General features: G+C 66.2%; 50 protein-coding genes, 2 tRNA genes and 5 pseudogenes (2 of these 57 only partly in view). 36 read left to right on the forward strand and 21 right to left on the reverse strand.

The genetic code is table 11. The features are described from left to right. The 4 genes from KZO24_RS04675 to murI all read right to left on the reverse strand — a co-directional run. Positions 1–527: the 5' end (the start) of an NADH:flavin oxidoreductase/NADH oxidase gene (locus KZO24_RS04675; RefSeq protein ID WP_271181098.1), read on the reverse strand. 574 nt of this gene lie to the left of the window's left edge; 527 of the gene's 1,101 nt are visible here — the first part of the coding sequence; it begins with the start codon at positions 525–527; its stop codon lies beyond the left edge, outside the window. Positions 528–688: 161 nt separating this feature from the next. Next, a complete protein-coding gene (hemA, locus tag KZO24_RS04680) occupies positions 689–1,903 on the reverse strand; it encodes a 5-aminolevulinate synthase (RefSeq protein ID WP_271181097.1) in 1,215 nt (404 codons plus the stop codon). Between the two features lie 128 nt (positions 1,904–2,031). Next, positions 2,032–2,856 carry a hypothetical protein gene (locus KZO24_RS04685; protein WP_430097299.1) on the reverse strand — a complete coding sequence of 275 codons (825 nt, stop codon included), beginning with the start codon at positions 2,854–2,856 and terminating at the stop codon, positions 2,032–2,034. After that, on the reverse strand, positions 2,853–3,701 hold the full coding sequence (murI, locus tag KZO24_RS04690) for a glutamate racemase (protein WP_486486928.1): 849 nt from the start codon (positions 3,699–3,701) through the stop codon (positions 2,853–2,855). The genes KZO24_RS04685 and murI overlap by 4 nt, the downstream gene beginning before the upstream one ends. A 110-nt stretch (positions 3,702–3,811) precedes the next feature. Between murI and plsY the strand changes: the two genes are divergently transcribed. The 5 genes from plsY to KZO24_RS04715 all read left to right on the forward strand — a co-directional run bounded on the left by plsY (position 3,812) and on the right by KZO24_RS04715 (position 9,076). Continuing rightward, positions 3,812–4,399, forward strand: a complete 588-nt coding sequence (gene plsY / locus KZO24_RS04695) for a glycerol-3-phosphate 1-O-acyltransferase PlsY (RefSeq protein ID WP_271181094.1) — start codon at positions 3,812–3,814, stop codon at positions 4,397–4,399. Continuing rightward, positions 4,396–5,505 (forward strand): DNA-processing protein DprA, encoded by a 1,110-nt coding sequence (dprA, locus tag KZO24_RS04700; protein ID WP_271181093.1) that lies wholly within the window; start codon positions 4,396–4,398, stop codon positions 5,503–5,505. The genes plsY and dprA overlap by 4 nt, the downstream gene beginning before the upstream one ends. Positions 5,506–5,517: 12 nt before the next feature. Next, complete coding sequence (locus tag KZO24_RS04705; protein ID WP_271181092.1) at positions 5,518–6,153, forward strand: hypothetical protein; 636 nt, start codon at positions 5,518–5,520, stop codon at positions 6,151–6,153. Positions 6,154–6,263: 110 nt separating this feature from the next. Continuing rightward, positions 6,264–8,900: a type I DNA topoisomerase gene (gene topA, locus KZO24_RS04710; RefSeq protein ID WP_271181091.1), complete on the forward strand. Its 2,637-nt coding sequence runs from the start codon at positions 6,264–6,266 to the stop codon at positions 8,898–8,900. Further along, positions 8,897–9,076, forward strand: coding sequence for a hypothetical protein (locus KZO24_RS04715; protein WP_008828827.1), 180 nt, complete (start codon positions 8,897–8,899; stop codon positions 9,074–9,076). The genes topA and KZO24_RS04715 overlap by 4 nt, the downstream gene beginning before the upstream one ends. Before the next feature lie 34 nt (positions 9,077–9,110). On the opposite strand, the gene KZO24_RS04720 is transcribed toward KZO24_RS04715, so the two are convergent. The 5 genes from KZO24_RS04720 to lepB form a co-directional block, all read right to left on the reverse strand. Further along, positions 9,111–10,544, reverse strand: coding sequence for a glycosyltransferase family protein (locus tag KZO24_RS04720; protein WP_271181090.1), 1,434 nt, complete (start codon positions 10,542–10,544; stop codon positions 9,111–9,113). Between the two features lie 197 nt (positions 10,545–10,741). Further along, complete coding sequence (locus KZO24_RS04725; RefSeq protein WP_271181089.1) at positions 10,742–11,833, reverse strand: SGNH/GDSL hydrolase family protein; 1,092 nt, start codon at positions 11,831–11,833, stop codon at positions 10,742–10,744. Beyond that, positions 11,830–12,723: a GTPase Era gene (era, locus tag KZO24_RS04730; RefSeq protein ID WP_008828824.1), complete on the reverse strand. Its 894-nt coding sequence runs from the start codon at positions 12,721–12,723 to the stop codon at positions 11,830–11,832. Before era ends, KZO24_RS04725 begins: the two co-directional genes overlap by 4 nt. Beyond that, entirely contained in the window at positions 12,720–13,388 is a 669-nt protein-coding gene (gene rnc, locus KZO24_RS04735; protein ID WP_008828823.1) for a ribonuclease III, read from the reverse strand. Before rnc ends, era begins: the two co-directional genes overlap by 4 nt. Then, on the reverse strand, positions 13,389–14,231 hold the full coding sequence (lepB, locus tag KZO24_RS04740; RefSeq protein ID WP_271181088.1) for a signal peptidase I: 843 nt from the start codon (positions 14,229–14,231) through the stop codon (positions 13,389–13,391). A gap of 149 nt (positions 14,232–14,380) precedes the next feature. Here lepB and pgi point away from each other — a divergent pair, with 149 nt between their 5' ends. Next, entirely contained in the window at positions 14,381–15,901 is a 1,521-nt protein-coding gene (gene pgi, locus KZO24_RS04745; RefSeq protein WP_271181087.1) for a glucose-6-phosphate isomerase, read from the forward strand. Between the two features lie 64 nt (positions 15,902–15,965). Here the strand turns inward: pgi and KZO24_RS04750 are convergent. Beyond that, positions 15,966–16,627: pseudogene (locus KZO24_RS04750) on the reverse strand (RBBP9/YdeN family alpha/beta hydrolase). Between the two features lie 180 nt (positions 16,628–16,807). Between KZO24_RS04750 and gor the strand changes: the two are divergent. The 11 genes and pseudogenes from gor (at position 16,808) to KZO24_RS04805 (ending at position 28,959) form a co-directional block, all read left to right on the forward strand. Then, the gene (gene gor / locus KZO24_RS04755) at positions 16,808–18,166 is read left to right on the forward strand and encodes a glutathione-disulfide reductase (protein ID WP_271181085.1); all 1,359 of its coding nucleotides are present in this window, start codon (positions 16,808–16,810) and stop codon (positions 18,164–18,166) included. 203 nt (positions 18,167–18,369) lie between these two features. Then, the gene (locus KZO24_RS04760; RefSeq protein ID WP_271181084.1) at positions 18,370–19,896 is read left to right on the forward strand and encodes an acyl-CoA carboxylase subunit beta; all 1,527 of its coding nucleotides are present in this window, start codon (positions 18,370–18,372) and stop codon (positions 19,894–19,896) included. A gap of 93 nt (positions 19,897–19,989) precedes the next feature. Next, positions 19,990–21,171, forward strand: coding sequence for a beta-ketothiolase BktB (bktB, locus tag KZO24_RS04765; protein WP_271181083.1), 1,182 nt, complete (start codon positions 19,990–19,992; stop codon positions 21,169–21,171). Positions 21,172–21,176: 5 nt separating this feature from the next. Then, a pseudogene (gene mce / locus KZO24_RS04770) lies at positions 21,177–21,616 on the forward strand (methylmalonyl-CoA epimerase). Between the two features lie 51 nt (positions 21,617–21,667). Continuing rightward, complete coding sequence (gene scpA / locus KZO24_RS04775; protein ID WP_271181081.1) at positions 21,668–23,818, forward strand: methylmalonyl-CoA mutase; 2,151 nt, start codon at positions 21,668–21,670, stop codon at positions 23,816–23,818. A gap of 69 nt (positions 23,819–23,887) precedes the next feature. Continuing rightward, positions 23,888–24,952 (forward strand): biotin synthase BioB, encoded by a 1,065-nt coding sequence (gene bioB, locus KZO24_RS04780; RefSeq protein WP_486487139.1) that lies wholly within the window; start codon positions 23,888–23,890, stop codon positions 24,950–24,952. After that, positions 24,952–25,926: an alpha/beta hydrolase gene (locus tag KZO24_RS04785; RefSeq protein ID WP_486486929.1), complete on the forward strand. Its 975-nt coding sequence runs from the start codon at positions 24,952–24,954 to the stop codon at positions 25,924–25,926. The genes bioB and KZO24_RS04785 overlap by 1 nt, the downstream gene beginning before the upstream one ends. Next, complete coding sequence (locus tag KZO24_RS04790) at positions 25,823–27,808, forward strand: ATP-binding protein (protein WP_486487140.1); 1,986 nt, start codon at positions 25,823–25,825, stop codon at positions 27,806–27,808. Before KZO24_RS04785 ends, KZO24_RS04790 begins: the two co-directional genes overlap by 104 nt. A 1-nt stretch (position 27,809) precedes the next feature. Beyond that, on the forward strand, positions 27,810–28,181 hold the full coding sequence (locus tag KZO24_RS04795; RefSeq protein WP_271181077.1) for a tRNA-binding protein: 372 nt from the start codon (positions 27,810–27,812) through the stop codon (positions 28,179–28,181). Then, entirely contained in the window at positions 28,181–28,711 is a 531-nt protein-coding gene (locus KZO24_RS04800) for a thioesterase family protein (RefSeq protein WP_486486930.1), read from the forward strand. Before KZO24_RS04795 ends, KZO24_RS04800 begins: the two co-directional genes overlap by 1 nt. A 29-nt stretch (positions 28,712–28,740) precedes the next feature. Continuing rightward, on the forward strand, positions 28,741–28,959 hold the full coding sequence (locus tag KZO24_RS04805) for a hypothetical protein (protein ID WP_486486931.1): 219 nt from the start codon (positions 28,741–28,743) through the stop codon (positions 28,957–28,959). Positions 28,960–28,963: 4 nt separating this feature from the next. Here the strand turns inward: KZO24_RS04805 and KZO24_RS04810 are convergent, their stop codons facing one another. The 4 genes from KZO24_RS04810 to KZO24_RS04825 all read right to left on the reverse strand — a co-directional run bounded on the left by KZO24_RS04810 (position 28,964) and on the right by KZO24_RS04825 (position 32,630). Next, positions 28,964–29,140: a hypothetical protein gene (locus KZO24_RS04810; RefSeq protein WP_271181075.1), complete on the reverse strand. Its 177-nt coding sequence runs from the start codon at positions 29,138–29,140 to the stop codon at positions 28,964–28,966. Beyond that, a complete protein-coding gene (locus KZO24_RS04815; protein WP_271181074.1) occupies positions 29,140–30,522 on the reverse strand; it encodes a peptide MFS transporter in 1,383 nt (460 codons plus the stop codon). Before KZO24_RS04815 ends, KZO24_RS04810 begins: the two co-directional genes overlap by 1 nt. A gap of 426 nt (positions 30,523–30,948) precedes the next feature. Further along, positions 30,949–32,055 (reverse strand): 3-dehydroquinate synthase, encoded by a 1,107-nt coding sequence (gene aroB, locus KZO24_RS04820; RefSeq protein ID WP_271181073.1) that lies wholly within the window; start codon positions 32,053–32,055, stop codon positions 30,949–30,951. After that, positions 32,046–32,630: a shikimate kinase gene (locus tag KZO24_RS04825; protein WP_069707589.1), complete on the reverse strand. Its 585-nt coding sequence runs from the start codon at positions 32,628–32,630 to the stop codon at positions 32,046–32,048. The genes aroB and KZO24_RS04825 overlap by 10 nt, the downstream gene beginning before the upstream one ends. Positions 32,631–32,687: 57 nt before the next feature. Here KZO24_RS04825 and KZO24_RS04830 point away from each other — a divergent pair, with 57 nt between their 5' ends. The 5 genes from KZO24_RS04830 to KZO24_RS04850 all read left to right on the forward strand — a co-directional run bounded on the left by KZO24_RS04830 (position 32,688) and on the right by KZO24_RS04850 (position 37,225). Next, positions 32,688–32,846 (forward strand): hypothetical protein, encoded by a 159-nt coding sequence (locus tag KZO24_RS04830; protein WP_155986147.1) that lies wholly within the window; start codon positions 32,688–32,690, stop codon positions 32,844–32,846. After that, positions 32,843–33,334 carry a hypothetical protein gene (locus tag KZO24_RS04835; protein WP_486486932.1) on the forward strand — a complete coding sequence of 164 codons (492 nt, stop codon included), beginning with the start codon at positions 32,843–32,845 and terminating at the stop codon, positions 33,332–33,334. Before KZO24_RS04830 ends, KZO24_RS04835 begins: the two co-directional genes overlap by 4 nt. A 59-nt stretch (positions 33,335–33,393) precedes the next feature. Continuing rightward, positions 33,394–34,734, forward strand: coding sequence for a hypothetical protein (locus KZO24_RS04840; RefSeq protein WP_486486933.1), 1,341 nt, complete (start codon positions 33,394–33,396; stop codon positions 34,732–34,734). Between the two features lie 5 nt (positions 34,735–34,739). Continuing rightward, positions 34,740–35,630: a tyrosine recombinase gene (locus KZO24_RS04845; RefSeq protein ID WP_271181071.1), complete on the forward strand. Its 891-nt coding sequence runs from the start codon at positions 34,740–34,742 to the stop codon at positions 35,628–35,630. 89 nt (positions 35,631–35,719) lie between these two features. Then, positions 35,720–37,225 carry a M48 family metalloprotease gene (locus tag KZO24_RS04850; RefSeq protein WP_486487141.1) on the forward strand — a complete coding sequence of 502 codons (1,506 nt, stop codon included), beginning with the start codon at positions 35,720–35,722 and terminating at the stop codon, positions 37,223–37,225. A 105-nt stretch (positions 37,226–37,330) separates the two neighbouring features. On the opposite strand, the gene KZO24_RS04855 is transcribed toward KZO24_RS04850, so the two are convergent. Then, complete coding sequence (locus tag KZO24_RS04855) at positions 37,331–37,504, reverse strand: Flp family type IVb pilin (protein ID WP_271181069.1); 174 nt, start codon at positions 37,502–37,504, stop codon at positions 37,331–37,333. A gap of 122 nt (positions 37,505–37,626) precedes the next feature. Then, positions 37,627–37,815: a Flp family type IVb pilin gene (locus KZO24_RS04860; protein WP_008829679.1), complete on the reverse strand. Its 189-nt coding sequence runs from the start codon at positions 37,813–37,815 to the stop codon at positions 37,627–37,629. A gap of 121 nt (positions 37,816–37,936) precedes the next feature. Here KZO24_RS04860 and KZO24_RS04865 point away from each other — a divergent pair, with 121 nt between their 5' ends. The 3 genes from KZO24_RS04865 to KZO24_RS04875 all read left to right on the forward strand — a co-directional run bounded on the left by KZO24_RS04865 (position 37,937) and on the right by KZO24_RS04875 (position 38,638). Continuing rightward, entirely contained in the window at positions 37,937–38,392 is a 456-nt protein-coding gene (locus KZO24_RS04865; RefSeq protein ID WP_271181068.1) for a (deoxy)nucleoside triphosphate pyrophosphohydrolase, read from the forward strand. A gap of 43 nt (positions 38,393–38,435) precedes the next feature. After that, a tRNA-Arg gene (locus KZO24_RS04870) sits at positions 38,436–38,512 on the forward strand. A 49-nt stretch (positions 38,513–38,561) separates the two neighbouring features. Beyond that, a tRNA-Arg gene (locus KZO24_RS04875) sits at positions 38,562–38,638 on the forward strand. Between the two features lie 59 nt (positions 38,639–38,697). On the opposite strand, the gene KZO24_RS04880 is transcribed toward KZO24_RS04875, so the two are convergent. Both KZO24_RS04880 and KZO24_RS04885 read right to left on the reverse strand, forming a co-directional pair. Beyond that, positions 38,698–39,996: a chloride channel protein gene (locus KZO24_RS04880; RefSeq protein WP_271181067.1), complete on the reverse strand. Its 1,299-nt coding sequence runs from the start codon at positions 39,994–39,996 to the stop codon at positions 38,698–38,700. 195 nt (positions 39,997–40,191) lie between these two features. Then, on the reverse strand, positions 40,192–40,818 hold the full coding sequence (locus KZO24_RS04885; RefSeq protein ID WP_271181066.1) for a hypothetical protein: 627 nt from the start codon (positions 40,816–40,818) through the stop codon (positions 40,192–40,194). 560 nt (positions 40,819–41,378) lie between these two features. Between KZO24_RS04885 and KZO24_RS04890 the strand changes: the two are divergent. From KZO24_RS04890 to KZO24_RS04905, 4 genes and pseudogenes are all read left to right on the forward strand, one after another. Next, positions 41,379–42,934, forward strand: a pseudogene (locus KZO24_RS04890) (phospholipase D-like domain-containing protein). After that, on the forward strand, positions 42,909–43,529 hold the full coding sequence (gene folE / locus KZO24_RS04895; protein ID WP_271181064.1) for a GTP cyclohydrolase I FolE: 621 nt from the start codon (positions 42,909–42,911) through the stop codon (positions 43,527–43,529). The pseudogene KZO24_RS04890 and the gene folE overlap by 26 nt, the downstream one beginning before the upstream one ends. 16 nt (positions 43,530–43,545) lie before the next feature. Then, positions 43,546–44,007: a GFA family protein gene (locus KZO24_RS04900; protein ID WP_036522685.1), complete on the forward strand. Its 462-nt coding sequence runs from the start codon at positions 43,546–43,548 to the stop codon at positions 44,005–44,007. 220 nt (positions 44,008–44,227) lie between these two features. Then, positions 44,228–45,682 (forward strand): hypothetical protein, encoded by a 1,455-nt coding sequence (locus tag KZO24_RS04905; RefSeq protein WP_271181063.1) that lies wholly within the window; start codon positions 44,228–44,230, stop codon positions 45,680–45,682. Here KZO24_RS04905 and KZO24_RS04910 read toward each other — a convergent pair. Both KZO24_RS04910 and KZO24_RS04915 read right to left on the reverse strand, forming a co-directional pair. After that, positions 45,645–46,325, reverse strand: a complete 681-nt coding sequence (locus KZO24_RS04910) for an SDR family NAD(P)-dependent oxidoreductase (protein ID WP_008829671.1) — start codon at positions 46,323–46,325, stop codon at positions 45,645–45,647. The genes KZO24_RS04905 and KZO24_RS04910 overlap by 38 nt on opposite strands. A 148-nt stretch (positions 46,326–46,473) precedes the next feature. Further along, entirely contained in the window at positions 46,474–46,953 is a 480-nt protein-coding gene (locus KZO24_RS04915; RefSeq protein ID WP_069707599.1) for a peroxiredoxin, read from the reverse strand. Between the two features lie 321 nt (positions 46,954–47,274). Between KZO24_RS04915 and KZO24_RS04920 the strand changes: the two genes are divergently transcribed. Next, positions 47,275–47,787 carry an S-adenosyl-L-homocysteine hydrolase gene (locus KZO24_RS04920; RefSeq protein WP_271181062.1) on the forward strand — a complete coding sequence of 171 codons (513 nt, stop codon included), beginning with the start codon at positions 47,275–47,277 and terminating at the stop codon, positions 47,785–47,787. Positions 47,788–47,918: 131 nt separating this feature from the next. Further along, positions 47,919–49,328 (forward strand): adenosylhomocysteinase, encoded by a 1,410-nt coding sequence (gene ahcY / locus KZO24_RS04925; protein ID WP_271181061.1) that lies wholly within the window; start codon positions 47,919–47,921, stop codon positions 49,326–49,328. Between the two features lie 101 nt (positions 49,329–49,429). Here the strand turns inward: ahcY and KZO24_RS04930 are convergent, their stop codons facing one another. Then, the gene (locus tag KZO24_RS04930; protein ID WP_271181060.1) at positions 49,430–49,744 is read right to left on the reverse strand and encodes a helix-turn-helix domain-containing protein; all 315 of its coding nucleotides are present in this window, start codon (positions 49,742–49,744) and stop codon (positions 49,430–49,432) included. 468 nt (positions 49,745–50,212) lie between these two features. Between KZO24_RS04930 and KZO24_RS04935 the strand changes: the two are divergent. The 5 genes and pseudogenes from KZO24_RS04935 to KZO24_RS04955 all read left to right on the forward strand — a co-directional run. Continuing rightward, a pseudogene (locus tag KZO24_RS04935) lies at positions 50,213–52,565 on the forward strand (PAS domain-containing sensor histidine kinase). 13 nt (positions 52,566–52,578) lie between these two features. Then, complete coding sequence (gene tsaE, locus KZO24_RS04940; protein WP_069707601.1) at positions 52,579–53,025, forward strand: tRNA (adenosine(37)-N6)-threonylcarbamoyltransferase complex ATPase subunit type 1 TsaE; 447 nt, start codon at positions 52,579–52,581, stop codon at positions 53,023–53,025. Beyond that, positions 53,022–54,020, forward strand: coding sequence for an aminoglycoside phosphotransferase family protein (locus KZO24_RS04945; RefSeq protein WP_271181058.1), 999 nt, complete (start codon positions 53,022–53,024; stop codon positions 54,018–54,020). Before tsaE ends, KZO24_RS04945 begins: the two co-directional genes overlap by 4 nt. Beyond that, positions 54,017–54,736: a nucleotidyltransferase family protein gene (locus KZO24_RS04950; RefSeq protein WP_271181057.1), complete on the forward strand. Its 720-nt coding sequence runs from the start codon at positions 54,017–54,019 to the stop codon at positions 54,734–54,736. The genes KZO24_RS04945 and KZO24_RS04950 overlap by 4 nt, the downstream gene beginning before the upstream one ends. Beyond that, positions 54,729–56,966, forward strand: a pseudogene (locus KZO24_RS04955) (PD-(D/E)XK nuclease family protein) (it continues 736 nt past the right edge of the window). The gene KZO24_RS04950 and the pseudogene KZO24_RS04955 overlap by 8 nt, the downstream one beginning before the upstream one ends.

Raw genomic sequence — 56,966 nt, forward strand, 5'->3', positions numbered from 1 at the left:
TGGATGGCGTCGATCCCGAGCCGTGCGGCGCGATGCGCGGCCTCGGCAAAGGCGGTGCGGACGCGGGCTAGCCCGGCGCTGTCTAACGCCACCGGCGCATTCTCATGCTTCTGGAAGGGCAGGTCGGAGGCAGAGACCGTCTGCCAGCCGTTGGCTGCGTCCGGTGCGATCTGAGCGCCGCCGTCCCATGGTTTGGCGGTGCTGGACTTGCGACCGGCATGGGCAAGCTGGATGGCGATGGGCATGTCCGACCAGCGGCGGACGCTTTCCAGGACTTTGCCCATGGCTGCCTCGGTGGCGTCGTCCCACAGGCCCACGTCGGCGTAGGAGATGCGCCCCTCGGGCAGGACGGCGGTTGCCTCGATCGTCAGGATGGCGGCGCCCGATTGGGCCAACTGGCCGAGGTGCTGGGTGTGCCAGTCGGTCATGCGGCCGTCCTCGGCGGAATACTGGCACATCGGCGCGATGACGATGCGGTTGGCGAGCGTGACGTCGCCGAGAGCGAGGGGCTCGAAGAGCTTTGCCATGGATGGTCCTCTGGTCATGTCGTTGCGAGGGGGAGGGAGCGTTGGAAGCGCCGCAACGCACGTGCACTTGGGAACGGAGCGGGCCAGAAAAAGGCCCCCGCGCACTGCGGAGGGCCTTTCGGACAAGAATATCTTGCAACTGCGAAAGCGTGTTACGCGTCTCAGGCAGCCAGGCGCATCTCCAGCCGGTCCCAGATCTCGACCAGAGCGTCAGTCAGTTCGCGCATCATCTCTTCGGTATGTGCGGGGCCGGGGGTGAAGCGCAGGCGCTCGGTGCCGCGCGGGACGGTCGGGAAATTGATCGGCTGCACGTAGGCACCGTACTCAGCGAGCAGGATGTCGCTGATCTGCTTGGCGCGCACCGGATCGCCCACCATGAGCGGGACGATGTGCGTGACGGAGTCCATAACCGGCAGGCCCGCATCGCGGAACATCTGCTTCATCATCGCGGCGGAACGCTGCTGGCCCTCACGCTCGACGCTCGAGCTCTTGAGGTGACGCACCGAAGCGAGCACGCCCGCGACCAGCACCGGCGAGAGCGAGGTCGTGAAGATGAAGCCCGGCGCGTAGGAGCGGATGCAGTCGATGATCTTGTTGTTGGTGGCGATATAGCCGCCCATGACACCGAACGCCTTGCCCAGCGTGCCCTCGATGATGTCGATGCGGTGTGCAGCCTCGTCACGGTCGGTGATGCCGCCGCCGCGTGGGCCGTACATACCGACCGCGTGGACTTCGTCGATGTAGGTGAGGGCGTTGTACTTTTCGGCGAGGTCGCAGATCGCGTGGATCGGGGCGACGTCGCCGTCCATCGAATAGACCGATTCGAAGGCGATCAGCTTGGGCAGGGCAGGATCGGTCTCGGCCAGCAGTTCCTCGAGGTGTTCGAGGTCGTTGTGGCGCCAGACCTTCTTTTCGCAGCCCGAATTGCGGATGCCCGCGATCATGCTGGCGTGGTTCAGTTCGTCCGAGAAGATCACGCAGCCGGGCAGCAGCTTGGCCAGCGTCGAGAGCGTGGCGTCGTTCGAGACGTAGCCCGAAGTGAACAGCAGCGCGCCCTGCTTGCCGTGCAGGTCGGCCAGTTCGGCCTCGAGATCGACATGGTAATGCGTGTTGCCGCCGATGTTGCGGGTGCCGCCGGAGCCGGCGCCGACGTCGTGTAGCGCCTCTTCCATGGCCTCGATCACCTTGGGGTGCTGGCCCATGGCGAGATAGTCGTTGGAGCACCACACGGTGATCGGCTTCGGCCCGTTGTGGCCGGCGAAGCACCGGGCGTTCGGATAGGCGCCCTTGTTGCGCAGGATGTCGATGAAGACGCGGTAGCGCCCTTCGGAGTGAAGGCGCTCGATCGCCTGGTCGAAAATGTGCTCGTAGTTCACGGTGTCGACTTTGTCCTGCCTTGCCTGTTCCGGCGCCTGCCCAAAGCGTTGCGTCCGTTGCCCGGACTGCATTTGCTGCGGCCAATAGCTTATCGCGTCTCTCATTGCCAGTCGCTTGTACCTAAGGGCTAATCGGAAAACGTGCCTGCGGAAAACGGGATTTTGGAAGGCTCGTGCCCCGCAACGATCGTCATCTGCGGCGCGGCGCGGTGCAATGCATTGATCGTCATCAACCAGGACATCGTTTCGCTGCGGAATGAGGCGATTTCTCCCCGTGTCGCGATCCGGGCAGGAAGGCGCTGTTCCTTCCAGTTGATCGCGAGCTTGGCGATGTCACCCGTGAAAAGGTATTCGCGGTCGTCGGCCAGCCGGACATAGACCATTTTCGCTTCGGGAGCGACGCTGCTGGCCGGAATCACAACGACTCCGGGAGAGAGGGTGTAGGGCGCATCGCCGGATGCCTGGAGTTCATTCTCGGCGCGCCGGGTTCCGGTTGGGTGACCACCGTTATGTGTCGGCTTGTCGGCCAGCAGGACGACATGTGCGGCCTTGGAAAGCGCGTGCTGGATGCGAGCTTGGGCCGCGCCGTCATAAATTTCCAGTTCGTGCTCTTTCGCGGCTGATCGGGTGATCCCGGCATCGATTACGATCGGCTCGCCGCCCGGCACGATAAGCTCATAGGCGCGGATTAGGTTGGCGATCTGGCGCAGTCCGCCGCCCGCCATGAGCATATTGCGCGAGGTCATCCGCATGCCGACCGTTTCGACGCGGAGTTCGATCGGCCGCTGGCCGTCGCCCTCTTCCGCCAGTGCCCGCAAGGAACCGATCGTCAGTGGCTTCGCTTTCGGTTCACCTTTCCCGGGTCCGACCCCGGCGTCGGCCAGGAACCAGTAGTAGGGAATGGCAATGATGAGCAGTACCGACAACAACCATAAATTGAGCCGTCGCGTCAAAACCTCTCGATCCTCATGAGCCCGTAGTGCGCCAGCTTCTCGGCATAGGCACCGGGCAATTCTCCCTGCCCGGTGAATAGCGCGAGGTCCGGGCCTTGGCGAGAATATTCCTGTCCCGCGGTGAGACGCGCGACTTGCCGCGCGATGCCCTGCGCGCCATGGACGAAGCGTACGTCGGGGCCGAACGCTTCGGCGAGTTCGGCTTCGACCAACGGGAAATGGGTGCAAGCGAGGACGACGGTGTCGATGCGTTCGCCTTCGGACTGCGCGCGCAGCGCCTCGGCGGCGTGGCGAATGAGTGCGGGATCGACCGGCTCGCCGCGCAACTTGGCTTCCGCCGCCTCGACGAGGCCCGGCGCACCATAGCGGAGCAGGCGCTTGTCGGCGGCGAATTCGTGCTCGAGCCGATCGACGTAGGCCTGCCGGATCGTCGCTTCGGTGCCAAGCAGGCCGATTACGCCGGTCTTCGTCATCGCGGCGGCAGGCTTGATGGCGGGCACGGTGCCGACGATCGGCACTTCGAGCACTTCGCGCACCATGCCCAGCGCGATGGTCGAGGCGGTGTTGCAGGCGATGCAGACGAGGCGCGGGCGCAGCCGCTCGGTCATGCGGCCGAGCAGGCCCGCGACCCGCGCGGCGATCTGCGCCTCGGTCTTGGTGCCGTAGGGCAGCCCGGCGGTGTCGGCCGCATAGATGATCGGTGCATCGGGCAGGGCCTTGCGCACTTCCTCCAGCACGGTCAGCCCGCCCACGCCCAGATCGAAGAGCAGGATCGGGGCCGTGGCATCGATACCTGCAAGCCTGGTGGCGGCCCCTTGCGGCACGCTCTGTGTATCGGAAGCCATTATCAATCCCTGGACCTTGCCACCTGTTAACCGCGCGGAGCCTGTTCGGGCAACGCCGAATGCTGCAACCTGTCTTCTGCAAAGCGCGATAGGGCGCTAAGGCGCGTCGCATGGTTTGGATTCTCCCCCTCGTACTCGGCTATCTGCTCGGCTCCGTGCCGTTCGGCCTCATTTTGACCCGGGCTACCGGCGCAGGCGATCTGCGCTCGATCGGATCGGGCAACATCGGCGCGACCAATGTGCTGCGGACCGGGCGCAAGGGCCTGGCTGCCGCGACGCTGCTGCTGGACCTGCTCAAGGGGCTGGCGGCGGTGCTGATCGCCGCGCATGTCTGGCCGGAGTGGGCGCCGCTGGCGGCTCTCGGCGCATTTCTTGGTCATTGCTTCCCGGTCTGGCTGCGGTTCAAGGGCGGCAAGGGCGTCGCAACCACGGCGGGCGTCGCCTTCGGGCTCGCCTGGCCGGTCGGGCTGGCTTACGCGGTGACCTGGATCGGGCTGCTGGCGACGGTGCGCATCTCCTCGGTTTCCGGGATGACGGCCGCTATCGTCGCTCCGCTCGCGGCTTTTGTATTGGGGTATCCGCAGGCGGGGCTGGTGCTGACGGTGATCGCGGCGCTCGTGCTGTTCCAGCACCGTGAAAACATCGCCCGCCTGCGCGCCGGGACCGAACCGCGCATCGGGGGCGGCAAGAAGAAGTGAGCGCACCGGGCGGTCTTTCGCAGGACGAAGCCTTCGCCCGCATCCGCCTGTTGCGTTCGCCGAATGTCGGCCCGGTCACCTACCTCCACCTGCTCGCCCGTTTCGGCGACGCAGTGAGCGCGATCGCGGCTTTGCCCGAAGTCGCGGGTCGTTCGGGTCGCCCTTACAAACCTGCTTCCGAGCATCGCATCCACGACGAGATCGCTGCGACCCGTAAGGCAGGCGCGCGGTATCTTTTTCACGACTCGCCGGATTATCCGCGCCTGCTGGCCGAGTCGGAAGGCGCGCCGCCGATCCTGACATGGCGCGGCGACCTCTCGTTGCTGGCGCGACCTTGCGTCGCTATGGTCGGTGCCCGCAATGCATCGGCGGCGGCGATCCGGCTGGCACGGGAGTTCGCCCACGAACTGGCGGCCCAAGGCTGGACGGTGGTTTCGGGCCTTGCCCGAGGCATAGACGGCGCTGCACATCAGGGGGCGCTCGCGACGGACGGAGCGACGGTCGGCGTCATCGCCAGTGGCATCGACATCACGTACCCGCCGGAACATGGAGCCTTGCAGGAAAATGTCGCCACACGCGGCCTGCTGCTGGCGGAGCAGCCGCCCCGGGCAGAGCCGCTCGCCCGCCATTTTCCTGCGCGAAACCGGATCATCGCCGGGCTGTGCCTGGGGACCGTGGTGGTCGAGGCCGCGCCAAGGTCCGGCTCACTCATTACTGCCCGTTTGGCGGGCGAAATGGGGCGGCAGGTCATGGCAATTCCCGGATCGCCGCTCGATGCCCGATCGCACGGCTGCAACCAGCTTATCCGGGACGGCGCGACGCTGGTGCAGGGCGCGCAGGACGTGATTGAGGAACTAACCGACTTTTCGGGCATAGCGCCGACGAGCCTGCGCGAACCGCCTCGTCACTGGGCTGAGGAGATGTCGATCGCGCAATCGGGCGAGCCCGCCGATGTCGCGGGGCTGCTGACGACGGCCCCGGTCGGGGTGGATGAACTGATCCGTCAATCGGGGGCTGCCGCGTCCGCCGTACAACTGGCCCTGGTCGAATTGGAACTGGCGGGGAAACTGGTGCGCCATGCAGGCGGACGGGTCAGTCTGGGGTAAGGGGGGAATGGAGTGAATTCACGTTTCAGCGTTGGCGACCTGCTAGGCGAAATGGGTTTCGTTGCAAGACAACACCTGCCGTTCCTGGGACTGGTCGGCATCCTGCAAGTGGCGACCTACACTGCCTCGGACATGGTTTCACCAACGGCTTCGATATTCATCGGCGGCGTGGTCGGGCTGATTTTCGATTACGCTGTGCTGCAACGTCTACTGGGGCATTGGGGCGAGAGATGGCGGCTTGGCTCGCTGTTCGTGGCGCAACTGCTGTCTGGCCTCGGCATCATGTTCGGTTTTCTGTTGCTGGTGCTGCCGGGGCTGTTCCTCATGGCGCGCTGGTCGCTCGTTCCCACCTTCATCATCGTCGAGGATAACCGCTCGCAGGAATCGCTGTCGTCGAGTTGGAGCGCCACGGCGCAATGCTGGCTCCCCATCGCCGTCGCCTACGCGATCAATGCCGCGATTCTCGGCTCTGCTTTGGTGGCGCTTGAATTTGGGCAGGAACAGTTTGCCCAACTGCCGCCTTTTGCGGCGGCTGTGACGCCGAACCTTTTCGCGGCATTCTATGGCATCGTCGCCTCGCTGGTGGCGGTCGCTGCCTTCCGATTGTCAAGAACCGAGGCCAGTGACCTCGACAACGTCTTCGCCTGAATGCAGGGCGTAAGACGCACAAGGCTTGACGAACGCCCCCAAGCCTTCCCACCCTATGCGCATACACATGTGTGCGTACGTGCACGTGAGGGGCAGTAAGAAAGTCTGAAATGCAGTTAGTCATCGTAGAATCGCCCGCCAAGGCCAAGACCATCGAGAAGTACCTGGGCAAGGACTACAAGGTCCTCGCCAGCTACGGCCACGTTCGCGACCTGCCGCCCAAGGACGGCTCCGTCCGCCCGGACGAGGAGTTCGCGATGGACTGGGAACTCTACGGCGACAAGCAGCGCCAGGTGAAGGCGATCACCGATGCCGCCAAGACCGCCGACCGCCTGATCCTCGCGACCGACCCTGATCGCGAGGGCGAGGCGATCTCGTGGCACGTGCGCGAACTGCTGGCCAAGCGCAAGGCGCTGCCCAAGGACGTGCAGCGCGTCACCTTCAACGCAATCACCAAGGAAACCGTCACCAAGGCGATGACCCAGCCGCGCGAGCTGGATCAGGACCTGATCGACGCTTACCTCGCCCGCCGTGCGCTGGACTACTTGTTCGGCTTCACGCTTTCGCCGGTTCTGTGGCGCAAGCTGCCCGGCGCCAAGTCGGCGGGCCGCGTGCAGTCGGTGGCACTGCGCCTGATCGTCGATCGCGAGCGCGAGATCGAGGCGTTCACGCCGCAGGAGTACTGGTCCGTTGCCGCGCAGATGGCGCATGACGGGACCGACTTCACCGCCAAGCTGGTGACGTTCGAGGGCCAGAAGCTCGATCGCCTGAGCCTGGGCGAAGAGGGCATCGCCATGCGGGCCAAGACCGCGGTGGAGCAGGGCGCCTTCAAGGTCGAGGGCGTCGAGACCAAGCCGCATCGCCGCAACCCGCAGCCGCCGTTCACCACCTCGACTTTGCAGCAGGAGGCCGCACGCAAGCTGGGCTTCTCGGCCAGCCAGACGATGCGCGTGGCGCAGACGCTCTATGAAGCGGGTGCGATCACCTACATGCGTACCGATGGCGTGCAGATGGACCCGAGTGCGATCTCGGCCGCCCGCGCCGCCATCGCCGAGCGCTTCTCTGGCCACTTCGTTCCCGAAAAGCCGCGCCACTACGAGACCAAGGCCAAGAACGCGCAGGAAGCGCACGAGGCGATCCGTCCCACCGAGTTCACCAAGGACCGCTTCGGTTCAGGGGACGAGGCGCGCCTGTACGATCTGATCTTCAAGCGCGCGATGGCCAGCCAGATGGCTTCGGCCCAGCTTGAGCGTACCACCGTAACCCTGCGCGACGGAACTGGCCGCAACGAACTGCGCGCCACCGGCACCGTGGTGAAATTCCCGGGCTTCCTTGCCGTCTACGAGGAAGGCCGCGACAACAAGGCCGACGATGACGACGAGGCAGGCCTGCTGCCCTTCATGAAGGCGGGCGACATGCCGGCCAAGAAGGACGTGACCGCCGAGCAGCACTTCACCCAGCCGCCGCCACGCTTCTCGGAAGCCAGTCTTGTGAAGCGGCTGGAGGAACTGGGCATCGGGCGTCCTTCGACATATGCCGCGACGATCCAGGTCATCAAGGACCGCGCTTACGTGCGGACCGAGAAGAACCGTTTCTTCGCAGAGGAGACGGGGCGACTTCTCACCTCGTTCCTCGAACGCTTCTTCCCCCGCTACGTGGCTTATGAATTCACGGCGGGCATGGAGGACGAACTCGACGACGTTTCGGGCGGACGCCAGGAATGGAAGGCGCTGCTCGAAGCGTTCTGGCGCGACTTCAAGCCCAAGTCCGACGAGGTGATGGAGAAGAAGCCCTCGGAAGTGACCGAGGCGCTGGACGAATTCCTCTCCGATTACCTGTTCCCGCCCAAGGCGGACGGCACTGATCCGCGTGTCTGCCCCAAGTGCGGCGAGGGGCGCCTGTCCCTGCGCGGCGGTCGTTACGGCGCGTTCGTGGCGTGCTCGAACTATCCGGAGTGCAAGTTCACCCGCAAGTTCGCGCAGCCCGGAGGCAACGCCGAAGGCGGCGATGACGAAGGGCTGGGCAAGGACCCGGAGACCGGCATGGAGATCATGCGCCGTACCGGGCGCTTCGGTCCTTATATCCAGTTGGGCGAGGGCAAGGAGGCCAAGCGTGCCTCGATCCCCAAGGATATCGACGAACTGACGCTGGAATGGGGCATCAAGCTGCTCAGCCTGCCGCGCACCGTGGGTCCGCACCCGGAGACGGGCAAGGATATCACTGCCAGCATCGGGCGTTACGGCCCGTACCTCGCGCATGACGGCAAGTATGCACGGCTGCGTTCGACGGCGGAAGTGTTCGACACCGGCATGAACGCCGCGGTCTCGATGCTGGCTGACGCCGCCAATCGCGGCGGCGCGGCCTCGCGCACCAAGGCGGAACCGCTCAAGCTGCTGGGCGCGCATCCAACCAGCGGCGGCGAGATCAAGGTTATGGCGGGCCGCTATGGTCCTTACGTCACCGACGGCACCACCAACGCCACCCTCCCGCGCGACCAGAAGCCGGAGGACCTCACCGCCGAGCAGGCCGTCGTGCTGATCGACGAGAAGGCGGCCAAGGGGCCGGCCAAGGGTAAGAAGAAGGCGCCAGCCAAGAAGGCGGCGCCCAAGAAGACTGCCGCCGCCAAGACGGACGGTGCCAAGAAGCCGGCGGCAAAGAAGGCAACGGCCAAGAAAGCAGCACCGAAAAAGAAGGCGGCCGCAGATGCCGATCAGGACAGCGCCGCACCGTGGGATGTCGAAGCATGAGCGACAAGGTTGCCAAGCACAAGCAGCCCTGGAAGCCCGAGGAACTGCAGAAGCTGCAGACCCTCGCGGGCAAGGGCAAGGGCCTCAAGGAAATTGCCAAGGCCCTCAACCGAACCGAGGAATCGACCAAGGATGCGGCGCGCCAGCATGGCATGAACATCGCCAAGGCGCGGTGACGGTCTCCTGCCCCGGATCAGTTCCGGGGCGGCGTCATTTCAGCCGCCACAGCGCGAACCGGCGGGTGCCTAGGCTGGCCTGCGCATAAGTTTGGTAATCGCTGCGCAGCGCTTCCATGACGATGTCGCGCGTCTTTTCGTTGGCGCGGTTCGGACGCTTCGACAGCCCGATCACCACCACGCCGGGGCGGCTGGCCATGATGCGGCGTACTTCGCTCACCGGGTCGATGTTCAGCGCGCCCGCTTCATTCATCGCATTGAGGTGGCTTGGGTAGGCAAATCGCGTTGGAATGCAGGCGTTGGTGGTGCGATAGAGCGCGCTGTCGCCCTCGAAGACGTAAAGGCAGCGGCCGTGCAGTTCGCGGGTGATCGCGTGTGTCATGCTAGCGAATTGCGTGGCATCGCCTCTTTCGCGGACCTGCAGGGCGGGCGCCGCGACGGCACCGATCGCACCGAGCCCAAGTAGCAGTTGGCCGTACCAGCGCTCTCCCGGGCGGCTACGTGCGAGGGCCGGGGCAGCAAGCACGCTCAGCGGCACCAGCACGGGGCCGAGATAGTGGTCGTACCAAGTGCCGAAAACCAGGAACCCGCCGATGCTCGCCAGCGCCCAAATGCGCAGGGACGGCAGGGTTGCCGGGCGCTCTCCGCGAACGGGGCGCAGGTGGTGGGGTGCCAGAAGCAGGGCGAGCGCGAAAGGGATCAGCGCCAGGCATTCCTTGGCGAGCCGACCGAAGGCATCGGCCATGTCCGTCGTGCGGCCCAGGATCGAGGTGAAATTGGCTTGCACGAAGGCATCGCCGTGGCCGAGCCATGCATAGCCTGTCCAGACCGCCGCAGTCGGAGCCAGCGCCGCCGCGATCCATCCGGCGCCCGCCAGGACCAGTCTCCGGGGCGGCCAGCCGTCCGCCCAGCCGCGTCCCAGCAGCATCAGGCCAAAGGCAGCGCCTTCGAAGACCGCCGTGTACTTGATCTGCATCGCAAGCCCGAACAGCAGCATCGCCTCCAGGCCGCGGCGGGCAAGCAAGGGATCGTGCGCCCGCGTTCGCACATCGACGACGATCAGCGCGGCAAGGGCGACAGGCAGGTTGTAGAACACCGGCGACTGGCCAAGCGCCACGTTGAACACCGGCTGCCAAAGCAGATAGACCAGCCCCGCCCACTGCGCTGCGCGGGGCGGAGCGATGCGGCGGGCGATGCGTTCGATGACCAGCGCGGTGAGCACCGAGCAGGCAAGGCCGAGCAACTGATAAGTCAAGACCGGATCGAACGGCAGGGCGTAAACGGCGCGATAGAGCGCGAACAGGCCCCAGGGCTTGCGATCCCAGATGTCGACGTAGGGAAGGGCGCCCTGCGCCATGCGCTGCGCGACGAGGAGGTAGAACTGCTCGTCCGACTGGAATGCGGGCTTGCCCAGCATCAGCAGTCGCAATGCGAAGGCGATCGGCAGGTACAGCGCGAGCGAACCCAACCGAAGCCGGCCGCCGATAGGACGGCGAACGGCAATCGAAACATTCCGTTGCGCCGCGGCGGCACTCCGCGCGACCATGAGCGACCCTTTCCTCGTTCCGGCCGCGGGGGAACGGCGGTTGTTGGGAAAGGGCGCTTAAGGCGTTTTGATTGCAGGAATGCGACGGCGGATCGCGCCGTCGCCAGACTTCTGCGGCGTTACGAGCGCTTCTTCGTCTCGTTCGACGGTTTGGCCGTCGGCGCCGGCGCAGGTTTGGCCGTTGGGGCGGCCGTCGGTGCCGGCACCGGGACGGCGGGGATCGGCTGCCCGGGGGCAGGCTTCGTCGGCGCCGGTCCCGGAGGATTGAGGCCGGGCTCGACCGTCACCGAAGGCTTCACCGGCCTTACGCCGCTCTTGATGAGCCAGGTCGAGATGCCGTCCGCCGTCGCCTGCATCCCGGCCTTGTTGAGGTGCCATTGCAGGCCCTGCCGCCCGTCGTAGCCCTGCGGCGAGCCGATCATCCACGGCTCCTTGTCGCAAGGGGTGTGCGTGGCCGACGATTGGTTCATCTCGACGACGATGGTGCCGTGCGCCTGCGCCACGCGGCCGGTGATCTCGGCAAGGCGGCGGCCGATCTCGCGCACGATCGCGGCGTCGGTCTCGCTGACCGGGGTGTCGGCGCAGAGCTTGCCCGGCGGCGGCACGGGGGTCAGGTACTGGACGAAGACGATCCGCGCCTGCGGGGCGGTGGCCTTGATGCGGCGGGCGATCTCGTTGAGCTGCGCCTCGTCGCGGACGTAGTCGGTCTCGGTGGGGATGCGGACCGGGCCGCAGGCCTTGGTCTTGGCGCCCGAGGCGGCGATGATCTTCGCGTTGAACGCGCAAGTCGCCGAGAACAGGTTGCCGATGTACGACAGGTCGTTGCCGCCGATGGTGATCGTCACCAGCCGGGTGTCGGGCGTGACGCTGTTGATCTGCGGCGGCACTTCGCCCCAGGGGCCGAGCACGTTGTCGGTCACCGCGCCCGAGCAGGAACGGTCGATCAGCACCATGCCGAAGCGTTCGGCGAGCAGCGTCGGGTAGTTGTTGAAGCTCTGACCGCAGCGTGCGGGCCAACTCGGCTTCACGGGCGGAAGCTGGGGGCCAGCCGCGAACGACGAGCCGATGGCGACGTAGCGTTGCCCGGCCAGGTTCTCTTCCACCAGGGTGACCTGCGCCTTCTCGGCGGCCACGGCCTTCATGTAAGGCGTGGCGCAGCCGCACAGCAGGAATGCGGTGGCAGTGAGGGTCGAGAATGCGGCCTTCATCATTTCACCCAGTCGAGTCCGATTTCCTCGTAGATGTCCTTGGTTTCGGCCCAGTTCTCCTCGACCTTCACGTGGAGGAAGAGGTGGACCTTCTGGCCGAGCACTTCGCTCAGTTCCTTGCGCGCGGCCTCGCCGATCGCCTTGATCTTCGAGCCGCCTTTACCGAGGACGATGGCGCGCTGGTTGTCTCGCGTCACGACGATCTGCTGACGAATCTCGACCGAGCCGTCCTTGCGCGGGGTATAGGCTTCGGGACGCACGGCGGCGTCGTAGGGCAGTTCCTCGTGGAGCTGGCGGTAGAGCTGTTCGCGCGTGATTTCGCAGGCGAGCAGGCGTTCGCTGGCGTCGGAAACCTGGTCCTCGGGATAGTGCCAGGGGCCTTCGGACATCTGCCCGGCCAGCCAGGTCTTGAGCTGCGGCACGCCGTCGCCGCTGAGGGCGGAGACGAAGAACACTTCGTCGAACTGCACTTCGGCGGTGAATTCCTGCGCCAGCACCAGCAGCTTTTCCTTGGCGCTTGCATCGACCTTGTTGAGCACCAGCACCTTGCGTTCGGTGCGGTCCTTCAGCGTTTCGAGCAGCGGCATCAGTTCGTGGCGGCGCAGCTTCACCGCATCGACGATCAGCAGGATCGCGTCGGCCTCCTGCGCGCCTTCCCAGGCGGCGGCGACCATCGCGCGGTCGAGGCGGCGGCGCGGCGCGAAGATGCCGGGGGTGTCGGCGAGGATGATCTGCGCCTCGCCCTCGAGCGCGATGCCGAGCAGGCGGGCGCGGGTGGTCTGCGCTTTGGCCGAGGTGATCGCCACCTTCTGCCCGACGAGCGCGTTGACGAGCGTGGACTTGCCCGCGTTGGGGGCGCCGATGACGGCGACGAGACCGCAGTGCTGGGTCATCCGAATTTCCTCATGAACTCTTCTGCGGCGCCGGTCTCGGCGTCCTGCTTGGAATGGGCGGTGGCCTGCGCCGAACCGACGTTGTGGACCGACACTTCGACCGTGAAGCGCGCGGCGTGATCCGGACCTGAACGCTCGATCAACTTGTATTCGGGCATCCGGCGGCGGTTGCCTGCGGTCCATTCCTGCAGCGCGGACTTGGGATGCTTGCGCTTGCCGGTCTTGCCCTGGAGCGTATCCGCCCAGAGGCCGAGTACCATATCGCGCGCCGCTTCGAAACCGCGCTCGGTGAAACAGGCGCCGATGATCGCCTCCATCACGTCGCCCAGGATGTTCTCCGAATCCTGCCCGCCGTCGTCGCGCGCCTGCTTGCCGAGGCGCATGTGCGGGCCGAGGCCGATGTCGCGGGCGATCGTGGCGCAAGTGGCGCGGCTGACGAGCGCGTTGAGGCGCTGCGACAGGCGGCCTTCCGCCTCGTCGCTGCCCCGGTAGAGCCATTCGGCCACCGAGAGGCCGAGTACCCGGTCACCCAGGAACTCCAGCCGTTCGTAATTGCGTTTCTCGCCTGTGGAGCCGTGCGTCAGGGCCGCTTGCCAGAGCGCTTCGTCGAGCGGCTCCTGGCCGGAATGCTTGATCAGAAAGGCGCGGGTATTTGCTTCAAGCACTCAGATCACGCTCCCGATGCGGCTCCAGCGCGCGGCGGTGAACCATGTCCAGGGCTTGATCCATTCGGCCGAACCGTCGGTCGAGAACATCATGACCGCCGCCTTGCCCACGAGGTTCTCCTGCGGGACCATGCCGACGCCGCCGCCCTCGACCGCCGGGAAACGGCTGTCCATCGAGTTGTCGCGGTTGTCGCCCATCAGGAACAGGTGGCCTTCGGGCACCACGAAGACGCCGGTGTCGTCCTGCGGGGTCGGCCCCATGTCGAGCACGGTGTAGCTCTTGCCGTTCGGCAGCGTCTCGCGGAACTGCGGGTAGGAGCAGACGTCCTTGCCGTTGTCCGTTGTCTCGAAGCCGGGGCCGCAGTCGGTGTTGGGGCTGACGGGCACGGTGAAGTTAGGGACTTTCACCTTGGGCACCGACTTGCCGTTGATCCACAGCTGGCCGCCCTTCATCTGGATCTCGTCGCCGGGCAGGCCGATGACCCGCTTGATGTAGTCGACGTCGTTGTCTGGCGGGGCCTTGAAGATGACGACGTCGCCGCGCTCGGGCTGGCTGGCGAGGATGCGGCCCGGGATCAGCGGCACGCTGAAGGGCAGCGAATACTTCGAGAAGCCGTAGGACCACTTGGTGGCGAACAGATAGTCGCCGGTCAGCAGCCGGGGCAGCATCGACTCGCTGGGGATGTTGAAGGGCGAAACGATGAAGCTGCGCAGCACCACCACGCCCAGCACCAGCCAGAACAGGAACGAGAAGAAGTTCTCGTCCTTCTTGGGCTTGGCATCGGGGGCTCCGGCGGGTGCCTGACCGGCTTCGATCTTTGTCGCGCTATGGGTGTCGCTCATGGGCAAACCCTTGCCCATGGCCGCGTGCTTCCGTCAAGAGCGATCCCGACCAACGTGAGGTACTGGCCGATAATTGCACAACTCGGGCTTGGATTTCGCAACTGCGGAACGCATAAGGCGCATCGAATGCTTACCAGGAGATGCGTTGTATGAGCGAAGCGGTATGGAACAAGCTGCAGGGCCTCGACAAACCCACCTTGAAGCAGCTTTTCGATGCCGATTCCGGCCGTCTGGATGCTTTCGCGACGCGCTTCGAACTGGGTGAGGAGGAGAACTCCACCGGAATCCTGTTCGACTGGTCGAAGACGCACCTCGACGCCGCGCATGTCGCCGCCTTCGAGGAACTGGCGCAGGCGCAGGACTTCGCGGGCCGCCGTGCGGCGCTGTTCGCGGGCGAGATCGTCAACCCGACTGAAGGCCGCGCCGCCGAGCACACCGCCCAGCGCGGCGTCGGCAGCGAGGCGAGCGTCCAGCTTGCAGCCGAGAACCATCACCGCATGGCCGCGATCGTCGAGGCCATCCATCGCGGCGCCATGGGCGAGGTGAAGCACCTGATCCATGTCGGCATCGGCGGTTCGGCGCTCGGTCCGGCGCTCGCGATCGACGCGCTGGCGCGTGAAGGCGCGATGGTGGACGTGCATGTCGTGTCCAACATCGACGGCTGCGCGCTGGAGCAGGCCTTTGCCAAGTGCGATCCGGCCACCACGATGCTCGCGGTCGCCTCCAAGACCTTCACCACCATCGAGACGATGACCAACGCCGACAGCGTGCTGATCTGGCTGCGCGAGAACGGCGTCGAGGATGCCTATGGCCGCGTCGTCGCGCTGACCGCCGCGCCGGAAAAGGCGATGGAGTGGGGCGTGGACGAAACCCGCATCCTGCCGTTCTCCGAGAGCGTGGGCGGGCGTTATTCGCTGTGGTCGTCGATCGGCTTCCCCGTCGCCATGGCTCTGGGCTGGCCGGACTTCGCCGAGTTTCTCGACGGTGCCGCCGCGATGGACGTGCATTTCCGCGATACCGACGGGCTGGCGAATCTGCCGCTGCGTGCCGCATTCGCCGATCAGTACTACACCCGCCTGCGTGGCTGCCAGACCCGCGCGGTCTTCGCCTATGACGAGCGCATGGCGCTGCTGCCCGACTATCTTCAGCAGCTGGAGATGGAATCGAACGGCAAGCGCGTAACTTTCGACGGCAAGCCGGTCGATGGCTCCACCGCGCCGATCACGTGGGGCGGGGTGGGCACCGATGCGCAGCACGCGGTATTCCAGCTGCTTCATCAGGGCACCAACCTGGTGCCGGTGGACTTCATCGCCTCGATCGCGCCCGGGCACGACCTTGCCTTCGATCACCATCGCATCCTGCTGTCGAACTGCTTCGCGCAGGGTGCCGCGCTGATGGCGGGCAAGGCGAGCGAGGATCCGGCGCGTGCCTATCCGGGCGACCGCCCCTCGGCGACAATCCTGGTGGATGACCTGACGCCCGCCACCTTCGGCGCCCTTGTGGCGTTTCATGAGCACCGGACTTTCGCCAACGCGGTGTTGCTGGGGATCAACCCGTTCGACCAGTTCGGCGTGGAACTCGGCAAGGAGATCGCCAAGCAGATCGAGCAGGGTGGCGTGGAGTTCGATCCTTCGACCACCGCGCTGCTGGCGCTGGCGGGCATCGCCTGAAAATAATACGCCGGGACGACCGTTAGGTCGCCCCGGCGCCCTGCAAGGGTAGGATGGCGCGCCGTCAGGCGCGGTGTTCGAGGCCCTCGGCCCAATCGGCATGAGCAGGCAGGGCGGATCCCGGCGAGGATGCGCCGATCTCGATCAACTGCGAGAGCAGGCGCTTGCCGTCCTCCCAGCTGCCGAGGCCGGAATCTGCATTGATATGCCCGCTGTTCCCGGCGTCGACGAACGTGCTGCCCCAGCGCCGCGCCAGGCTCTTGGATGTCTCGAAGCCCATCCACGGATCGTTGTGGCTCGCCACCAGCAGCGAAGGGAAGGGCAGCGCATCGGCAGGCGTCGGCGCGAAGCCGGTCACCCGTTCGTCGCGCGGAAAAAGTCGACTTCCGGCGGCGCGACCAGCATCGCGCCGATCACCGGGGCGGACCAGCTCGGCTGCTCGAACTTGGACCACCACGCGGTCAGGATGCAACCGAGGCTGTGGGCGACGATCACCACGGGCCGTCCCGCGCGGTGCACGGCCAGGTTCAAACGGTTGATCCAAGTGTTGCGGTGGGGGTTGTCCCAGGTGCCCAGCTCCACCAGCTGGGCATTGTCGAACTCTTCCGCCCAGCGCCGCTGCCAGTGGCGCGGTCCGCTGCCGTCGAGGCCGGGGACGAGAAGGATCAGCGGTTCCTGCTTTTCGGATTCGCTCTGAAGCGAATGACTTTGAAGAGAACGGGGCATCGGCGATCTCCCTTGTGCTATGGGCTCGAATGTAAACTCAACTGATAAAGTTGACAATGCGTTCCGAGGTCAAAGCGGCAGGAAGAAATTCTTGAGCGCCGGATGGAAATGCGCGCCGAGTGTGCTGGCAATCACCCAGCCCATGTCCCATATGCCCCGCGACCAAAGGAGCTTCACCGCATGTCTGACCAAGGCGCCGACTACGACTACGACCTCTTCACCATCGGCGCCGGTTCGGGCGGCGTGCGCGCAAGCCGCGTTGCGGCTGCCTACGGCGCGCGCGTGGCGGTGGCCGAAGAGTACCGGGTCGGCGGAACCTGCGTGATCCGGGGCTGCGTGCCCAAGAAGATGCTCGTCTACGCCGCGCACTTCGCCGAAGACCTTGAGGACGCGCGCCACTTCGGCTGGGACGTGGGCGAGCCGAAGTTCGACTGGAAGACCCTGCGCGACAACGTGCTGGGCGACGTCGATCGCCTCAACGGCCTCTACACGCAGACGCTCGACAACAATAAGGTCGAGATATTCCACCAGCGCGCGACGATCACCGGCCCGCACGAGATTACGCTGGCGAACGGCGAGAAGAAGACCGCGAAGCATATCCTGATCGCCACCGGCGCGCGGCCGCATGTGCCGGAATGCCCGGGGCATACGCATGGCATCACCTCCAACGAAGCGTTCCATCTCGACGCGATCCCGAAGCGCGTGCTGATCGCGGGCGCGGGCTATATCGCGAACGAGTTCGCGGGCATCTTCCACCAGTTCGGCGCCCATGTGACGCTTATCAACCGCTCGGACCAGATCCTGCGCGGCTATGACGAAAGCGTGCGCGACCGCCTGCTCCAGATTTCGCTCGCGAAGGGCATGGAGTTCCGTTTCAACGCGAACTTCGAGAAGATCGTGAAGCAGGAGGACGGTTCGCTGGTCGTCCACATGAGCAATCACGAGCCGCTCGAAGTCGACCTCGTCCTGTTCGCCACCGGGCGCGTGCCCAATATCGAAGGCCTCGGCCTCGATGACGTCGGCGTGAAGCTGAACGCAAAGGGCGCCATCGCGGTGGACGAGAACGCGCGTACCAGCGTCCCGAGCATCTATGCCGTGGGCGACGTGACCGACCGCGTGCAGCTCACCCCCGTCGCCATCCGCGAGGGGCAGGCCTTCGCCGACCGCGTGTTCGGCGGCAAGGAGGCCAGCGTGGACTATTCGTGCATTGCCTCGGCAGTGTTCAGCCACCCGCCGCTCGCGGGCGTGGGCCTGACCGAAGCGCAGGCGACCGAGCAGTTCGGCACCTGCAAGGTCTACACCAGCGACTTCCGCTCGATGAAGAACGTGCTGGCGCAGCGCAACGAACGCTCGCTCTACAAGATGATCTGCCATGCCGAGACGGACAAGGTTCTGGGCATCCACATGATCGGCGCGGACACGCCGGAACTGATCCAGGTCGCGGCGATCGCGGTGAAGGCGGGGCTGACCAAGGCCGATTTCGACGCCACCGTGGCGGTTCACCCGACTATGTCGGAAGAACTGGTGCTGATGAAGTAAGGGGGCGAAACCCTCTTTCGCCATTGCTTCGCTGCGCTCGCAATGGCGGGTGGGTGGGTTCGGTCATATCGCCTGACGGATAGATCGCAGACCCACCCCGGATAAGTTTAACCGGTCGATTAAAAACAGTTGACCAGAGGCCTTTCCCGGTCTTACGCGGATGCAGCAATTGACGCTGCATGCGCCGAGGCAAGGGAATCCGGATGTCCGCAAATATCGCCGAAATGGAGAAGCGCCGCTCCGCCGCAAAGCTGGGTGGTGGTCAGAAGCGCATCGACGCGCAGCATGCCAAGGGCAAGCTGACCGCGCGCGAACGCCTCGACGTGCTGCTCGACGAAGGCAGCTTCGAGGAGATGGACCTCTACGTCGAGCATGACTGCGTCGACTTCGGCATGCAGGACCAGAAGATCCCCGGCGACGGCGTGGTCACCGGTTCGGGCACCATCAACGGCCGCCTCGTCTACGTGTTCAGCCAGGACTTCACGGTGTTCGGCGGCTCGCTCTCGGCCCGCCACGCGCAGAAGATCTGCAAGGTGATGGACGCCGCGCTGAAAGTGGGCGCGCCGGTCATCGGCCTCAACGATTCCGGCGGCGCGCGCATTCAGGAAGGCGTCGCCTCGCTCGGCGGCTATGCCGACGTGTTCCAGCGTAACGTGCTGGCATCGGGCGTGGTGCCGCAGCTCTCGCTCATCATGGGCCCCTGTGCGGGCGGCGCGGTGTACTCGCCGGCGATGACCGACTTCATCTTCATGGTGAAGGACAGCTCGTACATGTTCGTCACCGGCCCCGAAGTGGTGAAGACCGTCACCAACGAAGTCGTCACGCAGGAAGAACTGGGCGGCGCGATCACGCACTCCAGCAAGACTTCGGTGTCCGACCTCGCGCTGGAGAACGACATCGAGGCGCTGCTGGCGGCCCGCGATTTCTTCGACTTCCTGCCTTCGTCCAACCGCGACGGCGTGCCGGAACGTCCCTCGGCCGATGCATGGGATCGTCTAGAACCCAGTCTCGACACGATCATCCCGCCTTCGGCCAACCAGCCGTATGACATGCACGAAGTCATCCGCAAGACGGTGGACGAGGGCGAGTTCTTCGAACTCCAGCCGCTCCACGCGGGCAACATCATCATCGGGTTCGGCCGGGTCGAGGGCAAGACCGTGGGCATCGTCGCCAACCAGCCGATGGTGCTGGCGGGCGTGCTCGACATCAACTCGTCGAAGAAGGCGGCGCGGTTCGTGCGCTTCTGCGATGCGTTCAGCATTCCGCTTATCACCTTCGTCGACGTTCCGGGCTTCCTGCCCGGCACCGACCAGGAGCACAACGGCATCATCAAGCACGGCGCCAAGCTGCTGTTCGCCTATGCCGAGGCGACCGTGCCCAAGATCACCGTCATTACCCGCAAGGCCTATGGCGGCGCCTACGACGTCATGAGTTCCAAGCACTTGCGCGGCGACCTCAACTACGCCTGGCCCACTGCGGAAATCGCGGTGATGGGCGCCAAGGGCGCGGTGGAGATCATCTTCCGCGGTCAGGATGCAGACGGCATCGCCGCCAAGACCAAGGAATACGAGGACCGCTTCGCCAATCCCTTCGTGGCGGCGAGCCGGGGCTACATCGACGAGGTCATCTATCCGCACTCGACCCGCCGCCGCATCGCGCTCGGCCTGCGCAAGCTGCGGAACAAGGAACTCGAGAATCCCTGGAAGAAGCACGACAACATCCCGCTGTGATGCGCGGCAGGTGGCCTTTTTGAGAGTACACTGACCGGATGCGAAGGCCGAATACGGCGCCCGGTCGAAGGATAAGGGATTGGAAGTCAGGTCATGGAAGAAGTCTACATCGTCAGCGGCGTGCGCACGGCAGTCGGCGATTTCGGCGGTTCGCTGAAGTCGTTCATGCCTTCGGACCTCGGCGGCCTCGTCGCTACCGAAGCGCTTGCCCGCGCCGGGATCGAGGCGGACGCGGTGGAGCATGTGGTCATCGGCCAAGTCATGCCCACCAGCGCGCGCGACCAGATGCTGGCCCGCGTGATCGGCATCAATGCCGGCATCCCGCTCGCCACTCCGGCGCTGACGCTGAACCGCCTGTGCGGCTCGGGCGTGCAGGCGATCGTCTCGGCCGCGCAGATGATGAAGCTGGGCGAGGCCTCGGTGACGCTGGCGGGCGGCGCCGAAGTCATGTCGAACGTGCCCTACCATGACCACGGCGTGCGCTGGGGCAGGAAGATGGGCGCCAACACGCAGGAAGACGCGCTGACGCTCGGCCTGTCGGACGCCATCGGCGGCTACCACATGGGCATCACGGCGGAAAATGTGGCGGAGCGCCACTGCGTCAGCCGCGAGGACATGGACGCGCTCGCCGCGACCAGCCACGCCCGCGCCGCGCATGCCATCGCCGAGGGCCGCTTCAAGGAGCAGATCCTGCCCGTCGAGGTGAAGACCCGCAAGGGCGTTACCGTCTTCGACACCGATGAGCACGTGAAGGCCGACACCACTGTAGAAGTGCTGGGCAAGATGCGCCCGGCCTTCAAGAAGGACGGCACGGTCACGGCGGGCAATGCCAGCGGCATCAACGACGGTGCCGCCGCCGTGGTGCTCGCCACGGGTGCTGAAGTCGAGAAGCGCGGCCTCAAGCCGCTCGCGCGTATCGTCGCCTGGGGCCACGCGGGCGTCGAGCCGGAATACATGGGCGAAGGCCCGATCAAGGCCGTTCCGATCGCGCTGAAGCGCGCCGGGCTGAGCCTCGACCAGATGGACGTGATCGAGAGCAACGAGGCGTTCGCCGCGCAGGCCGCCGCCGTCGCCAAGGTGCTCGGCTTCGATCCGGCGAAGGTCAATCCCAACGGTTCGGGCGTCTCGATCGGTCACCCCGTCGGTGCGACGGGAACCATGCTCACCATCAAGGCCATGTACGAGTTGAAGCGCATCGGCGGGAAGTACGGCCTCGTCACCATGTGCATCGGCGGCGGGCAGGGCATCGCCATGGTCATCGAGAACGTAGGATAACTGCCATGAAGCTCGGCCGCCTCAACCACATTGGCGTCGCCACGCCCGATCTCGACGCCTCGATCGCGTTCTACAAGGACGTGATGGGCGCTACCGACGTGACCGAGCCGTTCGTGCTCGAAAGCCAGCAGGTGCGCGTCTGCTTCGTGAACACGCCGGGCGAGGGCGGCACTGCGGGCACGCAGATCGAGCTGCTCCAGCCCACCTCGCCGGATTCGGCGGTGGGCAAGTGGCTGGAGAAGAACCCGCTCGGGGGCAGCACCACATCTGTTATGAAGTGCCCGATATCCACGCTGCCAAGGTGTGGTTCGAGGGCCTCGGCAAGCGCGTGCTGGGTGAGCCGCGCATGGGCGCACACGGGACGCTGATCTTCTTCGTCCACCCCAAGGACATGGGCGGCCAGCTCACCGAGATCATGGAAACGCCCAAGGGCGACCACCACTAATTCGACCCGAAGACCCGGCCCTGCGGCCGGGCGATCCGAGGAATAGCGAACATGGCTGACATCAACGACTGGCAGGCAGCGGCAACCAAGGAAGTCAAGGGCAAGGACCTGACCTGGGACACGCCCGAGGGCATCGCGGTCAAGCCGCTCTACACCGCCGAGGACGTGACCGTCGATCCGGGCCTTCCGGGCTTCGCGCCCTTCACGCGCGGCGTGCGCGCCTCGATGTATGCGGGCCGGCCCTGGACCATCCGCCAGTACGCGGGCTTCTCCACCGCCGAGGAATCGAACGCCTTCTACCGACGCAACCTCGCGGCGGGCCAGAAGGGCCTTTCGGTCGCCTTCGACCTCGCGACTCACCGTGGCTATGACTCCGACCACCCGCGCGTGGTGGGCGATGTCGGCAAGGCGGGCGTGGCGATCGACTCGGTCGAGGACATGAAGATCCTGTTCGACGGCATCCCGCTCGACAAGATGTCGGTCTCGATGACGATGAACGGCGCGGTGATCCCGATCCTGGCATTTTTCATCGTCGCCGGTGAAGAGCAGGGCGTCGATCGCAAGCTGCTCGACGGGACCATCCAGAACGACATCCTCAAGGAGTTCATGGTCCGCAACACCTACATCTACCCGCCCGAGCCGAGCATGCGGATCATCTCGGACATCTTCGGCTACACCAGCCGCGAGATGCCCAAGTTCAACTCGATCTCGATTTCCGGCTACCACATGCAGGAAGCCGGCGCGACGCAGGTGCAGGAACTGGCCTTCACCATCGCCGACGGCGCCGAATATGTGAAATACGGCGTCGCCTCGGGCCTCGACATCGACAAGTTCGCAGGGAGGCTGTCGTTCTTCTTCGCCATCGGCATGAACTTCTTCATGGAAGTGGCCAAGTTGCGCGCCGCGCGCGTGCTGTGGCACCGCGTGATGACCGATCTGGGGGCCAAGGATGAGCGTTCGAAGATGCTGCGCACCCACTGCCAGACCTCGGGCGTGTCGCTGCAGGAGCAGGACCCCTACAACAACGTGATCCGCACCACGATCGAGGCGATGGCCTCGATGCTGGGCGGTACCCAGTCGCTGCACACCAACGCGCTGGACGAGGCGATCGCGCTGCCGACCGACTTCTCGGCGCGCATCGCCCGCAATACCCAGATCATCATCCAGGAGGAGACCGGCATGTGCAATGTCGTCGATCCGCTGGGTGGCTCGTACTACATCGAATCGCTGACGCAGAGCCTCGTCGATCAGGCCTGGGAGATCATCGAGCGCGTCCAGTCCGAAGGCGGTATGGCCAAGGCCGTTGCGGCCGGCTGGCCCAAGGCGATGATCGAGACCGCCGCCGCCTCCCGCCAGGCGCGCGTGGACCGGGGTGACGACGTGATCGTCGGCGTCAACAAGTACCGCCTCGCCGCCGAGGACGCGATCGAGACGCTCGACATCGACAACGCCAAGGTTCGCGAAGGTCAGATCGCCCGCATCAACAAGATGAAGGCGGAGCGCGACGAAGCCGTGTGCCAGGCCGCGCTCAAGGCGCTGGCCGATGGCGCCGCCGCGCCCGCCAGCATCGAGAACAACCTTCTCGCCCTTGCGGTCGAAGCGGCCCGCGCCCGCGCGACCCTCGGCGAAATCTCCTCCGCGATGGAGGAGAGCTTCGAGCGCTACGGCACCCAGCCGACCCCGGTGAAGGGTGTCTACGGCGCGCCTTACGAGGGCGACAGCCGCTGGCAGCAGGTGCTGGACGGCGTTCAGGCGGTGGAGCGCCGCCTTGGCCGCAAGCCCAAGCTGCTCGTCGCCAAGATGGGCCAGGACGGGCACGATCGCGGCGCCAACATCATCGCCTCGGCCTTTGGCGACATGGGCTTCGAGGTCGTCTCCGGCCCGCTGTTCCAGACGCCCGAGGAAACCGTGGTGCTGGCCTTGCAGAACGAAGTCGATGTCGTCGGTGCCTCCAGCCTCGCGGCTGGTCACAAGACGCTGATCCCCGAACTGATCCAGCAGCTGCGCGATGCCGGGCGCAGCGACGTCAAGGTGATCGCAGGCGGGGTGATCCCGGCGAAGGACTACGAATACCTGCGCAATGCCGGCGTTCAGGGCATCTACGGCCCCGGCTCGAACGTGGTCGAATGCGCCGCCGACGTGCTGCGCCTGCTCGGCCATAACATGCCGCCGGCCGGCTCCGAACTGCAGGCGGCCGAGTAAGGGGATGCTGGATCAGCACGGCATCGCGTTCTATGACAGGGCTTTGGCCCCGAGCCGCGCGCGTGCCGCCTGAGGAATGACTATGACCCAAACCCCCGCCTTCGCCCCCGCACCGACTGGACCCGTGAGGAAATCGCGGCGCTGTTCGACCTGCCGTTCACTGAGCTGGTCTTCCGCGCCGCCGAAGTTCACCGCGCCAGCCACAAAGCGGACGAAGTGCAGCTTTCCACGCTGCTCTCGATCAAGACCGGCGGGTGCGTGGAGGATTGCGGCTACTGCTCGCAGTCGGTTTCGGCCAACAGCGGCGTCAAGGCGACCAAGCTGATGGAGGTACAGCAGGTTCTCCAGCGCGCGGCGCAGGCGGCGGACCAAGGCTCCACCCGCTTCTGCATGGGCGCGGCCTGGCGCAACCCCAAAGACCGCGACATGCCCGCCATCATCGAGATGGTGAAGGGCGTGCGCGCAATGGGCATGGAAACCTGCATGACGCTGGGCATGCTGACGCCAAGCCAAGCCGACATGCTGAGCGACGCGGGCCTCGATTATTACAACCACAACATCGACACTTCGCCCGAGCGCTACGATCAGGTCATCACCACGCGCACGATGGAAGACCGCCTCGATACGCTGTCGAACGTGCGCATGGCGGGCATCAACGTATGCTCGGGCGGCATCGTCGGCATGGGCGAGACGCGCGCGGACCGCGTGGGCTTCGTCCACACGCTCGCCACCTTGCCCGAGCACCCGCAGTCGGTACCGGTCAATGCGCTGGTGCCGGTCAAGGGCACCGTGCTGGGCGACATGCTGGCCGACACGCCGCTTGCCAAGATCGACGACGTGGAGTTCGTGCGCACCGTGGCGGTCGCACGCATTACCATGCCGGGCTCGATGGTGCGCCTCTCGGCGGGCCGCGAGTCGATGTCGGAGATGACGCAAGCGATGTGCTTCATGGCCGGCGCCAACTCGATCTTCACCGGCGACAAGCTGCTGACCGCGCCCAATGCGGGCGACGACAACGATCTGGCGATGTTCGCCCGCCTCGGCCTCAAGCCGATGGCCATCGAACTGACGCCCGCGCAAGTCGAAGCCCAGCGCATGCCCAAGGGCTGCGCCAAGCTGGAAGCGGCCGAGTGATGAAACGGGCGGGATCAATGCTGCTGGCGTTGTCCTGCCTCCTTTGCGTGCCGGGCGTTGCGGTTGCCGAAGCGCCTGCATCCACTCCGATCACGATCGGACAAACGCACCTCGTTGCCTTTGCCGACGGTGACCAGCGACAGGTCAACGTCTATCTGCCCGAAGGCTACGCGGAGGGGACCAAGCGCTATCCGGTGCTGTATCTCATCGATGGCGGCCTTTCGCAGGACTTCCTGCATGTTGCCGGGACGAGCGCGCTCAACGCGATCTGGGGCCGCTCGCTGCCGGTGATCGTCGTCGGCATCGAAAGCAAGGACCGCCGCGCCGAACTGATCGGCAGCGTGGGCAATGCCGCGCAGCACAAGCAGTACCCGACCGCTGGACAATCCACACGGTTCCGAGCCTTCCTGCGCGACACGGTCAAGCCGCTGATCGAGGCGGATTATCGCACCGATGGCGACGATGGCGTGATCGGTGAATCGCTCGCCGGTCTGTTCATCGTCGAGACGTGGCTGCGTGAACCCGGCCTGTTCCACCGTTACGCGGCCATCGACGCGAGCCTGTGGTGGGATGACGCGGGCCTCGCGAAAGCGGCCGCAGGCCTGATCGCGACGTCTCCCCGGACCGCTCCGCTGTACCTGACATATTCGAACGAAGGTCAGGAAACCGCTCAGGCCGCGCAGCGCGTCGCCGCAGCGGGCGGCTTGCTGGTCTGCCTCTCGCCGCGTGAGGATCTGACCCACGCTACGGCCTATCACGTCCTCTCGCCGCAGGCGCTGCAGTTCCTGTTTCCGACCGCCAACAAACAAGACCCCGAATGGGGCTTCGAGGTGCCATGTTCAAAAAATCCTGATCGCAAACCGGGGCGAGATCGCCTGCCGCGTCATCAAGACGGCGCGCCGCATGGGTATCGCCACGGTCGCCGTCTATTCCGACGCCGACGCCCGCGCGCCGTTCGTGCAGATGGCGGATGAGGCTGTGCACATCGGCCCCGCGCCGGCCGCGCAGTCCTACCTGATTGCCGACAAGATCATCGCCGCCGCCAAGCAGACCGGCGCCGACGCCGTGCACCCCGGCTACGGCTTCCTGTCCGAGCGCACCTCGTTCGCAGAGGCGCTGGCGGCAGAGGGCATCGAGTTCATCGGCCCTCCTGTCGGCGCGATCGCGGCGATGGGCGACAAGATCGAGTCCAAGAAGCTCGCCAAGGCCGCCGGCGTCAACGTCGTCCCCGGCTTCGTCGGCGAGATCGAGGATACCGAGCACGCCGTGCGCATCTCGGCCGAGATCGGCTACCCGGTGATGATGAAGGCCAGCGCGGGCGGCGGCGGCAAGGGCATGCGCCTCGCCTACAACGAAAACGACGTGCGCGAAGGCTTCGAGGCCACCAAGCGCGAGGGCCTGAACTCGTTCGGCGACGACCGCGTCTTCATCGAGAAGTTCATCCTCAACCCGCGCCACATCGAGATCCAGATCCTCGGCGACAAGCACGGCAACATCCTCTACCTGAACGAGCGCGAATGCTCGATCCAGCGCCGCCACCAGAAGGTGGTCGAGGAAGCGCCGTCGCCCTTCGTCACCCCGGCGATGCGCAAGGCCATGGGCGAGCAGTGCGTCGCCCTGTCGCGCGCGGTCGGCTATTATTCGGCGGGCACGGTGGAACTGATCGTCTCGGGCGCGGACCCGACGGGCGAGAGCTTCTACTTCCTCGAAATGAACACCCGCCTGCAGGTGGAGCACCCCGTCACCGAAGCGATCACCGGCGTCGACCTGGTCGAGCAGATGATCCGCGTTGCGGCAGGCGAGAAGCTGGAACTGACCCAGGACGATGTGAAGATCGACGGCTGGGCCATCGAAAACCGCGTCTACGCCGAAGATCCCTATCGGGGCTTCCTGCCCTCGACGGGCCGCCTCGTGCGCTACAATCCGCCGGTCGAAGGCTGGACGGATGACGGCGAAGAGAATGGCCGCCGCGGCGTGGACGGCATCCGCGTGGACGACGGCGTCTACGAAGGCGGCGAAGTCTCGATGTTCTACGACCCGATGATCGCAAAGCTGATCACCTGGGGCGAGACACGCGACGAGGCGGCGGACAAGCAGATCGCCGCGCTCGACGCCTTCGAGATCGAGGGCCTTGGCCACAACATCGACTTCGTCTCGGCGATCATGCAGCATCCGCGCTTCCGTTCGGGCGAACTGACCACCGGGTTCATCGCCGAGGAATATCCCGAAGGCTTCCACGGCGCACCTGCGTCGGACGAGCTGAAGGTGCAGCTGGCCGCCGTCGCCGCCTTCGTCGCCACCGCGCGCGCCGATCGTTCGCGCCGGGTCGAAGGCCAGCTTGGCGGGCCGCTCGATCCTCCGGGCGAGTGGACCGTGACCATCGACGGCGATGTCTTCGCGGTCGAACTCGACGAAGACCTGCTGACGGTCAATGGCGAGGAAGTCGAGCTGGAGCTGGAATACACCCCGGGCGACCGCTTCGTGGATGCCGAGGTCGATGGCGAGGATCTGACGCTCAAGCTGGACGTCACCCGCACCGGCTTCCGGATGACCACGCGCGGTGCGATCCACAAGGTCGATTGCCTGCCCGCGCACATCGCTGGTTACACGCAGCACATGATCGAGAAGATCCCGCCGGACCTCTCGAAGTACCTGATCTGCCCGATGCCGGGCCTCCTCGTTTCGCTGAGCGTAGGCGAGGGCGACAAGGTCGAGGCAGGGCAACCGCTGGCAGTGGTCGAGGCCATGAAGATGGAAAACATCCTGCGCGCCGAGAAGTCGGGCACGGTGAAGTCCGTCAACGCCAAGGCGGGGGAAAGCCTTGCGGTGGATGCGATCATCCTCGAGATGGAGTGACATGCATCTCGATCACGACCCCGCCGCGCCTCCGGGCGAGACCATAGGCTTCGACGACTTCCTCAAGGTGGACATCCGCATCGGCACCATCGTCGCTGCGGATGTCTACGAGGGGGCACGGAAACCCAGTTACAAGCTGCGGATCGATTTCGGTCCCGGCATCGGCGAGAAGAAGAGCGTGGGCCAGGTAGCGGCGCTCTATTCTCCCGAGGAACTGACCGGGCGACAGGTGGCGGCGGTCGTGAACTTTCCCGTCCGCCAGATCGGCAAGGCGCTGTCCGAAGTGCTGACGCTCGGCTTCGCGGACGAGGAGGGGCGGGTGACGCTGTTCTCGCCCGACAAGCGCGTGCCCGATGGATCGCGGCTGTTCTGATGGCGGGTCTGGGAGATATGCTTGTCGGGGTGGAGCCACTGGAAGGCGGTTTCGCGCTGGAAATCACCGAGGACTGGCTGCAGGGGCGTACCGCCTACGGAGGACTGACTTCGGCGATCGCACTGGCGGTGGCAAAAGGCGTTTCCGACGATCTGCCGCCGCTGCGCTCCGGTCAGCTTTCGATGGTCGGCCCCTTGGCCGGGCGCATCGAGGCTCGCGCGAAAGTGCTGCGGCAGGGGCGCAATGCAACCTGGGTTTCCGCCGAACTGACCGGTGAGGCCGGCGTGGGCTTTACCGCCGCCTTCGTCTTCATGCGCCCGATCGAGAGCGTGCTGTCGATCGATCACTATCCGCTGCCGGACGGCGTCATTCCGCTCGGCGATGCGAAGCCGGTGCCGATGGATCATGCGCCGGCTTTCCTGCGCAATCACTTCGAGGCGCGCTTCGCCATGCCGAAGACCGCGCTGGGCGAGGCGGACCTCGCCTGGTGGGTGCGGCCGCGCGAGCGGGGGCCCTCGATACCGAAGTAGAGTGCCTGCTGTGCGGGGACGTACTGCCGGTGGCGGTCTGGCCGCTGCTGGGCTTCAAGGTTCCGATTTCCTCGATGCAATGGCACGTCAACATGCTGGACGCGAAGCCCTCGGCGGATGGCTGGTGGATGATCCGCTCGACCAGCCTGCATGCCGCACATGGCGGGGCGAGCGAGCACATCATGCAGTGGAACGCGGATGGTGTTCCGGCTGTTGCGGGCATGCAGTCGGTGGCCGTGTTCGGCTGAGCACTCAGCGGCCGCGCATGCCTTTGATGAAGGCGTAACTGCCGCCGCTGAACACCACCAGGGCAAGGGTAAAGCCAATCCCGGCGCCCCATTTCGCACCTTCGGCTCCCCAGAGAAAACCACCTGCCGCGAGGCCCAGAAGCGGCAGGACGATCAGCAGCAGGCAGCCGATGACGGGCATCAGGGGGTGCCCATCAATCGCTTTGCAAACAACAGCTTGAATAGCCCGAACCCGATTAGTGCGACGGCGGCCGAAGCCATGTGCAGCAGCCAGAACGTCGTCGTCGGCATTGTCGAGAACAGCGTGCCGATCTTGCCCACGGCCAGGTTCGCGCCGAAGAACGCAAGGTAGTAGATCCCCACGATCGAGGCGTTCAGCGCGCGCGGGGCAAGGCGGGTGAACAGCGCGAGGCTCACCGGCAGCAGGTGCGCGAAGCCGATCGAGTTCACCAAGTGAAACATCACGGGCCAGAATAGACCAATCTTTCCGGTACCTTGCGTCGCCGCAGCCATATAGAGGCACGCCGCGCCGCCGACGATGAACGCGCAGCCCAGGATCATCTTGCCCAGTTCGTCCGGCTCATTGCCGGTGCGCTTGCCGACGAAGGCCCAGAACGCGGCGACGGCCACCAGCATCGAGAAGCTGAGGGTGGCGTCAATGGTAATCATCCAGCTCGTCGGCAGCGTCTCACCCATGAAGCTGAGCTGGAACTGCTGATCGGCCCAGACGAGATAAGCGTTGAAAATCTGCTGGTTGGTCAGGAGCGAGATGCCCATGATCGGCACCAGTACCAGTACGGCCAGCAGACGCGGGCCGTCGCCCTTTTCGAACGTGGCGCGGGGCTCGGAGGACTTGGCGGCCTTGCTGTCGGCGGGCAGCCAGGGCTTTGCGTAGATGTATAAAAGCAGGCCGAGCACCATGACCACGCCGGCGCAGCCGAAGCCCCAGTGCCAGCCGACTTTCTCACCCAGCGTGCCGGAAATCAGCGGAGCCACGATTACCGAGACATTGATAAATATGTAGAAAATCTGGAACGCCATCGCGCGGCGGATGTCGCCGGGCTTGTAGAGTTCGCCGACCTGGCTGGCGATGTTGCCCTTGAACAGGCCGACGCCGACCACCAGCGATATCAGCGCCAGCAGGAAGGCGCTCTCGAACGCCATCAGGAAATGGCCGAGCGACATGACCACGCCGCCCGCGATCAGCGCGGCGCGGCGGCCCAGCAACAGGTCTGCCAGGATGCCGCCGAGGATCGGGGTCAGATAGACTAAAGCCGTGTAAAGGCCGAATATTTCGGAAGCCAGCGGCTGTCCGGACAGGCCCGGAAACACGTGCGTTGTGACCCAGTCCAACCCGATCACGCCCTCCTGCCGCCCCGGGACCAGCAGGTACTTGACCATGTAGAGCGTCAGCAGCGTCTGCATCGAATAGTAGGAAAACCGCTCGCAGCCCTCGACCAGGCCGAGTAGGCCTAACCCCTTGGGATGGCCCAGGAAAGCGCGGTCTTCTCGCGCCGCTTCTTCGGGGAAGTCGAGGTTGGGCGTCGCTTCGGGTGCGGTCATGTCTGTCCCGTAATTATCTTGTGCATCGGCGTAATCGCCGTTCCTGCGCGAGCAATGTCATGTCGATGTAACAGGGTCAAACCTGAATGCGTGGCTAATGAAAAGGCGGCAGGCCGATCGACCTGCCGCCTTCCGCAACGCCCCGGGGGATCTCGCACGGGGCGTCTTGGCCCCCGGCCAGCGTGACAAACGCCTACTCCGTTGAAAGAGCGTGCAAATATATAACGTTCGCGAGCCCGTCGCGATCCGGGCTTCGTCGCTGCACGGCCACGAAGCGGCGCACAAACACGGCGTTTTGCACGGTGCACTCAACGGCACCCAGCGGCACTCAAACATGCCACAAGGCGCCAAGAGGTGCGTGTAGCGATGAAATGGCAGTGACTTACCACAGCCATCGTTGAAAAGACGGTGCTCAGAGCACTGCGATCAGCGCGCAAGTTCCTCGTCGAGGAACGCCGACACGTCTTCCAGCGAGACCTGCTTGTCGAGGTAGGTCTGGCCGATGCCCTTCATCAGCAGGAAGGGCAGGGTGCCCGCATCCATCTTCTTGTCATGGAGCATGTGCTGCACGAGAGCGGCACCGTCGCAGTCCAGCCCGAGCGCCTTGAGGCTGGCAGGCAGGCCGATCTCGCCGATATGCTGCGCGACATGTTCGGCGCTCGCCTGCGGCATCAGCCCGCGCCTTGCCGAGTAACGTGCCGCCAGCACCATGCCCAGCGCGACGCCCTCGCCGTGGAGCAGGCGGTCGCCGAAGCCGGTCTCGGCCTCCAGCGCGTGGCCGAAAGTGTGGCCGAGGTTGAGCAGGGCGCGGCGGCCGGTGGTCTCGAACTCGTCCTCGGCGACGATGCGCGCCTTGGCCGCGACCGAATGCGCCACCGCATATTCGCGAAGCGCGCTGTCGCCCGCCAGCATCGCGGCGGCATTGCCGTCGCACCAGGCGAAGAAGTCGGCGTCGTCGATCAGCCCGTACTTCACGACTTCGGCATAGCCCGCGCGCAAGTCCCGCTCGGGCAGGGTCTCCAGCGCCGAAAGGTCGGCCAGCACCAGCGAGGGCTGGTGGAACGCGCCGACGAGGTTCTTGCCGGCCGGCGTGTTGATCGCGGTCTTGCCGCCGACGCTCGAATCGACCTGGGCCAGCAGCGTGGTGGGCACCTGGATGAAGTGGCACCCGCGCTTCAGCACCGAGGCGCAGAAGCCGGTGAGGTCGCCGATCACGCCGCCGCCCAGCGCGATGATGTGATCGCCGCGCTCCACTTCGAGGCCCAGCAGCCAGTTCACCGTGGCGGCCAGTTCCTCCCACGACTTGGTCGCTTCGCCTGCCGGAAGGATGCGCCAGTGCGGTTCGTGGCCGTTGTCGCGCAGGGACTTTTCCACCACGTCGCCCCAGGCCGCGTGGACGTTGGCGTCGGTGACGATCGGCACGCCGCGCTTGCGCAGCTTGCCCCGGCAGTTGGGGGCGAGTTCCGCGAGCAGCCCGGCGCCGACGCGCACTTCGTAAGGGCGACCGGCGATATCGACGGGGATCACAGCCATTGGGAAATTCCCTGAAGTACCTTGTTGATCGTCTGGACGTGCGGGCCTGCGCTGCTCAGCACGTGGATGGGCGCCTGGCAATAATGCTGCGCCCGTTCCTCGCGCAGGCGGCCGAGAATTTCGCGCGGGTTGCCGCCGCGCAGCAGCGGGCGGTTCTCCTTTCGCGCAGTGCGCTCGACGAGGGTATCGACCTCGCTGTCGAGCCAGATCGTGATCGCCTTGTCGAGGATCAGCGCGCGGGTTTCGGCATTGACGAAGGCGCCGCCGCCGGTGGCGATGACGATGCGCTGCCGTCTGGTCTCGCTGTCCGTGATCAGGCGGGAAATCACCCGGCGTTCGCCATCGCGGAAATAGTCCTCGCCATAAGCGTCGAAGATTTCCGGGATGCTCATCTGCGCGGAGCGTTCGATCTCGTCGTCGGCATCGACGAAGGGGCAATCGAGCAGGTTCGCAAGCCGCTTGCCGACACTGGACTTGCCCACGCCCATCATACCGACAAGCACGATGGGCCGGTCGATACGGCGGGCGAGCGCTGCAATTTCCTGCGCGGAAAACCGGGTTTGTTGAACGTCCATTGCCCGATCGCCTATAGTTGCGCTAGGTCGCAGCGCAAGCATGGTGAAGGAAGCCGAGTGAACATCGTAAAGCGCAGGCGCCGTATAGCGTCGGCCGTTGCCATTCTCCTGCCGATTGCCGTGGTCGGCCTTGGTATTGCCGCATGGAATGACGCGGGCGTGCAGCCGGTGACGCAGCAGACCGTCTCGATCCCGCTGCCGGAACTGTCGAAATGAGAGCGGTGCACCTGCTCGCGGGAGGCGCGCTGGCGCTGACCTCGGTGTGGGCGGTGGCGCAGGACAGCCCCGAATCGCTGCTGCCCAAGATGTTCGACGAGCCCGCACCCGCGCGCTCGGCCACCCCGCGTCCGCAGGCGCCGCGCACCCAGGCACCTAAGCCGCAAACTTCCTCCGCGCCGAGTGCTGCGGCGTCGAGCGCTCCGCGTCCCGCCGCGACCTCGACCCCGGTGGTGCAGGCGATCCCGACCGGTACGCCTAGCGCGATGCCTACCGTGATCGCGCAGGACGACGGCACCTTGCGTCGTATCCCGAGCCTCGAGGAACTCGAGAAGATGTCGCCTGAGGATTTCGAGGCGCTGCTCGGGGCCAAGGTGGTGATCGATATGCCGCCCGCCGCGCGGCGCTCCGCCGACGAGGCGGGGATGCTCGGTGCCGACGAAGGGGGCTGCCGCTGGCCTCGCTCGCCGGGCAGAACGGCAGCCTGATCCGCGTCGCGCTGGAAGGCAACCGGGGGCAGCTTGTTTCGCGCTGGGGGCATATCCTGTTGCGCCGCGCGCTGGCCTCGCGCCTCAATCCGCCGAGCGGGATGAGCGCGGCCGACTTCATGGCGATGCGCGTCGGCCTGCTGCTGCGCATGGGCGAGACCGATGCGGCGCGCGTGGTGCTGCAGGACCTCGACATCGCCGATTACACCCCGGCGTTCGGGCAGGTGGCGTTCGACGTCTATGCCCGCAATGCCGACTTCACCGGCATGTGCCCGGTGATGGCGACGCAGGGCTCGCTGCGTGACGATGCCGCGTGGAATACCTCGCGCACCATCTGCGAGGCGTTTCGTGGCAACAGCACGGCGGCGATCTCGAAGCTGGAGCGCGACCGGGTTCGCGGCAAGATGGACCAGATCGACCTGCTGCTCGCGCAGAAGTACGCAGGCGCGGCCGGCAAGGCGCGGCGTGCGGTGACGATCGAGTGGGACAAGGTCACGACGATGACGCCGTGGCGCTACGGTCTCGCGATCGGCACGGGGCTGGAACCGCCGACCGCGCTGATGGCCACGGCGGGGCCGTCCTACGATTACGCGACGGCGCTGGCGCCGATGGTCAGCCTTGGCCGCCGGGCGGCGGCGGCGGATCGTGCCGCGGCGGCGGGCGTGCTGTCCAATGCGGCGATGGTGGACCTCTATTCGCAGATCTTCGCCGATCCCGACGTCACCGGCGAGTGGCAGGACCGCGCGGAATCGCTGCGGGATGCTTATGTCCAGCAGGACCCCGCCGCGCGGCTGGCGGCGATGCAGGCGCTGTGGAACGTGACCGGGTCGGCGCTCTATGCCCGGCAGGTGCTGACGGCCGCTGCCGCCGCGCGCATGGCGCCCAGCGCCGACATGGCCGACAGCGCGTCCTCGCTGATCGCCTCGATGCTGGCGGCGGGATACGACGCCAATGCGCTGCGCTGGTCGAGCGTGGTCGAGGCCGGATCGCGGGCATGGGGCATGCTGATCCTTGCTGCTCCGGGCCGCGTGGCGACGGTCGGCAGTTCGACGCTCAACAGTTATGTCGATGACGACGACAGCACGCAAAAGCGCCGCTCGGCCTTCCTTGCCGCCGGTCTTGCCGGGCTGGAGCGCGTCGATCGCGCCGACGCCGAGCGGGTCACCCGCGATGCCGGGATGGACATGGGCGGCAGCACGCGCTGGACTCAGGCGATCGACCATGCCGCCAGTCGCGGCGATGAAGCCAGTGTCGCGCTGCTCGCGGCCTTCGGCATGCAGGGCGACAACTGGCAGCGCATGACGCCGCGTCACCTCTATCACATCGTCTCGGCGCTGCGGTCGGTGGGGCTCGACGCCGAAGCGCGGATGATCGCCGCCGAGGCGGTCGCGCGGGTCTGAGGCCGATGAGCGGGGGCGCAGACGACCTCGCCGAGCGGTTCCTGGCGATGCTGGCGGCGGAACGCGGCGCGGCGGCCAATACGCTCGCCGCCTATCGCCGCGACCTCGAAGCCGCGCGCGAGGTGCTGGGCGATGTCGCCAATGCCACGCCCGAGGCATTGGAGGGGCTCGGAGGCGCGTGGAGCGGACTGGCGGCGTCCAGCCTCGCCCGGCGGTGTTCGGCGCTGCGGCAGTTCTATGGTTTCCTGATCGATGAGGGGCTGCGCAAGGACGATCCTTCCGGTGCGCTGCCCAAGGGGCGCGTGCGCCGCCCGCTGCCGCGCCTGCTCAGTCACGAAGAAGTCGAGCGGTTTCTCGCGCAGGCGGACGAGGAGGCGGTGTCCGAGCGGTCCGACGCGGTGCGGCTGCTGGCACTGCTCGAACTGCTCTACGGGTCCGGCCTGCGCGCGACCGAACTGGTGTCGCTCCCCGTCACCGCGGTGCCGCGGGATGCGCCGTTCCTCCACATCACCGGCAAGGGCGGGCAGCAGCGCATGGTGCCGGTCAGCACCCGCTCCCGCGCGGTGCTGTCGCGCTGGCTGACTTTGCGGAAGGGGACCTCGCGGTTCCTCTTTCCGTCGAGCGGGGCGAGCGGGCACCTGACGCGCGTGCGGTTGTTCCAGTTGCTGCGGGCACTGGCGGGCAGGGCGGGTCTCGATCCGGAGCGCGTCTCGCCGCACGTGCTGCGCCACGCCTTCGCAACTCACCTGCTGGAAGGCGGCGCGGATTTGCGCGTGCTGCAGATGCTGCTCGGCCATGCCGACATCGCGACGACGCAGATCTATACGCATGTGGACAGCGCGCGGCTGGTGGAACTGGTGAACTCGCGCCATCCGCTCGCGAAGGGGCAGATGTAGGGCGCAAGGGAACAAGCCCGCCGTGCGACTCGTTGCGCGACGGGCAAGAATCGCGGGTGGCGGCCCGCAGAATGGAGGAAGGGAGCGACATGGTATCCAACGTGAAGCGCGTGGTTCGGGCCGGAGTTCGGGGAGGCGCGGTCGTCTCGGCGCTGGGGCTGCTGGTGGTCTCGGCGGGGCCGGCGCGACTGGAGGCGCAGGCGTCGAAGGCGCCGCGCGTCTATGCGATCAGTGCTGCCGACAAGTCGCAAGGGGCCAAGGCCCATCCCGAACTGCTGGCCGAATTCGGCGGCGCCCTGACCGGCCCGCAGGCAAGCTACGTCGAGCAGGTCGGCAAGCGAATCGCGGTGCAGTCCGGCCTGTCGAATGCGACGGGGGATTTCACCGTCACCCTGCTCAATTCGCCGGTGAACAACGCTTTCGCGATTCCCGGCGGCTATATCTACGTGACGCGCCAGCTGACCGCGTTGATGAACAACGAGGCGGAGATGGCGGGCGTGCTCGGCCACGAGGTCGGCCACGTCGCCGCGCGGCACTCGGCGCAGCGGCAGAAGGCGGCGCAGCGCAACCAGATCCTCGGCGTGCTGGGCTCGGTGCTGGCGGGCGCGGTGCTGGGCGACAACGCTTTCGGGCAATTCGGGCAGAAGCTGTTTTCGCAAGGTTCGCAGCTGCTTACGCTGAAGTTCTCGCGCTCGCAGGAGCTGCAGGCGGACCAGCTCGGCATCACCTACCTCAAGCGTGCGGGCTACGATCCGCGCGCCATGTCGAGCGTGCTGGAAAGCCTCGCGCGGCAAAATGCGCTGGAGGCGCAGTTGCGCGGCAGCACGAATCAGACGCCGGAATGGGCCTCGACTCACCCCGATCCCGCTTCGCGCGTGCGCTCTGCGCTGACATATGCGGGGCAAGGCAGCGGCGGCACCACGAATCGCGACACTTTCCTCACGCGAATCGACGGGCTGGTCTACGGCGACGACCCCAAGCAGGGCGTGGTGGATGGCCGAAAGTTCACGCATCCGACACTGCGATCTGCCTTCGAGGCCCCCGACGGCTTCTTCATGGTCAACGGAACGCAGGCGGTGACGATCAGCGGATCGTCGGGGAAGGCACAATTTTCCGGCGGGAAGCTGAGCGGCAGCCTCGATCTGTACATCACCAGCGTCTTCGCCGGGCTGACCGAATCGAATCAGGCGCGAATCACTCCCGCCAGCATCGAAAAAACCACGGTGAATGGCATCCCCGCCGCTTACGGAGTCGCGCGGGTGCAGCAGCAGAGCGGGGCGGTGGACGTCGTCGTCTTCGCCTACGACTTCGGCAACGGGCAGGCCTATCACTTCCTGACGCTGGCGCAGGCGGGCGGGGCGGAAGTGTTCACGCCGATGTTCCGCTCGATCCGTCGGATCTCGGCGACCGATGCGGGCAGCGTGAAGCCGCGATTGCTGCGTGTCGTGACTGTAAGGCAGGGCGACACCGTGCGGTCGCTGGCGGCGAAGATGGCCTATACCGACGCGGCGGTGGACCGTTTCCTGGTGCTCAACGGGATGGATGCGAACACGGCGCTGACGCCGGGGCAGAAGGTGAAGATCGTAACCTACTGATATCGGGGCTTTATGGTTTCGGCGGGCCACAAAGCGAAAGGGGCGGCAGGTTTCCCTGCCGCCCCCGAAACTTTAATCTGTAAGTACAGATAAAGTATTCACCTATTAGGCAACGCCCTTCGACATAGCCGACGAGGTCTTCGAGAAGGTCGAAACGAGCTGCGAGCCCATGCCCTGCATGGCGGCGATGGCGGCAACTGCGATGAGAGCGGCGATCAGGCCGTATTCGATGGCGGTTGCGCCCTTTTCGTTGCGGCGCAGCTTGGCGAGAAACTTCATGAGTGGTCTCCTGATAAAGCAGTCTAGTGTACCCGGTCCGCCTCGCTTCAGTCTCTCTTCTGCGCCTTGGACAATCTCTTTTTAGCCTGCAATCGTTGATAAACGCTTAAGGCTGTTTCACCCTAGTTTTTGGACATCGCAGCCGACGACTTGGCGGCTACGTTGTTCCACATAGATACGGTCTCGCTGGCCACGCCCTGCAGCGTGGCGAAGATGGCCAGTACGATGAAGGCGAGGATCATGCCGTATTCGACCGTGGACGCACCGTCCCGGTTTTCGATGATCGTCTTGAGAAGGCGATGAAGGCGCATGGTCACCGTGCTAGTTCGCGCGAGGGACGTCTGATCCCACGGCAGCGTTAATTAGGCATTAAGGCAGGAGGCACAGCTGGAAAGTCCACCGACACCTTTACTCGTCGTCGCAGGCGCACTCGTGCGTCCCGATGACAGCGGGCGCGACGACGGGCGTTCCGGCACAGTGCTTATGCAGCAGCGCGATTTCATCGGAGTGCATGGCGGCCTATGGGAATTTCCCGGAGGCAAGCTGGAGCCCGGCGAAAGCCCCGAAGCGGCGCTCGTGCGTGAGTTGGAAGAGGAATTGGGTGTAAGCATCGCGGCAGGCGATCTGGAGGCGGTGGGCTTCGCCAGCGGCCGCACCGCTACGGTCGAGGAAGGCGGGAAGGGGCCGCCGCGTCCGCTCGTCATTCTTCTCTATATGTGCACCCGCTGGCAGGGCGATCCGCGCGCCATCGAGGCCGCCGACGTGGCATGGGTCGCGCCCGGCGCGATCGCGGGACTGCGGATGCCGCCGCTCGATTACCCGCTGGCCGATGCGCTCGAACGGCATCTGGGGGCTGTGGAAAACAATATGCAAAAAAGCGGAACATAGGCGTTGACCGATCCCGATTCCCCCCTAGAGGCAGCCCTCCAAGGCGCCCGTAGCTCAGCTGGATAGAGCATCAGACTACGAATCTGAGGGTCGGACGTTCGAATCGTTCCGGGCGCACCACTCTTCCTTCCGGGGGTGATGTGGTCCTTGTTTGGGTTGAAAATGGTAGGCGCCCGTAGCTCAGCTGGATAGAGCATCAGACTACGAATCTGAGGGTCGGACGTTCGAATCGTTCCGGGCGCACCACCATTCAAAACGAAAAACCCCGCCCTAACCGGCGGGGTTTTTCGTTTTGCGATGGAAGGTCAGCCCTTCGCCAGAAACCCGCGCGACAGGCCGTGATAGAGCTTTTCGCGGCAGACCAGCGTGCTGGCGGCGTCGGCGATGATCGCGGTCAGGAACAGCGGCAGGATCATTCCTCGGCTGGCGGTGGTCTCCATGAGGATGATCACGGCGGTCAGCGGCGCACGCACGACGCCGACGAAGTAGCCGGTCATGCCGAGCAGGACGACGGCGGGCATGGGATCACCTGAGAAGACGTAGGACAGCAGTTCGCCGAAGCCCGCGCCGACTGACAGCGATGGCGCGAAAATGCCGCCCGGCGCGCCGGAGATCGCCGTCGCGGCGGTGGCGACGAACTTGGCCGGGCCGAACCACGGCGAGGCGCTTTGCTGGCCGTCGATCATCAGGCGGGTGGTCTCGTAGCCGGTGCCCCAGGTCGAGCCGCCGGTTACGACGCCAAGCACCGCGACGATCAACCCGCAGACCAGCGCCGTCGTTACCGGCCGCGAACGCATTGCCGCGAGAAGGGGATGTTCGCCGCGCGCACAGGCCAGCAGCAGGCGCGAGAACAGCCCGCCGAGGATGCCGCCCAAGATCCCCGCGACCGGCGCGATCATCACGACCGAGCCGACTTCCAGCGTCTGTCGCATCGCTCCGAAGTAGACGTAGTCCCCGGCGATCCCGAGGCTGACGAGACCCGAGACGACGACCGCGCCCATCACCAGCACCGCGACGCGCTGCTCGAAGGCGGCGGCGAGTTCCTCGATGGCGAAGGCGACCCCGGCCAGCGGCGTGTTGAAGGCGGCCGCGACCCCGGCCGCGCCGCCTGCGATTAGCACGCCCGCCGTCATCGGCACGCGCAGCATGCGGTGGCAGGCGACCATGATCGCGGCGCTGACCTGCACCGTCGGCCCCTCGCGCCCGACCGAGCCTCCAGCCAGCAGCATCGTCACCGTCAGCAGTAGCTTGGTGATCGCGGTGCGCATCTGCAGCAGCGGCGAGCGCGCGAGTTCGAGGTTCTCGCCCGCTGCCATGACCTGTGGAATGCCCGAGCCGCGCGCAGCGGGCGCCCAGCGCCGGGTGATGAAAACGACGGCGGCGAAGATCGCAGGCGTCATGACCAGCGGCGCGTAAGGGTGGACGGCGGTGAACCCTCGGAACACTTTCTGCGCGGTGTCACCCGCCCACGCGAAGGCGATGGCGATCAGGCCCAGCAGCACTGCGCCGCCGATCGTCGCGGCCCTTCGGCGGGCGAGGTCGAGCGAGGCGTCGATGCCCGGGACGGCCTTGAAAAAGGCCGTGAAGCGTTCCGAGATGGTCAATGCGGACCCCAAGATGGTCTGGCGGCGCGCTTGTTGCGCGTCTGGACGGGCTCGCGCCTCTATTGGGGCAACGGGTGCGCGAATCGCAAGACCTTTTTGACCCGGATAAATAGAGAGGGCCGGAAGCGACCTCGATCGCTTCCGGCCCTCGGCCACTTTTCCGGTCACCCTGCCAAGGCAGGATGAGGCAGAGGCTTACTGGCCTTCGGGCGTGGTCGCCGCAGCCGCACCGCCTGCGGTCGCGGCGGCGTCCGCGCCCGGCTGGCCGCCGGCGGCCGACTGGGTCGCCTTGGCGAAGTCGGCAGCGCTCATGCCCAGAGCCAGCGAACCGTCGGCACCGAGGCCGAGGTAGGACTTCTTGAGCTGCGCGGCCGAACCGCCGCTGAGGGCCACGGTGACGTTGTCACCTTCGACTTTGCTGACGGTGCCGAGTACGACGCCGTCGCTGCTCTTGATCGGCGCGTCGGCGACGATCGCGGCATCCTTGGCGGCGGTGTTCTCGGCCTTGGCGCCGTTTACGGCCGATTCCAGCTCGGCCTTGGTCATGCCGATGGTGAGGCCCTTGTCGCGCGTCACGAAGGCGTTCTTGGGGAGACCGGCGCGGGCGGTGCCGGTGGAGACGGTGACGATGTCGCCCTGGACGGCCTCGACAGTGCCGACTTCAGCGCCTGCGGCGTCGAAGACCTTGGCGCCGGTGGTCGGGTTGGCCGTTGCGGTCGCCGCCGCGGCGGGAGTGGCAGCCGGTGCAGCGGCCTGAGCCATCACGGCAGCAGGAGCGAGGGCGGCCGCAGCGATGGCGGCGGTGATGAGGGTTTTCTTCATGGCGTACTCCTTGTTTGCGGGACCCGTGGGAGGACGAGCCCGGAACAAGCCCCCTGAAGGGGCGAGAAATGCGGCCCGGCGAAACCGGGCTGGGGTTACCCCGTCCGACTTTCGCCGGCCCCGCCGTGGCGAAACTTCGCACACGGCAGACGGGGTGAGGGACAGGTATAGTCAGGCAAATCCATCGCAGGGTGAACGGTTGCGTGTACAAGGGGCGAGTCGAGCCATTCCCGCGATGAGCCGGTCAACCCTTGTGGAAAACTGCGGATTCCCGCCGTTCTCGCCATCGGGTGATGTACGAGTGGTTGTTGGGATGACCACCACGCGGTCACGAATGGCCAAATCCTCGCGTTGGCGCAAACCGGGCGGCAACCACTTCCGACGCGAGCGGCGGAGCGAAATCTGGTCCTTGCCGCCCGCGCCCGCAAAGGTTGCTGCGACGAATGCCGGGAGGGATCGGGCGAACGCCTCCTTCGTGTGCACAAGTTGACATTCGAGGGGAACTTTCGCGGCCTTCGGTGCTTGAACCGGCCGTGGTGGAAGCTCCGGCAGGATGGACGATGCAAGATCAGAACGACGAGGGTGTAGCGCCTTCGGTATGGCGCTATGCCAAGGCTTCGCGCGCGCACGTGGTCGTGGACGCGGCCGATTACTTCGAGGCCATTCGCGAGACGATGGAAGGCGCGCGGCAGCGCATCTTCATGATCGGGTGGGACTTCGATTCCCGCATCCTGCTGACCTCCGGGCGGCGCTGGTGGCAGCGTGGCCGCAAGCGCAAGTTTCCCGCGCGCCTCGGCTCGTTCATGCTCTGGGTGGTGAAGCGCAATCCGGAGCTTGAGATCAGGCTGCTCAAGTGGAACGTCGCCATGCTCAAGTACCTGTTCCGGGGTACGATGCTGTTCGACGTGGTGCGCTGGGCGAAGCATCCGCGCATCGACTTCAAGTTCGATTCCGCCCATCCGGTCGGCTGCAGCCATCACCAGAAGATCGTGGTGATCGATGACAAGGTTGCGGCCTGCGGCGGCATCGACATGACCTCCGACCGCTGGGACACGCCCGACCACCTGCCGCAAGACCCGCGCCGCAAGCGGCCGACCGGGCGGCTCTACGGTCCCTGGCACGACGTCACGATGATGCTGGAGGGCGACGTCGCCGTGACGCTCGGCGAACTGGGGCGCGAGCGCTGGAAGGTCGCCGGCGGCGAAGACCTCGCGCCCTGTCGCCCGCGCGAGGGGACGCCGTGGCCGGAGGGGCTGACCGCCGAGTTCGAGAACGTCGAGATCGGCATCGCCCGCACCCGCGCGGAGTACAACGACTGCCCGCAGGTCGCCGAGATCGAGAAGCTCTTCGTCGAGCAGATCGCCCGCGTGAAGCGCTTCATGTATGCCGAGACGCAGTACTTCGCCTCGCGCGCGATCGCCGAAGCCATCTGCAAGCGGCTGACGGAGGACAATCCGCCCGAGTTCTTCATCGTCAACCCGGTCACCGCCGACGGCTGGCTGGAGCAGCAGGCGATGGATACTGCCCGCGTCGAACTGGTCGAGACGCTGCAGGCGGTGGACACCCAAGGACGTTTCCGCATCTTCACCCCTCCAACGCCGAGGGCGAGCCGATTTACGTCCACGCCAAGCTGACGATCATCGACGACGAGGTGCTGCGGGTCGGGTCGGCGAACATGAACAACCGCTCGATGGGCCTCGACAGCGAGTGCGACGTCTTCATCGACCTTGCCCGGCCCGGCAATGCCCACGTCGATCCCGCCACGATCACCGAATTGCGCCTGCGCCTGCTGGCCGAGCATTGCGGTATCGCCGAAGGTGAAGTGGCCGCCGGAATCGAGCGGCACGGCTCGATGGCGGCGATGGTGGACGCACTCAACCGCGACGGACCCAAGGCCGGAAAGAAATATCTCGAACCCTTGCCCTTGAAGAACTTGTCGGAAGCTGAAAGAGCACTCGGCCAAAGCGGGGTGCTCGATCCGGAACGCCCCGGCGAAATGTTCGAGCCCATCGCGCGACGCGGGTTGTTCCGGGGCAAGGGACACCTGATGCGTGTGCGCCTGATGAAGAAATTGAGAAGGAGCAAGTCGGATGAGCAGCCAGGTAAGTCCCGCTGAGGATAGCCCGCGCCATGACCCCTTGCGCAAGCCGGATGTGCCCGACAACGTTCAGGACGCAATCCGCACGCTGATCCAGTGGGCCGGTGACGATCCGACGCGCGAGGGCCTGGTCGACACCCCCAAGCGTGTCGCGCGCGCCTGGCTGGAATACTGCCAGGGCTATCAGGAAGATCCGGCGGTCCACCTGTCGCGCATCTTCGAGGAAGTGGGCGGCTACGACGAGGTCGTGCTGCTGAAGGACATTCCCTTCCAGTCGCACTGCGAGCACCACATGGCGCCGATCATCGGCAAGGCCGCGATCGCCTACCTGCCGCGCAACCACGTTGTCGGCATCTCCAAGCTGGCGCGCGTGCTGCACGGCTTCGCGCGCCGCCTGCAGATTCAGGAGCGCCTGACCGCCGAAGTCGCGCAGTGCATCTGGGAACACCTGAGGCCGCAGGGCGTCGCCGTGGTGATCGAGGCGAACCACGCCTGCATGACCGCGCGCGGCGTGCGCACGCCGGGCGTCGGCATGATCACCAGCCGCATGATGGGCACTTTCCTGGAGGACGAACGTTCCCGCAAGGAAGTGCTCAGCCTGATGGGCTACTGAATATCGGAGAGGCGTCATGGGTCATGCGCAGGTACTCGAGGGCGGTTGTCGCTGCTCGCGCCTGCGCTTTCGCCTGACGGCGCCTCCGCTGATCGAGGGGCTGTGCCACTGCACCGGCTGCCAGCGGATGACCGCCAGCGCCTTCTCCACCACGATCTCGGTGCCGGTGCAGGGCTTCGAGGTCGTCACCGGCGAGACCGAGATCGGCGGCATTCACGGCGACGAGGCGCATCACCATCACTGCGTCTGGTGCAAGTCCTGGGTCTTCACCCGGGTCGATCCGTCGATGGGCTTCGTCAACGTGCGCGCCACGCTGCTCGACGATCGTTCAGTGTTCACCCCCTACATCGAGATGCAGGTGGCGGAGAAGCTACGGTGGGTGGAGACGAAGGTGGAGCGTCGCTACGACCGCTTTCCGGAGCTGGAGGAATATCCGCAACTGATCGCCGACTATGCAGCGTGGCGGGCGGTGCGGTGATCCTGCCCGACCGACTGGGCACCCGCACCACCTTTCGTCATTGCGAGCGCAGCGAAGCAATCCAGGGCAGTCTTGAGTCGCCCTGGGTTGCTTCGCTACGCTCGCAATGACGATGGAGGGGGAAAGACCTGCTTCCCTGAAAGATAGCGCTTGAACCCCGCCGCGCCTGAGGCCAGAGCCGCTGCCATCCGGTCCGGGCAGGCCGGAGGCGGACAGGCAGATGATCGAGCACAATAGCGGGGCATTTCATGGATCGGCGCGCGTGCGCCTGCTGCTGGCGCTCGTCCCCGCGGTGACGTTGCTGGTCCTGCTGCTGCGGCCGGTGTGGGACGTCGATATCTTCTGGCAGCTCAAGCTGGGCGAACTGATCGTCGATCGCGGCGGCCCGGTGCCGACCGAGCCTTTCGCCGCGCTCCATGCCGGAGAGCCGCTGCCCGCCGTCGCATGGGCCGGGCAGGCGGTCATGGCGACGGTGCGGCGGATCGGCGGCTGGGACCTGCTGCGCGTGTTCGACGCCTTGTGCTGGCTCGGCGGCTTCTGGGCCGTCGCCGCCGCATGCCGCTGGAAGGGCGCTAGTCTGCAGGCCGTGATGCTGGCGCTGGCGCTGGTCTTCGTCGCGGCGCTGCCGACCGCAAGCGTGCGCCCGCAGAGCTTTGCCTGCCTGTGCTTCGGGCTGCTGCTCGCGCTGCAGCGGCTGGACTTGCGGCCGCTGCCGATGGTGGCGTTGGGTCTGCCGGTGCTGATTGCGTGGCAGAACCTGCATCCTTCGGTGAGTGTCGCGGTGGCGGCGCTGAACCTTGCCGCCGGGGCCGGATGGTATCGCTGGACAACCGGCCGCGCCGCCGCTCGTCCATGGGGGCTGAGCGCCCTCGGCGTGCTTTCGGTGGCGGCGATGTTCGCCACGCCCGACGGCGCCTCGATACTCGCGACCTCGGCCGCCAACGCGCAGGCGAGCATAGCCATCGGCGCGAGCGAGTGGTTCCCGATCTGGACACCCGCCAACCATCCCAATGCCCTGCCGGTGCTGGTGGTGACCTTGCTGACGCTCTGGCTGATCGTGCGTCGGGGCGGGTGCGTCGATCTGGCGGAAATCGCCGTCGTCATCGGCCTTTCGGTGATGACGCTGACGGCCTATCGCTTCGTGCTGTTCTGGGCGGTGGCGATGGTGCCGGTGATCGCCCGCGCTGCCGGAAAGGAGGGCGCGAAACCCGCCCGTTCGGAATGGCTGACGGTGCTGGCTCCGCTCGCGCTCGTCGCTGTGGTCACCCCGCTGCTCGCGCCGACGCGCTTCGCGCCGACTCTGCCGCTGAAAGCGGTGGAGCACTTGCGCAAATTCGGGGTGCGCGGGACGGTCTATGGTGATTTCCCGTTCGGCGGCGTCATCATCGACACCGGCTACCCGGACTGGAAGGTCGCTTACGACGGCCGCTACTACCGCTACGCGCGCGAGGAGTGGCAGTACAACGGCGGGATCGAGAACGGTATCGTCCCGCTCGTCGACGTCGTGCGCAAGTGGAACCCGGCCGCCTTCGTGCTCGACGAGGACCACAATGCGCCGCTCGCCGAGGCACTCGCCCGCAGCCGCGCATGGCAGCGCATCTATGCGGGTGAGGGCGTCGTCGTCTACGTGCCGCGCATCATCCGCCGCGCGTCACCGGGATCAGCGCCCCGCTGATCGCCCGCGCCTGTGCCGAGGCGAGGAACACGATCACATCCGCGATGGCCGAGGGCTGCACCCATGTCGCAAAGTCCGAGTCCGGCATGTCGGCGCGGTTGGTCGGGGTGTCGATGGTGCTCGGCAGGATCGCGTTGACGGTGACGGCGGTGCCGGAAAGCTCCTCGGACAGCGCCTCGGTCAGCCGGTGGACGCCCGACTTCGACGCGGTGTAGGCACCCATGCCGGCCGCCGCCTTCCCCGCCGCGCCCGCACCGATGTTGACGATCCGGCCCGCAGCCGAAGCCTTTAGTGCGGGCAGGGCGAGCTTGGTGATCGTTGCGCCGGTGAGCACGTTCATCGCCTGCATCTTCACCCAGGCATCGATCGAGCCGTCCTCCAGCGTCTCCCAGGTGAAGCCGCCGGCGACGTTGACCAGCACGTCCACCCCGCCATGCGCCGCCGCGACCGTGTCGAGCGCGGCCTGGGTGGAGGCCGCATCGGTCAGGTCGACCCCGCCGATGTCGAGCGCGCCGTCCAGCGGCTCATGCGCGGTCTTCGCGAAGTCCACGCGGGCGACCTTGTCTCCCGCCGCAGCGAAGGCCTGCGCCACTGCCTGCCCCAGAACCCCGAAACCACCGGTGACGATAACCGAGCGCGCCATGATCTAACCCCTGAGATGAATTGTTCGCACAAGTGCTACCCGCGCACCCCGCCAAGGCCAAGGTGCGAGGCCATTCCACCGCCCCGCCGATACGAAAAGGGCGCCCCTCCGCATGGAAGGGCGCCCTTTTGCCGAATATGCCTCAGGCTCAGAGCTGGCCGAGCATGTGCTCCGCCGAGCTGACCTCGAACGAGCCGGGCGCCTCGACGTTGAGCTGCTCGACCACGCCGTCGTTGACGACCATCGAGTAGCGCTGGCTGCGCGTGCCCATGCCGAAGCCCGAACCGTCCATGGTCAGGTCCACCGCCTTGGCGAAGTCGGCGTTGCCGTCAGCCAGCAGGGTCACGTCCGATGCCTCGGCGGCCTTGCCCCAGGCGCCCATCACGAAGGCGTCGTTGACCGAGGTGCAGACGATCTCGTCGATGCCCTTGGCCTTGAACTCTTCCGCCTTGTCGACGAAGCCGGGCAGGTGCTTGGCCGAGCAGGTCGGAGTGAACGCGCCGGGAACCGCGAAGAACGCGACCTTCTTGCCCGCGAAGTATTCGGAGGACTGCACCGGCTCGGGGCCGCTTTCGCCGACCTTGATGAGCTTTACGTCGGGCAGCGTGTCGCCAACGGAGATGGCCATGGCATTCGTCCTTTCATGACAGCAAAACGGCTTTGCCGCGCAGATATAGGCCGAGCGCTCGGATGGGCAACGCCGCACCTGCGGGAATTTCGATTCTGCGCCGTGAGCCGGGCGCCGAGCAAGGCGTGTCGCGGCGGCGTCCGGGGATACGTTCACTCATGCTCTCAAAAGGCGTCCGATGTGGTCATTCGTGATCGTTCAACCGGCCATTTTGCGGGGATTTTCATCGTGAAAATGCGTTAACCGTGGTTCTTCAGATCGCGGTATGCAATCGATGACATTCCCGTTCGGTCAGGCAATTTGCCTGCGGGGAACAGGGCAATGATCAGGATCGGAATCAAGCGGCCGTGGCTGGCCGTGACAATCGCGTGCGGGCTCGGTTCGGCAACACCGGCACTCGCGCAATCGGCAGTACCGGAGGCACCTCATACCGTCGTCACACCGCCGACGGCTCGCCCGAGCGAGGCGCAGAAGCTGCGCCGCATGGACATCATGCTGATGGTGACCGGCCTGCGCTGCCGCACCACGGCGGACGACTTCATGGAGGACTACGGCAAGTTCACCAGCAGCCACATGTCCGAACTCAACGAGGCGAATGCCCAGCTACGCGCCGAACTCGGCGATGCCGCCGACGCCTCGGGCGGGCCGCTCGACCGCATGAGCGTGGTCATGGCCAACGAGTACGGCGGCGGCCATCCCTGGCTCTCGTGCCACCAGTTGCGCTCGATCACGCAGGGACTCGCCACGGTGCAGGGCCGCGCAACGCTGGTGGAAGTCGCGGGGCAGCTCTTGGAGCGCCAGCCGCCCATCCTCATGGCGCTGGCCATGCGTTGAACAGAACATATAAAGCTATCTTTATATTTGCCTCGCTGATGCGGAGCGGGTAGGGACGCGGCAGTACCGGCGCCGCTCGCGGGGGTTTTCCGCGCGCGGCGCCGGCGTGACGCAATCTTCAGGAGTCCCACGTGGCCACCACCCCCGACTACGCCATCACCGACATCGGCCTCGCCGACTTCGGCCGCACCGAAATCGCCATCGCCGAGACCGAAATGCCGGGCCTGATGGCGCTGCGCGAGGAATTCGGCGCGTCGCAGCCGCTCAAGGGCGCGCGCATCACCGGTTCGCTGCACATGACGATCCAGACCGCCGTGCTGATCGAGACTTTGGTGGCTCTCGGTGCGGAAGTGCGCTGGGCCACCTGCAACATCTTCTCGACGCAGGACCACGCCGCCGCCGCCATCGCCGCCGCCGGTATCCCGGTCTACGCGATCAAGGGTGAATCGCTGGCCGATTACTGGGACTACGTCGGCAAGATCTTCGACTGGTCGAGCGAGGGCAATCCCGACCTCACCGCCAACCTGATCCTCGACGACGGCGGCGACGCCACGATGTTCGCCCTCTGGGGCGCACGCGTCGAAGCGGGCGAGACGCTGTTCGAACCCTCGAACGCCGAGGAAATCGAGTTCGTCCGCGCGCTGAACGCCTTCCTCAAGGCCAAGCCGGGCTATCTGACCGCTTCGGTCAAGGCGATCCAGGGCGTCTCGGAAGAGACCACCACCGGCGTCCACCGCCTCTACCACCTCGCCAAGGACGGCAAGCTGCCGTTCCCGGCGATCAACGTGAACGACAGCGTCACCAAGTCGAAGTTCGACAACCTCTACGGTTGCCGTGAATCGCTGGTCGACGCGATCCGCCGCGCCACCGATGTGATGCTGGCCGGCAAGGTCGCCTGCGTCGCCGGTTTCGGCGACGTCGGCAAGGGCTCGGCCGCCAGCTTGCGCAACGGCGGCGCGCGCGTCCTCGTCACCGAGATCGACCCGATCTGCGCGCTGCAGGCGGCGATGGAGGGTTACGAGGTCGTCACCATGGAGGACGCGGTTTCGCGCGCCGACATCTTCGTGACCGCCACCGGCAACGAAGCCGTCATCACCGGCGAGCACATGGCCGCGATGAAGGACAAGGCGATCGTCTCGAACATCGGCCACTTCGACAGCGAGATCCAGATCTCGGCGCTCGACAACTACGAGTGGAAGGAAGTCAAGCCGGGCACCGACCTCGTGACGTTCCCGGACGGCAAGCAGATCATCGTGCTCGCCAAGGGCCGCCTGGTGAACCTGGGCTGCGCCACCGGTCACCCCAGCTTCGTGATGTCGGCCAGTTTCACCAACCAGACGCTGGCGCAGATCGAACTGTTCACCAAGAGCGACGACTACAAGAACGAAGTCTACGTTCTTCCCAAGCACCTCGACGAGAAGGTCGCCGCGCTGCACCTCGAAAAGCTGGGCGTGAAGCTCACCAAGCTGTCGAAGAAGCAGGCCGACTACATCGGCGTGCCGGAAGCCGGTCCGTTCAAGCCGGACCACTACCGCTACTGATCACCGTTTGATGTCAATGCAGAAGGGGCGTCTCTTTAAAGGAGGCGCCCTTTTTGCATTTCTGCAGTCATTCGAGGCGCAAATTGCTAAATAACGGCTAATCAATTCTTACATATGAATACGGTGAACGGTCCGATGTCATCAAGGCGGACGAGTGACATCGCGCGGGGTAAATGATCTCCCGGCAAACGTTCGGATTGATCCACCTGGCGGTGCGCAGACGCGAAATCGCGCGCGGCCTCCTGCCGATTGTTCTTTCCCATACGCACAATGGCTTCTCGCAGGTGATTATCCACCGTCGATGGGGAAAGATCGAGTTGCCGGGCGATCTCCTTTGAGGTCATTCCCTGATTTACCAGGGCCAGGCACTGGCTTTGCCGGCGTGTCAGGCCGTTGTAGCCGCGGTTGTTTGTCATTACCCATGGGGTTCCCTTATGATTTTGGGAACATTGGAAATTTTTATCCGTGAGACACAGTGAAGATTTATTAACTGTTCTATCAAAATGAAAATTATCTTTTGATGATATAGTCTTATTTCGATTGCCTAGTTATTTTGCCTATTCATTTGGGCAGCCGCAGGCTTCGACGCCGCACCATGCTTTCTCCATATTGTCCGTGGCGATCGGCGGATTGGCCATAGCTCCGGAGGGGTAGGAAAGGCGGGGGCGTCTTCCTGACCTGCTATCCGTGGGAACCTATTTTCCCACCCGCCCTAACCTGTCGCCGATAATTTTCGTGAATGTCACGCATGCTGAACGGAGGGGCTTATGACCGCGTCGTAACAAGAGGGCGTGAACGTCCATCCGTCGGCCAACCCGCGTATCTACCGCTTTCGCGCCATCCCCCATTGTCAGGGCCATCCGCGCGCATCATAGCCTAGCGCGATGGAATTCTCGCGTTTCCTGCCTCTCCTGATCGGCCTGCTGCTCGGCGCCTGGACGATTGCCGCCGCCTGGGCGGTGCTGTCCGCGCGTTCGCGCCAAAACCGCGCCGAGGCGCAGTTGCGCTCCGCCCGCCGCCTCGGCCGCATGGTCGAGGAATCACCGGCGCTGCCGCTGCTGGTGCGCACGGACGGCCGGATCGAGGCTTCGCCGCGCCTCGCGCAGTGGCTGGGGCTGGACGAAGTGCCGCAGTTCCTCTCCGAACTGGATGGAAATGATCGCGGCCTGCCCGCCGAGAAACTCGCCGAACTGACCGAGGCCGTTCGCCGCTGCCAGAAGACCGCTGCGCCTTTCCGCATGGCGGTGACCCCGCATGGCTCCAGCCGCAGCCTCGCCCTGCGCGGGCATCTTTCCGACCCTCAGGTCTCGCCCGGCGGCGCCGCGCTGGTATGGGTCTTCGACTTTTCCGACAGCGAGACCGAACTCGTCCGCCTGCGTGACGAAGCCGCCCGTGCGCGCGGCGACTTCCACGCGCTCGTCTCGCTGATCGAGGCCGCGCCGATGCCGATGTGGTTCCGCCGCCCGGATGGCGAACTGCAACTGGTCAACCATGCCTACGTCGCCGCCGTGGGCGCCAAGAACGCCGACGACGTGGTCGTCAAGGGCATCGAACTGATCGAATCGGTCGATGGCCTCGCCCCGGGACAAGTCGCCCGGAAGGCGGCGGAAAAGGGCATCCCGATCGAGCGTATCGTCTCGACTACCATCGACGGCCAGCGCCGCGCCCTGCGCGTCAGCGACCTGCCGCTGGGGGACGACGGCGTCGCGGGCTACGCGGTGGACATCGAGGACCTGGAGGAGATGTCGCGCTCCTTCCGCGCCTTCCGCGAGGCGCAGCGGGCCCTGCTCGACCAGCTTTCCGCGGGCGTGGCGCAGTTCGACGCCAAGCGGCGGCTCGCTTTCGCCAACCAGCCGTTCCAGCGCCTGTTCAAGCTCGACGGGCGTATCCTCGTCGATCCGCCCGCCTTCGAGCGCCTGCTCGATGCCGCGCGCGATGCGGGCCGCGTGCCTGAGGCGCGCGACTTCCCGGCATGGCGGCGCGAGAAGGCGGGCTGGTTTTCGGCAGGCTCGACGCAGGAGGAAAGCTGGACGCTCGCGGACGGCACGCACTTGCGCATCGTCGCCCAGCCGGTCCCTGATGGCGGGCTGCTGCTGATCGTCGAGGATCGCACCGAACAGCTGCGCCTTTCCGCCGTGCGCGACACCCTGCTGCGCACCCGCACCGCCACGTTCGACAGCCTGTTCAGAATCGGTCGCGGTGTTCGCGCCCGATGGCCGCATGCAGATCTGGAACCGCCGTTTCGCCGCCGACTGGGGGCTGGAGAGCGAATTCCTCGACACCCATCCGCATGTGGAAGCGCTGCTCAAGAAGATCGCCTCGCGCCTCAAGCGCCCGGTCGAGGCGGAAACCGTGGGCAACGTCGTGCGCGCCGCGACGCTCGACCGCGCGCAGACGGGCGGGCGCATCGGGCTCGCCGACGGGCGTGTGCTGGAATATGCGGGCGTGCCGCTGCCGGACGGCAATGGCCTGCTCGCGGTGCTCGACATCACCGATTCGATGAAGGCCGAGCAGGCGCTGCGCGAAAGCAATGCCGCGCTGATCGAGGCGGATGCGATCAAGACCCGCTTCCTCGCCAACATGAGCAAGGAACTGCGCACGCCGCTGACCTCGATCGGCGGTTTTGCCGAGATGCTGGACCTCGGCATCGGCGGCGACCTCAACGATTCCGGGCGCGACTATGTCGGCTCGATCATCGAGGCATCGCAGCAACTGGGCGACCACATCGACAGCCTGCTCGACCTGTCGCAGAGCGAGGCGGGCCTGCTGCCGCTCAAGTTCGAGGAAATCGACCCGATGCCCTTCGTGCGCTCGGTGGTCGAGGAACGGGCAGGTCGGCTGCAGAAGGCGGGCCTGACGCTCGACCTTCAGGCCAAGGGCCTGCTGCGTCCGCTGGTGGCCGACCGGCGAAGGCTGGCGCGGGCGCTGGGGCACATCGTCGACAACGCCATCGCCGCCTCGACGCGCGGCGGGCGCATTCTCGTGCAGCTGTCGCGGCGGAAAACCGGAGAGGGGGATGCGATCCAGATCCTCGTGCAGGACAAGGGAGCCGGAATGGAAAGTCGCACGCTCGCCCGCGCGCTCGACGGGATGAAGGTCAGCGCCGACGGCAAGGTGGAGAGCCGCGACGGCCTCGGCTTGCCGCTCGCCCGCCAGCTGGTGGAGGCGCACGGTGGCAGCCTGCGGCTCGAATCGGAGCCGGGCAAGGGCACCAGCGCGCTGATCGAACTGCCATGAGAGGAACATTGGCATGAGATTGCCGCTGCCAGACCTCGCGGCGATGGACGCATGGGGCCGCAAGCTCGCCGATGCGCTGCTCCCCGGCGACGTGATCGCACTGACCGGCGGTCTCGGCGCGGGCAAGACCACGCTGGCGCGCGCGATCATCGCCGGGCTTGGTCATGAGGGCGAAGTGCCGTCACCCAGCTTCGCGATCATCGAGCCTTACGATCCGCCGGCGGTCAGGTTGCCGCTGGTCCACGCCGACTTCTACCGCCTGAACCATCCCGACGAGGCGCAGGAGATCGGCCTCGACGATTACCGCGAAGGCGCGGTGCTCATCGCCGAGTGGCCCGATCACGCGGGCGGCTTCGCACATGAGCCGGGCTGCCTCTCGATCACGCTGGAAGTTGTCGAGGACGGTCGGATCGCCATTGTCGAAGGCGGGGCGGATTGGCTAGGGCGTATACCTGTATGACGCTCGAACACGCGAACTTTCCCGAGGGCCTTGATGCCTTTCTCGCCGCCGCCGGTTGGGGAGGCGCGGCTGTCGAGCCGCTGCCGGGCGATGCCTCGTTCCGCCGCTATTTCCGTATCCGCAGTGTCGATGGCGCCACCGCGATGCTGATGGATGCGCCGCCGCCGCAGGAGGACATCGGCCCGTTCCTGCGCGCCGCGCACTGGCTCGACGACAACGGCATGCGTCCGCCGCGCATCCTCGCGGAGAAGCCCGACAAGGGCCTCATCCTGATGGAGGACTTCGGCGAGGCGCGCATGCGCGACTACCTCGACCAGTGGCCAGCGGACGAGGCGGCGGTCTACTCCGCCGCGATCGACGCGCTGGCGAAGCTGCACCAGTTGCCCGCCGGGCCGTTCCTCGATTACTCGCTGGCGGAATATATCCGCGAGGTGAAGCTGTTCATCGACTGGTACTGCACCGCGCAGAGCCTCTACGTCGATGCCGCAGGCTTCGTGAGCGCGTGGGAGCAGGCGCTTTCGCCGATGCTGCCGCGCCAGCGCCCCGGCGTCACCGTGCTGCGCGATTACCATGCCGAGAACATCATGCTGCTCGGCAGCCTCGAGAAGCAGGGCTTGCTCGACTTCCAGGACGCGCTGGTCGGTCATCCGGCCTACGACCTCGTCTCGCTGCTGCAGGATGCCCGGCGCGAAGTTGCGCCCGAGCTGGAGGCGCAGATGTTCGATCGCTACGTGCAGAAAACGGGTACGGACGTCGATGCCTTCCTCGCCGATTACGCGCGGCTCGGCGCGCAGCGGAACGCCAAGATCGTCGGCATCTTCGTGCGGCTGTGGCGCCGTGACGGCAAGCCGCGCTACCTCGACCTGATCCCGCGCGTCTGGGCGGCGATGGAGCGCGACCTTGCCCATCCCGCGATGGCACCGGTCGCGGCATGGTTCGACGCCAACATCCCCGCCGCCTTGCGCGAGGCGAACGGCGGGGAGTTCGCCCGATGAAGCCTCTCGCCAGCGACACCGCGATGGTGCTCGCCGCAGGGCTGGGCAAGCGCATGCGCCCGCTCACCGCGACCCAGCCCAAGCCGCTGGTGCGCGTGGCGGGCAAGTCGCTGATCGACCATGCGCTCGACAAGCTCGGCAACGCGGGCGTGACGAAGGCGGTGGTCAATGCGCACTACATGGCCGACGCGCTGGAAGGCCATCTCAAGGTCCGCAAGACCGCGCCTGCCGTCACCCTGTCCGACGAGCGCGAACTGCTGCTGGAAACCGGCGGCGGCATGGTCAGGGCGGCCGATCTGCTGCCCGACCCGTTCTTCTGCCTGAACAGCGACAACATCTGGCTCGACGGCCCGCAGGACGTCTTTGCCGAACTCTCGCTGGCCTGGGATGCGGAGCGGATGGACGCGCTGCTGCTGATGGTGCCGCACACCCGCGCGCTCAATTATCGCGGCGAGGGCGACTTCCACCTCGATCCCAATGGTCGCGTCGCGCGCCGCCGCCAGGGGCGGGTGGCGCCGTTCATCTACACCGGCATCCAGCTCGTGTCGAAGCGCCTGCTGCGCGATGCGCCCGAGGGCGCGTTCTCCACCAACATCCTGTGGAGCCGCGCGATCGAGGAAGGTCGCCTCTACGGCATCTCGCATCAGGGCCTGTGGTTCGAAGTAGGCGAGCCCGCCGCGATCAGGCCGACCGAGGAATGGCTGACCCGTGCCTGACCGGACGGGTCCGAAAGTCTACTCCATTGCTGCGCATCGTGGTTTCGCCGACGCTCTCGTCGCCGGGCTCATCCCGCGCTATGCCAAGGACGAGATCGCACTTGCGCGGCTGACCCTGCTGCTGCCGAGCCGCCGCACGATCCGCACGATGACCGAGGCTTTCGTGCGTCATTCGGGGAGCGGCATGTTGCTGCCGCGCATGGTCGCGGTGGGTGATCTCGATCTCGACGAAGCGCTTGGCCCGCTGCTCGATCCGCTCGGTGCGGCCGATATTGCGCCTGCCGCCGATCCGACCCGCCGCTGGCTGCGCCTTGCGTACTACTTGCGTGAGGTCGAAGGTGATGCTGCAGGAAAGGGCGCGGCATTGCTGCGGCGTGCTTTTGAGATCGGCCGCACCATGGACCGCCTGATGGCCGAGGAGATCGCCCCGATCGATCTCATGTCGGAGCGCGTCATCGGCATCGTCGGCGATCTTGCCGGGCACTGGAGCAACAATACCCGCAGCTTCCTCAAGGTGCAGCAGCACTGGATCGCGGAGCTGGCCGCGCGCGGCGAGATTGACGCGCCTGACCGCCGCAACCGGCTGTTTGACCACGCTGCCACGCGCTGGCAAGGCCAGCCTCCGCCGCACCCGGTCATCGCGGCGGGCGTCACCGGCGCCTCGCCCGCGCTGGCGCGATTGCTGCGCGTCGTCAGCGAGATGCCGCAGGGCCTCGTCGTCTTGCCCGACCTCGACTTGTCGCTGGCGGACGAGGTCTGGGGGAACTGGGCACCGCTGGCGCTCCTGCGCAGCCGGATGACCCGCCGTTCGGCCGCGCCGATGCGGTGACGCACCCGCAATACCACCTCAAGCTGCTGCTCAATCGGATGGGGGTCGCGCGCGCCGAGGTGCAGCCGTGGCACCGCTCCGGGCTTGCCGCTGCGCCGCCCGAGCGCAGCCGCGCGATCTCCAACCTGTTCTTGCCGCCGCGCGCTTCCGCCGCATGGGTCGATCTGCCGCCCGAGCAGCGCCGCCTGAGCGGCGTGCGCCTGATGGAATGCACGCATCCCGGCGAGGAGGCGCAGGCGATCGCGGTGCTCATCCGCGAGGCGCTGGAGATACCCGAGCGCCGCGTCGCGCTCGTCTCGCCCGACCGGGGGCTGGCGGCGCGCGTGGTCAGCCATCTGGAGCGCTGGGGGATCGAGGCGGACGACACTGCCGGTCGCCCGTTGCCGCAGACCGCCGCCGGTCGCCTGCTGCTGTTGCTGGCCGAAGTGGTCGCGCAGCAGGCCGCGCCGGTGCCGCTCGTCGCGCTGCTCGTCCATCCCCTCGCCGGGAACGGACCGGGGCGTCCGCGCTGGCTGGAGAATGCGCGCAAGCTCGACCTCGCGCTGCGCGGGCCGCGCCCCGGTGCCGGACTGGCACCGCTGGCGGCCAGGGCGGACGCCGCGAAGCTGGGCGAATGGTGGGCCGGGATCGAGACGATCCTGACGCCGCTGTCGATACTGGGCGAAGCGGAGCCGCTCGAACGCCTGCTCGGCCTGCTTGCGGATGCCGCCGAGGCCCTTTGCGGAGAGACGCTGTGGGGCGGTGCGGATGGCCGCGCGCTCAGCGCCTTCGTGGAGGAATTGCGCGGGGCAGCGGGAGCGGCAGGCACCTTGCTCCACCCGCGTGAGATCGGCGCCGTGTTGCGCGATGCTATGGACCGCGTTTCGGTGCGCCCGCCCTGGGGCGGGCATCCGCGCGTCTCGGTCTACGGCCTGCTCGAAGCGCGCATGAGCCGCGCCGACCTCGTAATCTGCGGGGGCCTGGTCGAGGGGTATGGCCGGGCAGCGCGGCGCTCGATGCGCTGTTGCCGCCCGCCGTCCTGCGCGCGCTCGGAGTGCCGGGCGCGGACTTCCGCATCGGTCTTTCCGCGCATGACCTTGCCGCCGCACTCGGTGCGCCGGAGATCGTGTTGAGCTGGGCGCAGCGGGATGAGGGCGGGCCGGTGATCCCCTCGCGCTTCGTGCTGCGGGTGCGCGCGATGCTGGGCGACCAGTTGGAGCGCCACCTCGAGCGTGATGCCGTGAACCTCGCCCGCCGGCTGGACGACGCCGCGCAAGTCGCAGCCCATCCCCGGCCACAGCCGATGCCCTCGGCGGAACAGCGCAAGGTCGATGTCTCCGTCACCGGTCTCGATCGGCTACGCGGCGATCCCTACCAGTTCTACGCCAGCGCCATCCTGGGCCTGCGCAGCATGGATGGCCT

It is taken from the genome of Novosphingobium sp. NFX11, assembly GCF_057376415.1.

Excerpts from the sequence above, each read along its gene's own strand:
- KZO24_RS04785 (WP_486486929.1), top strand. The coding sequence starts at position 24,952 with ATGAAACGGGCGGGATCAATGCTGCTGGCGTTGTCCTGCCTCCTTTGC.
- KZO24_RS04930 (WP_271181060.1), bottom strand. The coding sequence starts at position 49,744 with ATGACAAACAACCGCGGCTACAACGGCCTGACACGCCGGCAAAGCCAG.
- KZO24_RS04860 (WP_008829679.1), bottom strand. The coding sequence starts at position 37,815 with ATGCGCCTTCATCGCCTTCTCAAGACGATCATCGAAAACCGGGACGGT.
- KZO24_RS04760 (WP_271181084.1), top strand. The coding sequence starts at position 18,370 with ATGTCCGCAAATATCGCCGAAATGGAGAAGCGCCGCTCCGCCGCAAAG.
- KZO24_RS04920 (WP_271181062.1), top strand. The coding sequence starts at position 47,275 with ATGATCAGGATCGGAATCAAGCGGCCGTGGCTGGCCGTGACAATCGCG.
- KZO24_RS04810 (WP_271181075.1), bottom strand. The coding sequence starts at position 29,140 with ATGCCCGTCATCGGCTGCCTGCTGCTGATCGTCCTGCCGCTTCTGGGC.
- KZO24_RS04950 (WP_271181057.1), top strand. The coding sequence starts at position 54,017 with ATGAAGCCTCTCGCCAGCGACACCGCGATGGTGCTCGCCGCAGGGCTG.
- KZO24_RS04845 (WP_271181071.1), top strand. The coding sequence starts at position 34,740 with ATGAGCGGGGGCGCAGACGACCTCGCCGAGCGGTTCCTGGCGATGCTG.
- KZO24_RS04835 (WP_486486932.1), top strand. The coding sequence starts at position 32,843 with ATGAGAGCGGTGCACCTGCTCGCGGGAGGCGCGCTGGCGCTGACCTCG.
- KZO24_RS04855 (WP_271181069.1), bottom strand. The coding sequence starts at position 37,504 with ATGAAGTTTCTCGCCAAGCTGCGCCGCAACGAAAAGGGCGCAACCGCC.
- KZO24_RS04825 (WP_069707589.1), bottom strand. The coding sequence starts at position 32,630 with ATGGACGTTCAACAAACCCGGTTTTCCGCGCAGGAAATTGCAGCGCTC.
- KZO24_RS04850 (WP_486487141.1), top strand. The coding sequence starts at position 35,720 with ATGGTATCCAACGTGAAGCGCGTGGTTCGGGCCGGAGTTCGGGGAGGC.
- KZO24_RS04900 (WP_036522685.1), top strand. The coding sequence starts at position 43,546 with ATGGGTCATGCGCAGGTACTCGAGGGCGGTTGTCGCTGCTCGCGCCTG.
- scpA (WP_271181081.1), top strand. The coding sequence starts at position 21,668 with ATGGCTGACATCAACGACTGGCAGGCAGCGGCAACCAAGGAAGTCAAG.
- KZO24_RS04800 (WP_486486930.1), top strand. The coding sequence starts at position 28,181 with ATGGCGGGTCTGGGAGATATGCTTGTCGGGGTGGAGCCACTGGAAGGC.
- KZO24_RS04885 (WP_271181066.1), bottom strand. The coding sequence starts at position 40,818 with ATGAAGAAAACCCTCATCACCGCCGCCATCGCTGCGGCCGCCCTCGCT.
- tsaE (WP_069707601.1), top strand. The coding sequence starts at position 52,579 with ATGAGATTGCCGCTGCCAGACCTCGCGGCGATGGACGCATGGGGCCGC.
- KZO24_RS04910 (WP_008829671.1), bottom strand. The coding sequence starts at position 46,325 with ATGGCGCGCTCGGTTATCGTCACCGGTGGTTTCGGGGTTCTGGGGCAG.
- KZO24_RS04725 (WP_271181089.1), bottom strand. The coding sequence starts at position 11,833 with ATGATGAAGGCCGCATTCTCGACCCTCACTGCCACCGCATTCCTGCTG.
- pgi (WP_271181087.1), top strand. The coding sequence starts at position 14,381 with ATGAGCGAAGCGGTATGGAACAAGCTGCAGGGCCTCGACAAACCCACC.
- gor (WP_271181085.1), top strand. The coding sequence starts at position 16,808 with ATGTCTGACCAAGGCGCCGACTACGACTACGACCTCTTCACCATCGGC.
- murI (WP_486486928.1), bottom strand. The coding sequence starts at position 3,701 with ATGGCTTCCGATACACAGAGCGTGCCGCAAGGGGCCGCCACCAGGCTT.
- KZO24_RS04945 (WP_271181058.1), top strand. The coding sequence starts at position 53,022 with ATGACGCTCGAACACGCGAACTTTCCCGAGGGCCTTGATGCCTTTCTC.
- bktB (WP_271181083.1), top strand. The coding sequence starts at position 19,990 with ATGGAAGAAGTCTACATCGTCAGCGGCGTGCGCACGGCAGTCGGCGAT.
- folE (WP_271181064.1), top strand. The coding sequence starts at position 42,909 with ATGAGCAGCCAGGTAAGTCCCGCTGAGGATAGCCCGCGCCATGACCCC.
- KZO24_RS04815 (WP_271181074.1), bottom strand. The coding sequence starts at position 30,522 with ATGACCGCACCCGAAGCGACGCCCAACCTCGACTTCCCCGAAGAAGCG.
- plsY (WP_271181094.1), top strand. The coding sequence starts at position 3,812 with ATGGTTTGGATTCTCCCCCTCGTACTCGGCTATCTGCTCGGCTCCGTG.
- aroB (WP_271181073.1), bottom strand. The coding sequence starts at position 32,055 with ATGGCTGTGATCCCCGTCGATATCGCCGGTCGCCCTTACGAAGTGCGC.
- KZO24_RS04915 (WP_069707599.1), bottom strand. The coding sequence starts at position 46,953 with ATGGCCATCTCCGTTGGCGACACGCTGCCCGACGTAAAGCTCATCAAG.
- KZO24_RS04795 (WP_271181077.1), top strand. The coding sequence starts at position 27,810 with ATGCATCTCGATCACGACCCCGCCGCGCCTCCGGGCGAGACCATAGGC.
- KZO24_RS04715 (WP_008828827.1), top strand. The coding sequence starts at position 8,897 with ATGAGCGACAAGGTTGCCAAGCACAAGCAGCCCTGGAAGCCCGAGGAA.
- era (WP_008828824.1), bottom strand. The coding sequence starts at position 12,723 with ATGACCCAGCACTGCGGTCTCGTCGCCGTCATCGGCGCCCCCAACGCG.
- KZO24_RS04905 (WP_271181063.1), top strand. The coding sequence starts at position 44,228 with ATGATCGAGCACAATAGCGGGGCATTTCATGGATCGGCGCGCGTGCGC.
- topA (WP_271181091.1), top strand. The coding sequence starts at position 6,264 with ATGCAGTTAGTCATCGTAGAATCGCCCGCCAAGGCCAAGACCATCGAG.
- lepB (WP_271181088.1), bottom strand. The coding sequence starts at position 14,231 with ATGAGCGACACCCATAGCGCGACAAAGATCGAAGCCGGTCAGGCACCC.